The organism is Thermomonas haemolytica, assembly GCF_004346265.1.
GTDB lineage: Bacteria > Pseudomonadota > Gammaproteobacteria > Xanthomonadales > Xanthomonadaceae > Thermomonas > Thermomonas haemolytica.
Genome location: NZ_SMAP01000004.1, coordinates 1 through 54,683 on the forward strand (window position 1 = coordinate 1; position 54,683 = coordinate 54,683).

At 70.4% G+C, this 54,683-nt stretch carries 49 protein-coding genes, 9 tRNA genes and 1 other RNA gene (1 of these 59 running past the window's edge); 31 read left to right on the top strand and 28 right to left on the bottom strand.

Going from position 1 to position 54,683, the window contains the following annotated elements:
• Positions 1 to 141 precede the first annotated feature (141 nt).
• Both EDC34_RS06220 and EDC34_RS06225 read right to left on the bottom strand, forming a co-directional pair.
• Positions 142 to 1,083 (bottom strand): DUF808 domain-containing protein, encoded by a 942-nt coding sequence (locus EDC34_RS06220; RefSeq protein WP_114960313.1) that lies wholly within the window; start codon positions 1,081 to 1,083, stop codon positions 142 to 144.
• 58 nt (positions 1,084 to 1,141) lie between these two features.
• Entirely contained in the window at positions 1,142 to 1,999 is an 858-nt protein-coding gene (locus EDC34_RS06225; protein ID WP_114960312.1) for a 23S rRNA (adenine(2030)-N(6))-methyltransferase RlmJ, read from the bottom strand.
• A 64-nt stretch (positions 2,000 to 2,063) separates the two neighbouring features.
• Here EDC34_RS06225 and EDC34_RS06230 point away from each other — a divergent pair, with 64 nt between their 5' ends.
• The 3 genes from EDC34_RS06230 (at position 2,064) to EDC34_RS06240 (ending at position 5,278) form a co-directional block, all read left to right on the top strand.
• Positions 2,064 to 2,678: a GNAT family N-acetyltransferase gene (locus tag EDC34_RS06230; protein WP_425477470.1), complete on the top strand. Its 615-nt coding sequence runs from the start codon at positions 2,064 to 2,066 to the stop codon at positions 2,676 to 2,678.
• Entirely contained in the window at positions 2,675 to 3,589 is a 915-nt protein-coding gene (locus EDC34_RS06235; protein WP_114960311.1) for a carbon-nitrogen hydrolase family protein, read from the top strand. The genes EDC34_RS06230 and EDC34_RS06235 overlap by 4 nt, the downstream gene beginning before the upstream one ends.
• A gap of 69 nt (positions 3,590 to 3,658) precedes the next feature.
• A complete protein-coding gene (locus tag EDC34_RS06240) occupies positions 3,659 to 5,278 on the top strand; it encodes a M20/M25/M40 family metallo-hydrolase (RefSeq protein ID WP_114960310.1) in 1,620 nt (539 codons plus the stop codon).
• A gap of 120 nt (positions 5,279 to 5,398) precedes the next feature.
• Here the strand turns inward: EDC34_RS06240 and ppx are convergent, their stop codons facing one another.
• The 5 genes from ppx to EDC34_RS06265 form a co-directional block, all read right to left on the bottom strand.
• Entirely contained in the window at positions 5,399 to 6,928 is a 1,530-nt protein-coding gene (gene ppx, locus EDC34_RS06245) for an exopolyphosphatase (protein ID WP_114960309.1), read from the bottom strand.
• 70 nt (positions 6,929 to 6,998) lie between these two features.
• A complete protein-coding gene (gene ppk1 / locus EDC34_RS06250; protein ID WP_114960308.1) occupies positions 6,999 to 9,077 on the bottom strand; it encodes a polyphosphate kinase 1 in 2,079 nt (692 codons plus the stop codon).
• Positions 9,074 to 10,402, bottom strand: coding sequence for a phosphate regulon sensor histidine kinase PhoR (phoR, locus tag EDC34_RS06255; RefSeq protein ID WP_114960307.1), 1,329 nt, complete (start codon positions 10,400 to 10,402; stop codon positions 9,074 to 9,076). The genes ppk1 and phoR overlap by 4 nt, the downstream gene beginning before the upstream one ends.
• 76 nt (positions 10,403 to 10,478) lie before the next feature.
• Positions 10,479 to 11,180: a phosphate regulon transcriptional regulator PhoB gene (gene phoB, locus EDC34_RS06260; protein WP_114960306.1), complete on the bottom strand. Its 702-nt coding sequence runs from the start codon at positions 11,178 to 11,180 to the stop codon at positions 10,479 to 10,481.
• 75 nt (positions 11,181 to 11,255) lie between these two features.
• Positions 11,256 to 12,860, bottom strand: a complete 1,605-nt coding sequence (locus EDC34_RS06265; RefSeq protein ID WP_114960305.1) for a M48 family metalloprotease — start codon at positions 12,858 to 12,860, stop codon at positions 11,256 to 11,258.
• A gap of 117 nt (positions 12,861 to 12,977) precedes the next feature.
• Between EDC34_RS06265 and grxC the strand changes: the two genes are divergently transcribed.
• The 3 genes from grxC (at position 12,978) to EDC34_RS06280 (ending at position 14,765) form a co-directional block, all read left to right on the top strand.
• Positions 12,978 to 13,256, top strand: a complete 279-nt coding sequence (gene grxC, locus EDC34_RS06270) for a glutaredoxin 3 (RefSeq protein WP_240311096.1) — start codon at positions 12,978 to 12,980, stop codon at positions 13,254 to 13,256.
• Positions 13,253 to 13,639, top strand: a complete 387-nt coding sequence (locus EDC34_RS06275; RefSeq protein WP_114960304.1) for a carboxymuconolactone decarboxylase family protein — start codon at positions 13,253 to 13,255, stop codon at positions 13,637 to 13,639. The genes grxC and EDC34_RS06275 overlap by 4 nt, the downstream gene beginning before the upstream one ends.
• Positions 13,640 to 13,760: 121 nt before the next feature.
• Positions 13,761 to 14,765 carry an isocitrate dehydrogenase gene (locus EDC34_RS06280; RefSeq protein WP_114960303.1) on the top strand — a complete coding sequence of 335 codons (1,005 nt, stop codon included), beginning with the start codon at positions 13,761 to 13,763 and terminating at the stop codon, positions 14,763 to 14,765.
• Positions 14,766 to 14,867: 102 nt separating this feature from the next.
• Here EDC34_RS06280 and EDC34_RS06285 read toward each other — a convergent pair whose 3' ends face one another.
• The 6 genes from EDC34_RS06285 to EDC34_RS06310 form a co-directional block, all read right to left on the bottom strand.
• Positions 14,868 to 15,635, bottom strand: a complete 768-nt coding sequence (locus EDC34_RS06285; RefSeq protein ID WP_114960326.1) for a Bax inhibitor-1/YccA family protein — start codon at positions 15,633 to 15,635, stop codon at positions 14,868 to 14,870.
• A 100-nt stretch (positions 15,636 to 15,735) separates the two neighbouring features.
• A tRNA-Leu gene (locus tag EDC34_RS06290) sits at positions 15,736 to 15,820 on the bottom strand.
• A gap of 59 nt (positions 15,821 to 15,879) precedes the next feature.
• Positions 15,880 to 15,955: transfer RNA gene (locus EDC34_RS06295), tRNA-Lys, on the bottom strand.
• 67 nt (positions 15,956 to 16,022) lie between these two features.
• Positions 16,023 to 16,099: transfer RNA gene (locus tag EDC34_RS06300), tRNA-His, on the bottom strand.
• Positions 16,100 to 16,139: 40 nt separating this feature from the next.
• A tRNA-Arg gene (locus tag EDC34_RS06305) sits at positions 16,140 to 16,216 on the bottom strand.
• Between the two features lie 35 nt (positions 16,217 to 16,251).
• A tRNA-Pro gene (locus tag EDC34_RS06310) sits at positions 16,252 to 16,328 on the bottom strand.
• A 268-nt stretch (positions 16,329 to 16,596) separates the two neighbouring features.
• On the opposite strand from EDC34_RS06310, the gene tig reads away from it, so the two are divergent.
• From tig to EDC34_RS06360, 9 genes are all read left to right on the top strand, one after another.
• On the top strand, positions 16,597 to 17,889 hold the full coding sequence (gene tig / locus EDC34_RS06315; RefSeq protein ID WP_114960302.1) for a trigger factor: 1,293 nt from the start codon (positions 16,597 to 16,599) through the stop codon (positions 17,887 to 17,889).
• Positions 17,890 to 17,952: 63 nt separating this feature from the next.
• On the top strand, positions 17,953 to 18,576 hold the full coding sequence (gene clpP / locus EDC34_RS06320; protein WP_114960301.1) for an ATP-dependent Clp endopeptidase proteolytic subunit ClpP: 624 nt from the start codon (positions 17,953 to 17,955) through the stop codon (positions 18,574 to 18,576).
• Positions 18,577 to 18,746: 170 nt separating this feature from the next.
• Positions 18,747 to 20,036: an ATP-dependent Clp protease ATP-binding subunit ClpX gene (clpX, locus tag EDC34_RS06325; RefSeq protein WP_114960300.1), complete on the top strand. Its 1,290-nt coding sequence runs from the start codon at positions 18,747 to 18,749 to the stop codon at positions 20,034 to 20,036.
• Between the two features lie 206 nt (positions 20,037 to 20,242).
• Positions 20,243 to 22,726, top strand: a complete 2,484-nt coding sequence (gene lon, locus EDC34_RS06330; RefSeq protein WP_114960299.1) for an endopeptidase La — start codon at positions 20,243 to 20,245, stop codon at positions 22,724 to 22,726.
• A gap of 226 nt (positions 22,727 to 22,952) precedes the next feature.
• Positions 22,953 to 23,225: an HU family DNA-binding protein gene (locus EDC34_RS12455; RefSeq protein WP_114960298.1), complete on the top strand. Its 273-nt coding sequence runs from the start codon at positions 22,953 to 22,955 to the stop codon at positions 23,223 to 23,225.
• Between the two features lie 104 nt (positions 23,226 to 23,329).
• A tRNA-Val gene (locus tag EDC34_RS06340) sits at positions 23,330 to 23,404 on the top strand.
• Positions 23,405 to 23,641: 237 nt separating this feature from the next.
• Positions 23,642 to 24,442: a type I restriction enzyme HsdR N-terminal domain-containing protein gene (locus EDC34_RS06345; protein WP_114960297.1), complete on the top strand. Its 801-nt coding sequence runs from the start codon at positions 23,642 to 23,644 to the stop codon at positions 24,440 to 24,442.
• Positions 24,443 to 24,710: 268 nt separating this feature from the next.
• A tRNA-Asp gene (locus tag EDC34_RS06355) sits at positions 24,711 to 24,787 on the top strand.
• Between the two features lie 121 nt (positions 24,788 to 24,908).
• A complete protein-coding gene (locus EDC34_RS06360) occupies positions 24,909 to 26,885 on the top strand; it encodes a SurA N-terminal domain-containing protein (protein WP_114960296.1) in 1,977 nt (658 codons plus the stop codon).
• 90 nt (positions 26,886 to 26,975) lie between these two features.
• Here EDC34_RS06360 and EDC34_RS06365 read toward each other — a convergent pair whose 3' ends face one another.
• Together EDC34_RS06365 and gloB are read right to left on the bottom strand one after the other, a co-directional pair.
• Positions 26,976 to 27,764 (bottom strand): enoyl-ACP reductase FabI, encoded by a 789-nt coding sequence (locus tag EDC34_RS06365; protein ID WP_114960295.1) that lies wholly within the window; start codon positions 27,762 to 27,764, stop codon positions 26,976 to 26,978.
• 113 nt (positions 27,765 to 27,877) lie between these two features.
• A complete protein-coding gene (gloB, locus tag EDC34_RS06370) occupies positions 27,878 to 28,639 on the bottom strand; it encodes a hydroxyacylglutathione hydrolase (protein ID WP_114960294.1) in 762 nt (253 codons plus the stop codon).
• A gap of 46 nt (positions 28,640 to 28,685) precedes the next feature.
• Here gloB and EDC34_RS06375 point away from each other — a divergent pair, with 46 nt between their 5' ends.
• From EDC34_RS06375 to dnaQ, 3 genes are read left to right on the top strand one after another with little or no spacing between them, the layout of a single operon-like run.
• Positions 28,686 to 29,357, top strand: a complete 672-nt coding sequence (locus tag EDC34_RS06375) for a class I SAM-dependent methyltransferase (protein WP_114960293.1) — start codon at positions 28,686 to 28,688, stop codon at positions 29,355 to 29,357.
• Positions 29,354 to 29,818 (top strand): ribonuclease HI, encoded by a 465-nt coding sequence (rnhA, locus tag EDC34_RS06380; RefSeq protein ID WP_114960292.1) that lies wholly within the window; start codon positions 29,354 to 29,356, stop codon positions 29,816 to 29,818. The genes EDC34_RS06375 and rnhA overlap by 4 nt, the downstream gene beginning before the upstream one ends.
• The gene (gene dnaQ, locus EDC34_RS06385; RefSeq protein ID WP_114960291.1) at positions 29,818 to 30,531 is read left to right on the top strand and encodes a DNA polymerase III subunit epsilon; all 714 of its coding nucleotides are present in this window, start codon (positions 29,818 to 29,820) and stop codon (positions 30,529 to 30,531) included. Before rnhA ends, dnaQ begins: the two co-directional genes overlap by 1 nt.
• 208 nt (positions 30,532 to 30,739) lie before the next feature.
• Here the strand turns inward: dnaQ and EDC34_RS06390 are convergent, their stop codons facing one another.
• Positions 30,740 to 31,444, bottom strand: a complete 705-nt coding sequence (locus tag EDC34_RS06390) for a PP2C family protein-serine/threonine phosphatase (RefSeq protein ID WP_114960290.1) — start codon at positions 31,442 to 31,444, stop codon at positions 30,740 to 30,742.
• A gap of 242 nt (positions 31,445 to 31,686) precedes the next feature.
• Positions 31,687 to 31,777, bottom strand: a tRNA-Ser gene (locus EDC34_RS06395).
• 83 nt (positions 31,778 to 31,860) lie between these two features.
• On the opposite strand from EDC34_RS06395, the gene EDC34_RS06400 reads away from it, so the two are divergent.
• Positions 31,861 to 32,268: a DUF6165 family protein gene (locus EDC34_RS06400; RefSeq protein ID WP_114960289.1), complete on the top strand. Its 408-nt coding sequence runs from the start codon at positions 31,861 to 31,863 to the stop codon at positions 32,266 to 32,268.
• Positions 32,269 to 32,271: 3 nt separating this feature from the next.
• Here the strand turns inward: EDC34_RS06400 and EDC34_RS06405 are convergent, their stop codons facing one another.
• Positions 32,272 to 33,324 carry a glycosyltransferase family 9 protein gene (locus EDC34_RS06405; protein WP_114960288.1) on the bottom strand — a complete coding sequence of 351 codons (1,053 nt, stop codon included), beginning with the start codon at positions 33,322 to 33,324 and terminating at the stop codon, positions 32,272 to 32,274.
• 21 nt (positions 33,325 to 33,345) lie between these two features.
• Here EDC34_RS06405 and EDC34_RS06410 point away from each other — a divergent pair, with 21 nt between their 5' ends.
• Positions 33,346 to 34,089: a 3-deoxy-D-manno-octulosonic acid kinase gene (locus EDC34_RS06410; protein ID WP_114960287.1), complete on the top strand. Its 744-nt coding sequence runs from the start codon at positions 33,346 to 33,348 to the stop codon at positions 34,087 to 34,089.
• An 85-nt stretch (positions 34,090 to 34,174) separates the two neighbouring features.
• On the opposite strand, the gene ffs is transcribed toward EDC34_RS06410, so the two are convergent.
• Both ffs and EDC34_RS06420 read right to left on the bottom strand, forming a co-directional pair.
• Positions 34,175 to 34,265: signal recognition particle sRNA small type (gene ffs, locus EDC34_RS06415), an RNA gene on the bottom strand.
• A 71-nt stretch (positions 34,266 to 34,336) separates the two neighbouring features.
• Positions 34,337 to 34,429: transfer RNA gene (locus EDC34_RS06420), tRNA-Ser, on the bottom strand.
• Between the two features lie 91 nt (positions 34,430 to 34,520).
• On the opposite strand from EDC34_RS06420, the gene dnaX reads away from it, so the two are divergent.
• The 6 genes from dnaX (at position 34,521) to EDC34_RS06450 (ending at position 39,617) form a co-directional block, all read left to right on the top strand.
• A complete protein-coding gene (gene dnaX, locus EDC34_RS06425) occupies positions 34,521 to 36,299 on the top strand; it encodes a DNA polymerase III subunit gamma/tau (protein WP_114960286.1) in 1,779 nt (592 codons plus the stop codon).
• A gap of 44 nt (positions 36,300 to 36,343) precedes the next feature.
• Positions 36,344 to 36,664, top strand: a complete 321-nt coding sequence (locus tag EDC34_RS06430) for a YbaB/EbfC family nucleoid-associated protein (protein WP_114960285.1) — start codon at positions 36,344 to 36,346, stop codon at positions 36,662 to 36,664.
• Positions 36,665 to 36,710: 46 nt separating this feature from the next.
• Complete coding sequence (gene recR / locus EDC34_RS06435) at positions 36,711 to 37,310, top strand: recombination mediator RecR (RefSeq protein WP_114960284.1); 600 nt, start codon at positions 36,711 to 36,713, stop codon at positions 37,308 to 37,310.
• 101 nt (positions 37,311 to 37,411) lie between these two features.
• Positions 37,412 to 37,762, top strand: coding sequence for a histidine triad nucleotide-binding protein (locus tag EDC34_RS06440; protein WP_114960283.1), 351 nt, complete (start codon positions 37,412 to 37,414; stop codon positions 37,760 to 37,762).
• Positions 37,763 to 37,856: 94 nt separating this feature from the next.
• On the top strand, positions 37,857 to 38,483 hold the full coding sequence (locus tag EDC34_RS06445) for a DUF47 domain-containing protein (RefSeq protein WP_114960282.1): 627 nt from the start codon (positions 37,857 to 37,859) through the stop codon (positions 38,481 to 38,483).
• Positions 38,484 to 38,495: 12 nt separating this feature from the next.
• Entirely contained in the window at positions 38,496 to 39,617 is a 1,122-nt protein-coding gene (locus tag EDC34_RS06450; RefSeq protein ID WP_114960281.1) for an inorganic phosphate transporter, read from the top strand.
• Positions 39,618 to 39,661: 44 nt separating this feature from the next.
• Here EDC34_RS06450 and EDC34_RS06455 read toward each other — a convergent pair whose 3' ends face one another.
• A complete protein-coding gene (locus tag EDC34_RS06455; protein WP_114960280.1) occupies positions 39,662 to 40,072 on the bottom strand; it encodes a hypothetical protein in 411 nt (136 codons plus the stop codon).
• Positions 40,073 to 40,117: 45 nt separating this feature from the next.
• Between EDC34_RS06455 and EDC34_RS06460 the strand changes: the two genes are divergently transcribed.
• The gene (locus EDC34_RS06460; RefSeq protein ID WP_240311095.1) at positions 40,118 to 40,471 is read left to right on the top strand and encodes an MGMT family protein; all 354 of its coding nucleotides are present in this window, start codon (positions 40,118 to 40,120) and stop codon (positions 40,469 to 40,471) included.
• 40 nt (positions 40,472 to 40,511) lie between these two features.
• Positions 40,512 to 41,177, top strand: a complete 666-nt coding sequence (locus EDC34_RS06465) for a rhomboid family intramembrane serine protease (RefSeq protein WP_114960278.1) — start codon at positions 40,512 to 40,514, stop codon at positions 41,175 to 41,177.
• 93 nt (positions 41,178 to 41,270) lie between these two features.
• On the opposite strand, the gene EDC34_RS06470 is transcribed toward EDC34_RS06465, so the two are convergent.
• Together EDC34_RS06470 and EDC34_RS06475 are read right to left on the bottom strand one after the other, a co-directional pair.
• Positions 41,271 to 43,286, bottom strand: a complete 2,016-nt coding sequence (locus tag EDC34_RS06470; RefSeq protein ID WP_114960277.1) for a M13 family metallopeptidase — start codon at positions 43,284 to 43,286, stop codon at positions 41,271 to 41,273.
• A gap of 75 nt (positions 43,287 to 43,361) precedes the next feature.
• Positions 43,362 to 45,128: a peptide MFS transporter gene (locus EDC34_RS06475; protein WP_114960276.1), complete on the bottom strand. Its 1,767-nt coding sequence runs from the start codon at positions 45,126 to 45,128 to the stop codon at positions 43,362 to 43,364.
• 188 nt (positions 45,129 to 45,316) lie between these two features.
• Between EDC34_RS06475 and EDC34_RS06480 the strand changes: the two genes are divergently transcribed.
• From EDC34_RS06480 to EDC34_RS06490, 3 genes are read left to right on the top strand one after another with little or no spacing between them, the layout of a single operon-like run.
• On the top strand, positions 45,317 to 47,257 hold the full coding sequence (locus EDC34_RS06480) for an OPT family oligopeptide transporter (RefSeq protein WP_114960275.1): 1,941 nt from the start codon (positions 45,317 to 45,319) through the stop codon (positions 47,255 to 47,257).
• A 59-nt stretch (positions 47,258 to 47,316) separates the two neighbouring features.
• A complete protein-coding gene (locus EDC34_RS06485) occupies positions 47,317 to 49,395 on the top strand; it encodes a S9 family peptidase (RefSeq protein WP_114960274.1) in 2,079 nt (692 codons plus the stop codon).
• A gap of 57 nt (positions 49,396 to 49,452) precedes the next feature.
• A complete protein-coding gene (locus EDC34_RS06490) occupies positions 49,453 to 50,235 on the top strand; it encodes an FHA domain-containing protein (protein WP_114960273.1) in 783 nt (260 codons plus the stop codon).
• 6 nt (positions 50,236 to 50,241) lie between these two features.
• On the opposite strand, the gene EDC34_RS06495 is transcribed toward EDC34_RS06490, so the two are convergent.
• The 5 genes from EDC34_RS06495 to EDC34_RS06515 form a co-directional block, all read right to left on the bottom strand.
• On the bottom strand, positions 50,242 to 51,240 hold the full coding sequence (locus EDC34_RS06495) for a magnesium and cobalt transport protein CorA (RefSeq protein ID WP_114960272.1): 999 nt from the start codon (positions 51,238 to 51,240) through the stop codon (positions 50,242 to 50,244).
• Between the two features lie 31 nt (positions 51,241 to 51,271).
• Entirely contained in the window at positions 51,272 to 52,507 is a 1,236-nt protein-coding gene (locus EDC34_RS06500) for a lipoprotein N-acyltransferase Lnb domain-containing protein (RefSeq protein WP_114960325.1), read from the bottom strand.
• A 25-nt stretch (positions 52,508 to 52,532) separates the two neighbouring features.
• Positions 52,533 to 53,411 carry a CorC family transporter gene (locus tag EDC34_RS06505; RefSeq protein ID WP_114960271.1) on the bottom strand — a complete coding sequence of 293 codons (879 nt, stop codon included), beginning with the start codon at positions 53,409 to 53,411 and terminating at the stop codon, positions 52,533 to 52,535.
• 75 nt (positions 53,412 to 53,486) lie between these two features.
• Positions 53,487 to 53,969: an rRNA maturation RNase YbeY gene (ybeY, locus tag EDC34_RS06510; protein ID WP_114960270.1), complete on the bottom strand. Its 483-nt coding sequence runs from the start codon at positions 53,967 to 53,969 to the stop codon at positions 53,487 to 53,489.
• A 9-nt stretch (positions 53,970 to 53,978) separates the two neighbouring features.
• Positions 53,979 to 54,683, bottom strand: the 3' portion of a protein-coding gene (locus tag EDC34_RS06515) for a PhoH family protein (RefSeq protein WP_114960269.1). It continues 270 nt past the right edge of the window; 705 of the gene's 975 nt are visible here — the last part of the coding sequence; the start codon falls outside the window, past its right edge — the gene reads right to left on this strand; the stop codon is at positions 53,979 to 53,981.

Here is a 54,683-nt window from a genome sequence, read left to right on the forward strand (position 1 = left end):
GGCGAAGACCTGAAACCCTTGATCTACAAGCTTCTCAAGCAGACGTCGATCCAGGAACTCATGCCAACTTTGGTCCGGAAAGGCTAGGAATTACCAAAAAATGAACGGCGCGTGTCTGCGCGACGGGTCAGCCGTCACCGGTCAGCCGCCGGCCGGGGCGCGCGGGCCGCGCAGGCGGGCCAGCAGCGCCACCGCCGCCAGCAAGGCCGCGCCGGCCACCACCCCGAAGGCGGCATTGGCCAGGGCCGTCCACAGCCAGCCCGGCGGCACCGTCGCCAGCCCCTGCAGGGCATGGTGCAGCGGGCCGATGCCGTGCACCAGGATGCCGCCGCCGACCAGGAACATCGCCGCGGTGCCGGCCACCGACAGCGCCTTCAGCAGGCGCGGGGCGAACGCGAGGATGCCGCGCCCCAGCGCCGCGCGCGCGCGCGCGCCGCCGGGCCGCGCCAGGTGCAGGCCCACGTCGTCCAGCTTCACGATGGCGCCCACCAGCCCGTACACGCCCACGGTCATCGCCAGGGCCACCGCCACCAGCACCCCGACCTGCACCGCCGGCGGCTTGCCGGCGACCGTGCCCAGCGCGATCACGATGATCTCCGCCGACAGCACGAAATCGGTGCGGATGGCGCCGCGGATCTTGTCGCGCTCGAACGCCACCAGGTCCACGTCCGCGTCCGCCACCGCCTGCGCCAATGCGGCGTGATGCTGCGCGTCTTCACGCCCGTGCAGCAGCCTGTGGGCCAGTTTTTCCGCGCCCTCGTAGCACAGGTAGGCACCGCCCAGCATCAGTAGCGGCAGGATCAGCGGCACCCGCAGCCCGCGCGACGCCAGCCAGCCTTCCAGCGCCGCGATGCCGAGCGCCGCCGGCACCAGGATCGCCTTGTTCACCAGCGAGCCCTTGGCCACCGCCCACACCACCGGCAGTTCGCGTTCGGCACGGATGCCGGTCACCTGCTGCGCGTTGAGCGCGAGGTCGTCGCCCAGCACGCCCGCGGTCTTGCCGCCGGCGACCTTGGTCATCGCGGCGATATCGTCCAGCAGGCTGGCGATGTCGTCGAACAGGGCGAAGAAACTGGAGGGCATGGGCGGGGCAGGGCCGGGCGGAGCCGCGAGCTTAGGGGTTGCCCGCGCGGCCCGCCACTCAGGCCGGCGCGCGCAGCCAGTCCACGCAGGCGGTGGCCCCGGGTTCGCCCAGCGCCACGCGCAGCGCGTCCAGCGCCGGGCGCATGGCGGCGTCGAACTGCCACGGCGCATTGAGGACCAGCAGGCCGCTACCGTTCATCCGCAGCGGCGAGTCATCCGGCCGCACCAGCAGCTCCAGCCGCAGCGCGGACTTGGCCGGCAGCCTGGCGGCGGCGCGCCGGAACGGCTGCAGCGCGCGCCCCTGCTTGATCGGATACCACAGCGCATAGATGGCCTGCGGCCAGCGCGCCAGGCCCTCGACCAGCGCGGCCAGGGCGGTGTCGAATTCGGCCAGCTGCGCCTCATAGGGCGGGTCGATCAACACCAGCCCGCGCGCGAACTTGGTGGCGCCGTGCTTCGGCGGCAGCAGCGCCTTGATCGCCGCGTAGCCGTCGCGTTCGTGCACGGCGATGCGCACGTCGCCGGCGAAGTGCGCGCGCAGCACGTGCGCCTCCTCCGGGTGCAGCTCGCAGGCGGCGATGCGGTCGCCGGCGCGCAGCGCATGCGCCAGCAGCCAGGGCGAACCGGGATAGGCCTGCGCGCCGTGCTGGGTCCGGCAGGCGCGCACCGCCGCCAGGTAGCGCTGCACCGCGGGATCACGCGGGGCTTCCGCCTGCAGCCTGGCGATGCCGTCCTGCGCCTCGCCGGTCTTCTGCGCGGCCTCGCCGTCCAGCTTGTACAGGCCGCGCCCGCCGTGGGTGTCCAGCGCGAAGCAGGGGGAAGGCTTGGCGGTCAGGGCGTCGCACAGCGCCAGCAGCACGACGTGCTTGAGCACGTCCGCATGGTTGCCGGCATGGAAGGCGTGGCGATAGTTCATGCCTGCATTGTCGCATCCATGCGGCGGGTGGCCATCCGCGGGCCCGGGGCTCTAGAATCCGCGCATGGATCCGCGCATGCCCCCCGACATCACGCTTCGCACCCTCGTCGGCGCGGCCATCGTGCCGCATCTGGACGCGATCGCCGCGCTGCGGATCGCGGTATTCCGCGACTGGCCCTATCTCTACGATGGCGACGTCGGCTACGAGCGCGAGTACCTGCGCGCCTACGCCGACTGTCCGCGCAGCGTGGTGGTGCTGGCCGTGGATGGCGAGCGTGTGGTCGGCGCCAGTACCGGGTTGCCGCTGGCGGAGGATGGCGCCGAGTTCCAGGTGCCGTTCCATGCGCGCGGGATCGACCCGGCGCGGGTGTTTTATTGCGGCGAGTCGGTGCTGCTGCCGGCCTACCGCGGGCGCGGCATCGGGCATGCGTTCTTCGACGCCCGCGAGGCGCATGCGCGCGCACTCGGCGGGTTCGATTGGATTGCGTTCGCGGCGGTGGATCGCGCCGCCGACGACCCGCGGCGGCCGCCCGGCCATCGCGGCAACGAGGCGTTCTGGACCAGGCGCGGCTACGTGCGCCAGCCGGGCATGACCATGCGTCTGCGCTGGAACGAGGTCGGCGTGGGCGAGCTCGAACATGCCCTGACGTTCTGGCTGCGCCCGCTGGAGGCGGCATGAAGGTCGCCGCCTGTCGCTATGCGGTCGGCAGGCCGGCTGATTTTCCCGCGTTTGCCGCGCGCGTCGAGGCGCTGCTGGCGCAGGCCAGGGCGCAGGGCGCGCGCCTGGCCGTGCTGCCGGAGTACCTGGCGCTGGAGCTGGCCGCAGTGTTCCCGCCGCCGGTTCATACCGACCTGCACGCCTCGCTGGCCGCGCTGCAGGCGCTGCGCGGCGACTGGATTGCGCTGTTCACTCAGCTGGCGCGGCGGCTGGAGCTGCACATCGTGGCCGGCAGCTTCCTGCTGGAAATCGCTCCCGGGCGCTACCGCAACCGCAGCGACCTGTTCACCGCCGACGGCGCGCACTTATGGCAGGACAAGTTGCAGCTGACCGGCTTCGAGCGCCAGGCGCGGGTGATCGAGCCCGGCGATGCCCTGCACGTGATGGTGCTGGACGGCGTGCGGGTGGGGATCGCGGTCTGCTACGACAGCGAGTTCCCGCTGCCGGTGCGCGCCCAGTGCGAGGCCGGCATGCAATTGCTGCTGGTGCCCAGCTGCACCGATACCGAGGCCGGGGCTACCCGGGTGCGGGTCGGGTGCCTGGCGCGTGCGCTGGAAAACCGGATCTACGTGGCGCAGGCGGTGACCGCCGGCCGCGTCGACTGGAGCCCGGCGCTGGACGTGAACACCGGCCGCGCCGCGCTGCTGGCGCCGATGGACGCAGGGCTGCCGGCCGACGGCGTGCTGGCGCAGACCGCGGATGGTCTCGATGCGCAGGCCGGCGATGCCGAGGCCTGGGCGCTGGCGACGCTGGATTTCGCGCGGCTTGAGGCCACCCGCGCGCAGGCGCAGGTGGCCAACGACCGCGACTGGCCGGGCCAGTGGCAGCCGCGGCTGCGGCGGGCACGACTACAGCAGGCGCCCGGGGCATGACCATCGGCCCGTGAGCGCACCCGGCGCGCGCTGGCAGACTTGGGGCTTTGCCAACAACCGGGGAACACGATGAAGCGATGGATACTGGCCTCCGCCCTGCTGGCGGCGGGGCTGGCGGGCGCGCAGGGCGCCTCCGCCCAGCGCGCGTACGCGCAGGAACAGGTGGATCTGGACATGACCGCGCGCATCCGCCAGGAGGCGTTCCAGCGCTCGCAGGTGATGGACACCCTCAACCACCTCACCGATGTGATCGGGCCGCGCCTGACCAATTCCCCGGCGATGGCCGAGGCCAACCGCTGGACCCGCGCGAAGTTCGGCGAGTGGGGCCTGGCCAACGTGCACGACGAGGCGGTCGAGGACCTCGGCCGCGGCTGGCAGTTCAGCCGCGCCGAGGTCGAGATGCTCAGCCCGCGCGCGATGCCGCTGCACGCCCTGCCGAAGGCGTGGACGCCGGGCACGCCGGGGGCGATCGAGGGCGAGGCGATGGTCGCCCGGCTGGAGTCCAAGGCCGATCTGGAGCAGTGGAAGGGCAAGCTGCGCGGCAAGATCGTGTTCACCGACGAGCTGCGCCCGTACAAGCCCAGCGAGAAACCCGACTTCCAGCGCTACGATGCGGCCGACCTCGACGAGCTGCTCACCTTCCCGCTGCCCAAGCCGCGCGCGATCGATCCCGACACCCTGGCGCGCATGCGCGCGCGGATGGAGATGATGCCGCTGCTCAACCGCTACCTGGCCGACGAGGGCGTGCTGGCCACGGTCTCGATCAGCAGCTGGAACGACGGCATCGTGCGGGTGATGGGCGGCGGCTCGCGCAAGGCCGGCGAGGCGGTGGGCGTGCCGGCGCTGGTGATGATGGCCGAGCACTACAACACCGTGCTGCGCGCGCTGCAGCGCAAGGAGCCGGTGCGGCTGCGGCTGGACGTGGATTCGCGCTTCCTCGATGAAACCAACCAGCCCGGCTACAACACCATCGCCGAGATCCCCGGGGTCGGCCCGCACAAGGACGAGGTGGTGATGCTGGGCGCACACATGGATTCCTGGCATGCCGGCGCCGGCGCCAACGACAACGCCGCCGGGGTGGCGGTGATGATGGAGGCGATGCGCATCCTCAAGGCGGTGGGCGCGCGCCCCGACCGCACCATCCGGGTGGCGCTGTGGACCGGCGAGGAGCAGGGCCTGCTGGGCTCGCAGGCCTACGTGGCACGCCATTTCGGCAAGTTCGAGGAACCCACCGACCCGGCCCAGAAGGCGCTGCCGGCGTTCATGCGCCAGCAGCGCGGCAAACTGGTGCGGATGCCGGAGTACGGCAAGATTTCCGCGTATTTCAATCTCGACAACGGCAGCGGCCGCATCCGCGGCATCTACGCGCAGGAGAACCTGGCCGCGGCGCCGATCTTCGCCGAATGGCTCAAGCCCTGGCACGACGTCGGCGCGACCATCGTCACCCAGCGCAACACCGGCAGCACCGACCACGTGAGCTTCGATGCGGTGGGGATCCCGGGCTTCCAGTTCGTGCAGGACCAGCTGGATTACTTCAGCCACGTCCACCACAGCGACCTCGACGTGCAGGACCACGCGGTGGCCGACGACCTCAAGCAGGCCTCCGCGATCGTGGCCGCGTTCGTGTACAACGCCGCCACCCGCCCGCAGCCGCTGCCGCGCAAGCCGCTGCCGCCGGAAAGCCGCTAGGCCGCGACGGGCCGCTTCCGGCAGCCGGCGCCATGCGCCGCGCCTGCCGACGACGGGGCCGGCCTTGCGCCGGCCCCGCGCGTTTGCGGATGCCGGCAGGCCGCCGGCGGGGCGCGCCGCTCAGTCCTGCGCGATGTGCAGCTGCAGGCCCAGCCCGAGCATGTCCTCGGGTTCGGCCTCGAGGTCGGCGCGCAGCAGCGGGCGCGCATGCAGCCAGCGCCGGTCCAGCGCCAGTTCCAGGCGATCGCCGTTCGCGCGCAGGCGCAGCCCGGGCGGCAGCTCGTCCTTGCGCGCGCGGTGCAGCAGCACCGCCAGCCGCAGCAGCGCGGCGCAGCGGCGCGCGTTGCCCAGCAGGCGGTCGGGGATCGATTCGAACGCGGACTTCGGCACGCTGCGGCGATGGCTGCGTACCAGTGCGGCGAGGAAGCGCTGGCCCTGCTGCGAGAAGCCGGCGATGTCGGAGTGCTGCAGCACGTAGGCGCCGTGCACGTGGTAGCCGCTATGCGCGATCGCCAGCCCCAGCTCGTGCAGGCGCGCGGCGCGCGAGAGCATGGCGCGGTCCTCGCTGCCCAGCCCCCAGGCCGCCGCGACCTGGTCGAACAGCTGCAGGGCGGTGGATTCCACCCGCTGCGCCTGCGCTGCGTCCACCCCGTAGCGCTGCATCAGCGCGGCCACCGACAGCTCGCGCGGATCGTCGGCGCCGCCCCGGCCCAGCAGGTCGTACAGCACGCCCTCGCGCAGCGCGGCCTTGCTCACCTGGATCTGCTCCAGCCCGAGCACCGCGAACGCGGCCTCCAGCACCAGCACGCCGCCGGCGATGATCGGGCGGCGGTCGTCGGACAGCCCGGGCAGGTCGATGTCCTCGATCCGTCCGGCCTGCAGCAGGCGCTCGCGCACCTGCGCCAGGCCCTCGCGGGTGATGCTGCCCTTGCCCAGCTTCATCGCCGCGCAGATGTTGCCGATCGCCTTGTGGGTGCCGGAGGTGCCGATCGCCTCGTCCCAGCCGAGGCTGCGGTAGGGCGCGGCGAACTGCTGGAACTGCAGTTCGACCTCGGTCAGCGCCGCCTGCCAGCGCTTGCGCCCGAGCTTGCCGTTGTCGAAGAAGCGGCGGGTGCTGGCGATGCAGCCCACCTGCAGGCTCTCGCGCTCCAGCGGCGTGAAGCCGCGCCCGATGATGCACTCGGTGGAGCCGCCGCCGATGTCGATCACCAGCCGCTTCTGCTCGGGCTCGGGCGGCTGCTCGTGGGCCACGCCCAGGTACACCAGGCGCGCTTCCTCGCGCCCGGAGATCACGTCGATCGGATGCCCCAGCGCGGCTTCGGCCGGGCGCAGGAAGGCCTCCGGGTCGCGCAGCTGGCGCACGCTGTTGGTAGCCACCGCGCGCACGTGCCGGCGCGGGATGTCGGCCACCCGCTGGCCGAACCGGGCCAGGCAGGCCAGTGCGCGTTCGCGCACCTCCGGCGCCAGCCCGCCCAGCGCGTTCAGGCCCTCGGCCATGCGCACGGTCTCGCGCAGGCGGTCCACCACCCGCAGCTGGCCCAGCACGCGCTGCGCCACCACGATGTGGAAGCTGTTGGAGCCGAGGTCCAGCGCGGCCACCAGGTCGCCGTCGCGGAGGGAAGAGCCCGGCCGGGGCGAGACCGTGCTCATGCCGGGGCGAAGGGGAGGTCGTCCATGCCCGGCATTATGGCCGATCGCGGGCGCGCGCCGCTGCGCGCGCTCACGCGTACAGGTCTTCCAGCAGCGACAGCTGGGCCGAGAACGCGGCCTCGCCGGCGGCCGGCCGGCAGCGCTCGTAGTGGCCGTCGGCGTGCAGCTCCCACGCGTTCTGGTTGTCGGCCAGGTAGTTCAGCAGGCCCTCGCGGTGCACGCGGTGCGCCAGCAGCGGGTCCAGCACCGGGAATGCGATCTCCACCCGCCGCAGCAGGTTGCGTTCCAGCCAGTCGGCCGAGGAGCAGAACAGCTCCGGCGTGCCGTCGTTGCCGAACCACCACACCCGGTGGTGTTCGAGGAAGCGCCCGACCACCGAGCGCACCCGGATGTGTTCGGACACGCCGGGGATGCCCGGGCGCAGCGCGCAGGCGCCGCGCACCACCAGGTCGATTTCGACACCGGCCTGCGAGGCCTCGTACAGCGCGCGCACCACGCTGGCCTCGTTGAGCGCGTTCATCTTCGCCACGATCCGCCCCGGTTTGCCGGCGCGCGCATGCGCGGCCTCGCGCGCGATCCGGTCCAGCACGCCCTGGTGCAGGGTGAACGGCGACTGCAGCAAGCGCTGCAGCTTCAGCGGCGCGGCCAGCCCGGACAGCTGCTGGAAGATCAGGTGCACGTCCTGGCCGATCGCCGGGTCGGCGGTCATCAGGCTGAAGTCGGTGTAGGCGCGCGCGGTGCCGCTGTGGTAGTTGCCGGTGCCCAGGTGCACGTAGCGGCGCAGGGCGTTGCCCTCGCGGCGCACGATCAGCAGCATCTTGGCGTGGGTCTTGTAGCCCACCACGCCGTACACCACCTGCACGCCGGCATCCTGCAGGCGATCGGCCAGGCCCAGGTTGGCCTCCTCGTCGAAGCGCGCGCGCAGTTCCACCACCACCGTCACGTCCTTGCCGTTGCGCGCGGCCTGGATCAGGTGCTCGACGATCGGGGAGTCCTTGCCGGCGCGGTACAGGGTCTGCTTGATCGCCAGCACGTCCGGGTCCTCGGCGGCCTGGCGGATCAGCTCCAGTAGCGGGGTGAAGGCGTCGAACGGATGGTGCAGCAGCAGGTCGCCCTGGCGGATCGCATCGAACATGCCCTCCATCTCGCGCGGCAGGCGCGGGGTGAAGGGGCGGAACTTGAGGTCGGGGCGCTTGACCAGGTCGTACACCTGGATCACGCGGTTCAGGTTGACCGGGCCGTTGATCTTGTACACCGCGTTCGGCGGCAGGTCGAAGTTGGCCAGCAGGCCGTCCACGATGTCCTGCGGGCAGCGCTCGTCGATCTCCAACCGCACCGCGCGCAGGTAGCCGCGGCCCAGCAGCTCGTCGCGCAGGGCCAGGGCGAGGTTGTCCACGTCGTCCTCGTCCACGATCAGCTCGGAGTTGCGGGTCACCCGGAACTGGTAGGCGCCCTTGACCGTCATTCCCGGGAACAGCTCGTCCACGAACGCCGACAGCACCGAGCTGAGGAACACGAAGTCGAGGCTGGCATCGGCATCCCCGTCCAGGCCCGGCACGCGGATGATGCGCGGCAGCGAGCGCGGCGCGCGCACGATCGCCAGGTGGCCTTCGCGGCCGAACGCGTCGCGGCCTTCCAGCAGCACCACCACGTTCAGCGACTTGTTGAGGATCTTCGGGAACGGGTGCGCCGGGTCCAGCCCCAGCGGCGACAGCACCGGCATGATCTCCTCGACGAAATACCGGCGCAGCCACTCGCGCTGGGCCGGGGTCCACTGCTCGCGCTGCAGCAGCCGGATGCCTTCGTCGGCCAGCGCCGGGCGCAGTTCGTCGTAGAAGCAGCGGTACTGCGCCTCCACCAGCTCGGCCGCGCGCTCGTGGATCTTGTTCAGCAGCAGGGCGGGGTCGATCCCGTCCACCCCGGCCGGCAGGTTCAGCTCCACCGCATGCCGCACCGCGCCGCCGCGGATCTCGAAGAACTCGTCGAGGTTGGTGCAGGAGATGCACAGGTAGCGCAGCCGCTCCAGCAGCGGCACCGACGGGTCCTGCGCCTGCGCCAGCACGCGGAAGTTGAAGTCCAGCTGCGACAGCTCGCGGTTGGCGTACAGCGCGGGGTCGCGCAGGCGGGCGTGGTCGGATTCTGCGTTCATGGCACGGGCGGGCTGGAAAGGTGGGGGTCGCGGGGCAGGATGCGGTCGCGACCGAACCGGCAGCTGAAGATACTCCCGGCCCCCACGTCGCTGGCAATGGCCAGCTGCGCGCCGTGCAGGCCCAGCACGTGCTTGACGATGGCCAGTCCCAGCCCGGTGCCGCCGCTCTCGCGCGAGCGGCTGGTGGAGACGCGGTAGAAGCGTTCGGTCAGGCGCGGCAGGTGCGCGGCGGGGATGCCGTAGCCGGTGTCGCGCACCGCCAGCACCGCGCTGCCATCGGATTCGCGGAAAAAACGCACCGTGATCTCGCCGCCGTCCGGGGTGTAGCGCACGGCGTTGCTGACCAGATTGCCGAACGCGCTGTGCAGCTCCTTGCTGGCGCCGCGCAGGTCCACCTGGGCCTCGTCCTCGACCCGGATGCGGTGGCGGCCGCCGCTGAGCGCCTCCGCCTCGCGCCGCAGGGTGGCCAGTAGCGGCGCCATCGCCACGTGCTCCTCGGCCAGCTGGTCGCGCGCCTCCAGCCGCGACAGGGTGAGCAGGTCCTCGACCAGCCGCGCCATCCGCTGCGACTGCCGGCGCATCTCGTCCAGCAGGCCCGCCCACTCGGGATGATCGTCGGCGTCGAGCATCTCCAGGTAGCCGTGGATCACGGTCAGCGGGGTGCGCAACTCGTGCGAGACGTTGGCCACGAAGTCGCGGCGCATGTGCTCCAGCCGCAGCAGCTTGCTGACGTCGCGCGCCAGCAGCAGCCACAGGTCATCGGAATAGGGCAGCAGGCGCAGGCTCAGGCGCATGCCGGGGTCGGCCGGGGAGGCGACGTCCTCCATCGGCTCGGCGTTGCGCCCGGCGGCCAGCCATTGCGCCATCGGCAGCGGGCGCAGCGCGTCCGCCAGCGGCGCGCCGTGGTGGCGCGGATAGCGCAGCCCCAGCAGCGGGGTGGCGGCCTCGTTGAACCACAGGATGCGCTGGCTGTTGCGCTCCACCAGCACCACCGCGTCCGGCAGCGCCGCGGCCACCGCGCGGTAGGCGCGCAGCATCGCCAGCAGGCGCCGCTTGCGCGCGCGCATCTCGGTCTGGCCGCGGTACAGCAGGGCATCCAGCCCGCTCCAGACGCCGTTGCCGTGCGGCACCAGGCGCTGGCGCGCGGCCAACCGCTGCAGCAGCCGGTGCAGCCGCCAGTAATGCCAGCCGACCACGCCCAGCGCGGTGATCGCCAGCGCCGGCCACGGCTGGCCCAGCGCCAGCCCGGCCAGCAGCCCGGCCGCGAGTACCAGCAGCAGTTGGGAGAGGGTGCGGAACCAGGCGTGGCGGGGGATCGACGGCATCAGGCAAGTATCCGGGTTTGCATCCGGGTTTGCCCCGCGCCCCGCGGCGGGCCGGGGCGCGCCGGCGCGGGCGCGCTCACACCGCGGTGGAGAAGCGGTAGCCGGCGCCGCGCACGGTCTGCACCATCGTGTCCAGCGCGTGCGGTTCCAGGGTCTTGCGCAGGCGGCGGATGTGCACGTCCACGGTGCGCTCCTCCACGTACACGCTGCCGCCCCAGACGTGGTCCAGCAGCTGGGCGCGGGTGTACACGCGCTCGGCGTGGGTCATGAAGAAGTGCAGCAGGCGGTATTCGGTGGGGCCCATCTGGATCGGGTGCGCGGTGCCGTCGATGTCGGCGAACACCCGGTGCGCGGCGCCGTCGATGCGCAGCGCGCCGACCTGCACGCTGCCGTCGTCGTCGTCCTCGCGCGAGCGCCGCAGCACCGCGCGGATGCGCGCCAGCAGTTCGCGCGCGGAGAACGGCTTGACCACGTAGTCGTCCACCCCGGCCTCGAGCCCGCCGACGCGGTCGTTCTCCTCGCCGCGCGCGGTCAGCATGATGATCGGGATGTCGCGGGTCAGCGCCTCGCGCCGCCAGCGCCGGGCCAGCTCCAGCCCGCTGGTGCCGGGCAGCATCCAGTCCAGCAGGATCAGGTCGGGCACGCGCTCGGCGATCCGCTCCTGCGCCTCGCGCGCATCTCCCGCCAGCAGCGGCGCGTAGTCGCCCTTGCGCAGGGCATAGGCCAGCATGTCGCGGATCGCGGGCTCGTCTTCGACGATCAGGATGTGTTTCTGCATGGCATCCGGTGGTGGCGCCGTCGGAGGGGGCGCCGCCGCATTACACGACGGCTGGGTGACAGTTTCGTGACGTTGTCACCTGGCGTACAGCCCCAGCCGGCCGCCCACCGCCTCGTCGCGGATCCCTTGCCGGCGCAGTTCCAGCACGGTGGGGGTGATCGCCGCGATGCGCGCGTCGATGCGCGCGCGCGCGTAGTAGTCCAGGTCGCCGCGCTTCTTGAGGTTGTCCAACTGCACCAGCGCCTGCTCCGGGCGCCCGGACAGGTAGGCCGCCTCGGCCCAGGCCTCGCCCGCGCGCACCGGGTCGCCGGCGAGTTCGTTGGCGCGCGCGTAGATCTGCTGCAGCGGCAGGTCGGCGTTGCTGGCGCCCAGCAGCGGGCGCAGGACCGCCACCGCGCGCTGGCCGGCCTCGCGGGTGCCGCGCTCGCCCAGCAGCCGCGCATAGGTGAGCACCAACGCGCGGTGGGTGGGCATCTGCGCGAGCAGGGCGTCGAACCGGCGGTCGGCCTCGGCGATGCGCCCGCTGCGCGCCTCGGCCTCGCCGCTGGCGATCTGCAGCCACAGGTTGCCGGGGTGCGCCTGCGCCAGCGGCACCAACTCCTGCAGGGCCTCGCCGTTCTGGCCGGCCAGCAGGTGGGCCAGGGCCAACCCGTAGCGCTGGGGTTCGCTGAGCGCCTGCTTGGCCTGCATCTGCCGGTACTCGCGGATGGCCTGGGCCGGGGTCAGGGCGCTGAGCACGCGCAGGCGCTCCTTGGCCCAGGGGAAGTCGCCGGTGTCGCCGCGCGCCTGGTGGCGGGCGGGGGCCAGCTGCAGGTTGGCCGGCAGCAGCGGGTTGCCGCCGCCGCTGGCGGAGGGCAGCGGCAGCCGCGACGCCACCAGCTTGTCGGCGCGTTCGCGCGCCTCGCTGATGCGCGCCAGGGTCAGCGGATGGGTCTGCAGGTAGCCCGGCAGCGCCGAGCGCTCGTCGCCCTGGTTGATCCGCACCACGCCCTGCAGGGTCTGGAAGAAATCGGCCATCGCCTCGGGGTCGTAGCCGGCGTTGGCGAGCAGGCGGATGCCGATGCGGTCGGCCTCGGCCTCGTTGTCGCGGGTGTAGTCGATCTGGCGCTGCTGCAGCAGGCCCATGCCGGTGATCAGCGCGGCCGAGGAGGCGTCGCCGCTGGAGGTGCCGCCGGCCTTCTGCGCCGCCACGATCGCGCCGAGGGTGGCCAGCAGGATCGGCAGGCTCTCGCGCTGGGCCTTCTCGGCGCCGCGCAGCACGTGCTGCTGGGTGACGTGCGAGATCTCGTGCGCCAGCACGCCGGCCAGCTCGTCCTCGCGCGTGGCGGCCAGCACCAGCCCGGAGTTCACCGCCACGTAGCCGCCGAGGGTGGCGAAGGCGTTGATCTGGCGGTCGCGCAGCAGGAAGAAGGTGAACGCCTGCTGCGGGCGGTCGCTGGCGCTGGCCAGGCGCTTGCCGACGTCGGCCAGCCAGCCGTCCAGCAGCGGATCGTCCAGCACGTAGCCCTCGTGGCGCAGCTGCGCCAGCACCATCGCCCCGTACTCGGCCTGCTTGGCCGGCGACAGCACGCTGCCGGCGGAGGAGCCGATGTCGGGCAGGCCGCGTTCCTGGGCGGTGGCCAGCCCGGCGCTGGCGGTCAGGGCGAACAGCAGGGCGGCGGCGGGCAGGCGGACGGTCATGCGGGCAGGATGCAGTATTGTGGTGGCAACCGGGTGAATGCGGCTTGAGCGGGTGGGAAACTGGCCGCGCCGCCCCATATTCGACCAGAATGCCGCCTTTCGGTTCAGGAGACCCCCGTGAGCGATCCCAGCCACCCGCCGATCACCATCTACAGCACCGAGGTGTGCCCGTATTGCGTGATGGCCAAGAACTTCCTCAAGAGCAAGGGCCTGGGCTGGTCCGAGGTGCGGGTCGATACCGATCTGGCCGCGCGCGAGAAGATGGTGGCGCTCACCCGGCGCACCAGCGTGCCGCAGATCTTCATCGGTGACGTCCACGTTGGCGGCTACGACGACATGATGGCGCTGCACCGCGCCGGCAAGCTGGAGCCGCTGCTGCAGGGAGAAGGCGCATGAGCGGCGGCGACGACCGGGTGCGGGCCTTCACCGAATTCCGCCAGCGCATGAACAAGCGCATCCTGGACGAGCCCAACCAGGTGGTGCGGCGGTTCTTCGCGCTGGATACCCAGACCTACCAGGCCGGCGCGCTGGACGTGAAGACCAAGGAGCTGTGCGGGCTGGTGGCCTCGCTGGTGCTGCGCTGCGACGACTGCATCAGCTACCACGTGGCGCAGTGCAAGGACGCCGGGGTCAGCCGCGAGGAGATGTTCGAGGCGTTCTCGGTCGGCCTGGTGGTGGGCGGCTCGATCGTGATCCCGCACCTGCGCCGGGCGGTGGATTTCCTCGACCAGCTGGAGCAGGGCCAGGCCGCCGCGCCGGACGCGCACACGCACGGCTGAGGGCGGCGCGCCGGCCCGTCGGCATACGCCGGCGCACGGCATCTGCCATAATGTCCAGTCATCGAACCCCCACTCGCCGCCACGCCAGACGCGTGGCGGCGGCCTGTCTGGACACTGGAAAATGACAACGATCACGGTCATCCGCGGCGACGGCATCGGCCCGGAAATCATGGACGCCACCCTGCACGTGCTGGACGCGATGCAGCTGGGCCTTGCGTACGAATTCGCGGACGCCGGCATGGTGGCGCTGGAGAAGCACGGTGAGCTGCTGCCGGCCGCCACCATGGACTCCATCCGCAGGAACAAGATCGCGCTGAAGTCGCCCCTGACCACCCCGGTCGGCGGCGGGTTTTCCTCGATCAACGTCGAGCTGCGCAAGCGCTTCGACCTGTACGCCAACGTCCGCCCGGCGCGCAGCTTCCCCAACACCAAGGCGCGCTTCCCCGGCAACGTGGACCTGATCACGGTGCGCGAGAACACCGAGGGCGCCTACATCGGCGAAGGCCAGGAAGTCTCGGCCGACGGCGAGACCGCGGTGCTGACCCAGAAGGTGACCCGCAAGGGGTCCGAGCGGATCGCGCGCTACGCCTTCGAGCTGGCGCGGACCACCGGCCGCAAGAAGGTGACGGTGGTGCACAAGGCGAACATCCTGAAGTCCACCTCGGGCCTGTTCCTGAAGACCGCGCGCGAAGTGGCCGCGCAGTACCCCGACATCGAGTGCAACGAGATGATCGTGGACAACACCTGCATGCAGCTGGTGATGAAGCCGGAGCAGTTCGACATCATCGTCACCACCAACCTGTTCGGCGACATCATCTCCGACCTGTGTGCCGGCCTGGTCGGCGGCCTGGGCCTCGCCCCGGGCGCCAACATCGGCACCGAGGCGGCGATCTTCGAGGCGGTGCACGGCTCCGCGCCGGACATCGCCGGCAAGGGCATCGCCAACCCGTGCGCGCTGCTGCTGGGCGCGGCGCAGATGCTCGACCACCTCGGCAAGCCGGACCAGGCGCAGCGCCTGCGCGGCGCGATCATCGCCACGCTGGAGGCGAAGGACTCGCTGACCCCGGACCTCGGCGGCGAGGGCAACACGCTGGCGTTCGCCAAGGCCATCGCCAGCCGCCTCTGAGCGGCGCGGCCGTGTGGAAACGAAGAAGGGCGCCCTGCGGCGCCCTTCTTCGTTGGGGGCACTGGGGATTTTGCTGCGAAGCGCCAGCCCCTCCTTGGCCCCTCAGTTGCGCGACTGCAGCTTTGACAGCAGCCGCAGCAGCTCCAGGTACAGCCACACCAGCGTCACCAGCAGGCCGAACGCGGCGTACCACTCCATGTACTTCGGGGCGCCCTGTTCCACGCCCTGTTCGATGAAGTCGAAATCCAGCACCAGGTTCAGCGCGGCCACCACCACGACCACCAGGCTGAACGCGATGCCGAGGGGGCTGCTGCCGTTGATGAAGCCCATCCCGGAAAACCCGAACAGGTGCATGCCCAGCTGCGCGAGGTAGAGCAGGGCGATGCCGCCGGTGGCGGCCACCACGCCGAGCTTGAAGTTCTCGGTCGCCTTCACCAGCCCGCTGCGGTAGGCCAGCAGCAGCGCGGCCAGGGTGCCGAAGGTCAGCCCCACCGCCTGCATCACGATGCCGGGATAGCGCAGCTCGAACAGCGCCGAGGCGGCGCCCAGGAACAGCCCCTCCAGCGCCGCGTACAGCGGCGCGGTGAACGGCGCCCACGCCTTCTTGAAGATCGTCACCAGCGCGACCACGAACCCGCCGATCGCGCCGCCCCAGACGTAGGGCAGGATTGCGCCCGGCGTGCCGGCCGCCAGCGCGGCGTGGAACTGCGACCAGCTCAGCAGCGCGCCGACCAGCGCCAGCACCAGCAGCAGCGCGGTCTTGTTGACGGTGCCATTGAGCGTCATCGCCCCGGCGTCGCCCTGCACCAGGGTGCCGCTGCCGAGGTCGAGGAAGGTGTTGTCGGAGAGGGCGGGGTTGCCGCTGCGCATGGCGTCCATCCTGTGGCGATCCGGCCGGTTGCCGTCCTCGCAGGATAGCCCGTCGCGCCGTTGCCGTCACCGAAGGGCGCCACCGATGCGGGGAGGCGGGTGGTGCGAAAGGCGGGACTCGAACCCGCACGCCTTGCGGCACTGGAACCTAAATCCAGGGCGTCTACCAATTCCGCCACTTTCGCGTCGTCGCCGACACATCTTCGCAAAAGAAAACGCCCGGCGGGGCCGGGCGTTTCGGGTTTGGTGGGCCGTCAAGGATTCGAACCTTGGACCTATTGATTAAGAGTCAACTGCTCTACCAACTGAGCTAACGGCCCCGAGGCGAAAATTGTAGCAGACATCCGGCGTGCTGCAAGCCCTTCGGATGCCGTTGCTGCGAAAGGGTGGGGTGGCTGATGGGACTCGAACCCACGACAACTGGAATCACAATCCAGGACTCTAACCAACTGAGCTACAGCCACCACAGGGACAACGGTTTCGATGCAAGCGGTTTCGACACATTGGCGCGCCCGGCAGGAATCGAACCTGCAACCACCGGCTTAGAAGGCCGGTGCTCTATCCGGTTGAGCTACGGGCGCCCGGTCCGGAATCGCAAGGCGGGGACTGCCGGAGGTGGTCGGGGTAGAGGGATTCGAACCCCCGACATCCTGCTCCCAAAGCAGGCGCGCTACCAGACTGCGCTATACCCCGCCGGCAGAACCCAAGCACTCCGGCGATCGCCCGACTGCTGCGGTCGCCTGCCTCCCGCGGCGCGCCAGCGCAACGAAAGGCCGCGCATTGTCCGGCGACTGCGCGCGCATGTCAACGCATCCACGCCCGCCGCCGCCGCGGGTCGCTGGCACCGGTCCGGGAAATCGGCGAAACTACCGCGTTCCGCGCGGCCCCGGCGCCGCGCCATCGTCCAACCAACAACCGTCGCAACCGGGTTCGCGCGAACCCGCCCAGGAGCCATCGCATCATGCAAGTCTCGGTCGAATCCACCGGCAACCTCGAGCGCCGCGTCATCCTCAGCCTGCCCGCGGGCGACGTCGAGAGCCAGGTCGGCAGCCGCCTGCGCGAGATCGCGCAGAACGTCCGCATCAAGGGCTTCCGTCCCGGCAAGGTCCCGGCCAAGGTGGTCGAGCAGCGCTTCGGCGGGCAGGTCCGCGCGGAGATCGTCGATGGCCTGCTGCGCCAGGGCCTGGACCAGGCGGTGCGCGAGCACGAGTTGCGCGTGGCCGGGCTGCCGCAGGTGACCCCGGGCGAGGACGCCGGCGAGGGCGAACTGAAGTACGTGGCTTCGGTCGAGCTGGTGCCTGACTTCGGCGAGCTCGACATGAGCAAGCTGGAGGTGATCCGCCACACCGCCGAGGTGACCGATGCCGACATCGAGCGGATGCTCGAGAACCTGCGCCAGCAGCGCGCCAGCTGGCGGGTGGTGGAGCGCGAGGCCAAGGCCGGCGACCTGGTGAATCTGGAGACCACCAGCACCGTGGACGGCGTGCGCACCCCGGCCGAAGGGGTGGAGAAGAACGCCACCGTGCTGGGCTCGGCCGCGATCTATCCCGAGGTGGAATCGGCCATCGTCGGCATGCGCGCCGGCGAGGAGAAGACGATCGACGTCACCCTGCCGGCCGACTGGCACGTGCCGCAGTTCGCCGGCAAGACCGTCACCTCCACCTTCAAGCTGGTGAGCGTGGCCGAGCAGGTGCTGCCGGAGGTGGATGCCGCCTTCATCCGCAGCTTCGGGGTCAAGAGCGGCGAGCTGGAGCAGTTCAAGGCCGAAATCCGCAGCAACCTCGAGCGCGAGCTGAAGGGCGCGCTGATGAACCGCCTGCGCCGCGAGGTGGGCGAGCAGCTGGTGGCCGCGTACAAGGACGTGGAGCTGCCGCCGCGCCTGGTCGAGACCGAGGCGCGCGCGCTGCTGGCCAGCGCCACCGAGGACGCCCGTCGCCGCGGCCAGGCCCTGGAGGCGGCCCCGGAGGCCTTCCAGGAGGCTGCCCGCAAGCGCGTGCTGGTGGGCCTGCTGGTGGGCGAGATCGCCCGCCGCAACGAGCTGCGTCTGGACTCGGCGCGGCTGAACGAAACCATGCGCCTGATCGCCTCCACCTACGAACAGCCGGAGCAGGTCATTGCGTTGTACCGCAACGACCCCCAGTTGATGCAGGGCCTGCAGACCCGCGTGATGGAGGAGCAGGTGATCGACTGGATCGCCGAGCGCGCCAAGCACACCGAGCAGGCGCTCAGCTTCCAGGACGCGATCAGCCAGTAACCGGCCGCCATCACCCCGCCGCCGCGCGCGGCGGGGCCCCCCGAACCTGAAGAGCGAGACGCCATGGATCCGATCAAGAACCTCAACCTCGTCCCGATGGTGGTCGAGCAGACCAGCCGCGGCGAGCGCGCGTACGACATCTATTCGCGCCTGCTGAAGGAGCGGGTGATCTTCCTGGTCGGCGGGATCGACGACCACGTGGCGAACGTGGTGGTGGCGCAGATGCTGTTCCTCGAGGCCGAGAACCCCGAGAAGGACATCAGCCTGTACATCAACTCCCCGGGCGGCATCGTGACGGCCGGCATGGCGATCTACGACACCATGCAGTACATCAAGCCCGACGTGAGCACCATCTGCGTCGGCCAGGCCTGCTCGATGGGCGCGGTGCTGCTGGCCGCCGGTGCCGCCGGCAAGCGTTACGCGTTGCCCAATTCGCGGGTGATGATCCACCAGCCGCTGGGCGGCGCCCAGGGCCAGGCCGCCGACATCGACATCCAGGCACGCGAGATCCTGACCATGCGCGAGCGCCTCAACGAGATCCTGGCCCGCCACACCGGCCAGCCGATCGAGACCATCGCCCGCGACACCGACCGCGACAACTTCAAGAGCGCCGAGGCCGCCCGCGCGTACGGGCTGGTGGACGAGGTGCTGACGCGCCGGCCGGACGAGTCGATCCAGGCCTCCTGATCCCCGGCCGGGGCCGCGGCGGTCGCCGCGCGCCCCTGCAGCCGGGCACGGCGCGGCCGTTACCGGTATCGTGCGGGCCGTGATTCCCCCATGCGGCACCCTGCCAGGCCCGGCGGGGCGCTGTGTTATCCTCGGGCCAAGGCCGCAGCAGTGCGGCGAGTGAGTGGCGAATGAGCGAAGACCGTCAGGGACGCAATCCCAGCGACAGCGGCAAGATCCTGTACTGCTCTTTCTGCGGGAAGAGCCAGCACGAGGTGCGCAAGCTGATCGCAGGCCCCAGCGTGTTCATTTGCGATGAATGCGTGGAGCTGTGCAACGACATCATCCGCGAGGAGCTGGAGGAGAAGGCCCAGGCCAGCCGCAGCGCGCTGCCGAAGCCGCGGGAGATCCTCGAGGTGCTCGACCAGTACGTGATCGGTCAGCAGCGCGCCAAGAAGACGCTGGCGGTGGCGGTGTACAACCACTACAAGCGGATCGAGAGCCGCCAGAAGTCGGACGACGTCGAGCTGGCGAAGTCCAACATCCTGCTGGTGGGCCCGACCGGCTCGGGCAAGACGCTGCTGGCGGAGACGCTGGCGCGCATGCTCAACGTGCCGTTCACCATGGCCGATGCGACCACGCTGACCGAAGCCGGCTACGTCGGCGAGGACGTGGAGAACATCATCCAGAAGCTGCTGCAGAAGTGCGATTACGACGTCGAAAGGGCGCAGCAGGGCATCGTCTACATCGACGAGATCGACAAGATCAGCCGCAAGTCGGAGAACCCGTCGATCACCCGCGACGTGTCCGGCGAGGGCGTGCAGCAGGCGCTGCTGAAGCTGATCGAGGGCACCGTCGCCAGCGTGCCGCCGCAGGGCGGGCGCAAGCACCCGCAGCAGGAGTTCCTGCAGGTCGATACCCGCAACATCCTGTTCATCTGCGGCGGCGCGTTCGCCGGGCTGGACAAGGTGATCCAGCAGCGTTCCAGCGAATCCGGCGGCATCGGCTTCGGTGCCAAGGTCAAGAGCAGCGAGCGCAAGGCCGACGTCGGCCAGGTGCTGGCCCAGGTGGAGCCGGAGGACCTCATCAAGTTCGGGCTGATCCCCGAGTTCGTCGGCCGCCTGCCGGTGGTCGCCACCCTCGAGGAGCTGGACGAGCAGGCCCTGATCAAGATCCTGACCGAGCCCAAGAACGCGATCACCAAGCAGTTCAAGCGCCTGTTCGAGATGGAGGGCGTGGAGCTGGAGATCCGCCCGGACGCGCTGGCGGCGATCGCGCGCAAGGCGCTCAAGCGCAAGACCGGTGCCCGCGGCCTGCGCACCATCGTCGAATCGGTGCTGCTCGACACCATGTACGAGCTGCCGTCGCTGCAGAACGTCAGCAAGGTGGTGGTGGACGAGTCGGTGATCGAGCACAAGTCCGAGCCGTACCTGATCTACCAGAACGTGCCGGCACCGGCCAAGGCGGCCGCGGCGGACTGACGCCGCCCCCGGCCAGTCCCGGTCCTTGCCCCCGAAGGCCGCCATCAGGCGGCCTTCGCCGTTGTGGGGCGGGCCTTCCAGGGCGCCGCCCCGTCACCCCCGCTCGGCGGCGGCAGCCGGTGCTTGCAACCGGCGCCCGCCAGCCCCATAAACGGAGCACGGTGGCAGCCGTTGCCACCGCATGACGATTCCCGGAGCCTCCCCCCATGGCCGCCTCGCCCGATTCCACCCAGACCGCCTCCCGCCTGCTGCCCGTGCTGCCCCTGCGCGACGTGGTGGTGTTCCCGCACATGGTGATCCCGCTGTTCGTGGGGCGCGAGAAATCCATCCGTGCCCTGGACCTGGCGATGGAAGGCGACAGGCAGATCCTGCTGGTGGCGCAGAAGACTCCGGATACCGATGACCCGGGCGCGGGCGACCTGCACGCGGTCGGCACCCTGGCGCAGGTGCTGCAGCTGCTGAAGCTGCCCGACGGCACCATCAAGGTGCTGGTGGAGGGCCTGTCGCGCGCGCAGGTGGCCAACGTGCACGGCCGCGACGGCGCGCTGTTCGCCGAGGCGGTGGAGGTCGAGTCCGGTTCCACCCGCGAGCCGCGCGAGTTGCAGGCGATCGCACGCACCCTGCTGTCGCTGTTCGAGCAGTACATCAAGACCAACCGCAAGCTGCCGCCGGAGCTGCTGCAGACCCTGGCCGGGATCGACGAGCCGGACCGCCTGGCCGACACCGTCGCCGCGCATCTGGGCGTGCGCCTGGTGGACAAGCAGAAGCTGCTGGAGACGCTGGACACCGGCGAGCGCATGGAGCTGCTGGTGGGCCTGGTCGATGGCGAGATCGACGTGCAGCAGATGGAGAAGCGCATCCGCGGCCGGGTCAAGTCGCAGATGGAGAAGAGCCAGCGCGAGTATTACCTCAACGAGCAGATGAAGGCGATCCAGAAGGAGCTGGGCGAGCTCGACGACGCGCCCAACGACCTCGAGGAGATCGCCAAGAAGATCGCCAAGGCCGGCATGCCCAAGGCGGTGGAGGCCAAGGCCCGCGCCGAGCTGGCCAAGCTCAAGCAGATGTCGCCGATGTCGGCCGAGGCCGGGGTGGTGCGCAACTACCTCGACTGGCTGCTGGGCGTGCCGTGGTCGACGCGCAGCCGGGTGCGCAAGGACCTGAAGGCGGCCCAGGAGACCCTGGATGCCGACCACTACGGGCTGGAGAAGGTCAAGGACCGCATCCTCGAATACCTCGCCGTGCAGTCGCGGGTGAGCAAGATGAAGGGGCCGATCCTGTGCCTGGTCGGCCCGCCGGGCGTGGGCAAGACCTCGCTCGGGCAGAGCATCGCCAAGGCCACCAACCGCAAGTTCGTGCGGATGGCGCTGGGCGGCGTGCGCGACGAGGCCGAGATCCGCGGCCACCGCCGCACCTATGTCGGTTCGATGCCGGGGCGGATCGTGCAGAGCCTGAACAAGGTCGGCACCAAGAACCCGCTGTTCATGCTGGACGAGATCGACAAGATGTCGATGGACTTCCGCGGCGACCCGTCCTCGGCGCTGCTGGAGGTGCTCGATCCCGAGCAGAACCACGCCTTCAACGACCACTACCTGGAGGTCGACCTCGACCTGTCCGAGGTGATGTTCGTGGCCACCTCCAACTCGCTGAACATCCCCGGCCCGCTGCTGGACCGCATGGAGGTGATCCGCATCCCCGGCTACACCGAGGAGGAGAAGCTCAACATCGCCACCCGCTACCTGGTGCCGAAGCAGCTCAAGGCCAACGGCCTGCGCGACGGCGAGCTGGAGATCGCGGAGTCGGCCATCCTCGACATCATCCGCTACTACACGCGCGAATCCGGCGTGCGCAACCTCGAGCGCGAGATCGCCAAGATCGCGCGCAAGGTGGTCAAGGAGATCGCGCTGAAAGGCCCGCTGCCCGCGAACAAGGGCAAGGCGGCGAAGCCGAAGACGGTCGTGGTCAACGCGCGCAACCTCGAGAAGTACCTCGGCGTGCACCGCTTCGACTTCGGTCGCGCCGAGGCCGAGAACGAGGTCGGCCTGGTGACCGGCCTGGCGTGGACGGAAGTCGGTGGCGACCTGCTGCAGATCGAATCCACCCTGGTGCCGGGCAAGGGCGCGCTGCTGCTCACTGGCCAGCTGGGCGACGTGATGAAGGAATCCGCTTCGGCCGCGCTCAGCGTGGTGCGCGCGCGTGCCGAACAGCTCGGCATCCCGCTGGACTTCCTGCAGAAGCACGACGTGCACGTGCACGTGCCCGACGGTGCCACGCCCAAGGACGGTCCCAGCGCCGGCATCGCGATGGCCACCGCGCTGGTGTCGATGCTGACCAAGGTGCCGGTGCGGCACGATGTGGCGATGACCGGCGAGATCACGCTGCGCGGCAAGGTGACCGCGATCGGCGGCCTGAAGGAGAAGCTGCTGGCCGCGCTGCGCGGTGGGATCAAGACCGTGATCATCCCCGAGGAGAACCGCAAGGACATCGCGGAGCTGCCGGCCACCGTCACCCGCCACCTGCAGATCGTGCCGGTGAAGTGGATCGACGAGGTGCTGGACCTGGCGCTGGAGCGACCGCTGCCGGCGCGCAAGGGCGATGGCGGCAGGAAATCATCGCGCAAGGTGCAGGCGACCGCGGTGGCCAAGCCGCGGCCGCGCGGCCGTGGCGCCGGCCGCGCCCCGCTCAAGCACTGAAACCGGCGAAAACCGCAGGGGTGGAGCTGGAATCCGGGACGGATCGCTGAAACCCGCGCCAGCATTGGCTTTCCGTGTTGCGAACCGGAAATGCCGCTGGTATAAGGTGGGCAACCGCGGCGGCTGGGCCGGCGCCGCGGCAAGCCCGGGTCCACGGCAGGGGAGCGCCGCCGGATCCGGTCAGCGCATTCTCCGCGTCACTTTCCGCAACGGAGCCAACAAGCAAATGAACAAAGCCGAATTCATCGAAGCCGTCGCCGACCATGCCGAACTGACCAAGGCCGACGCCGGCCGTGCCGTCGATGCGATGGTTGCCGCCATCACCAAGGCCCTGAAGAAGGGCGACACCGTGACCCTCGTGGGCTTCGGCACCTTCTCGGTGCGCAAGCGTGGTGCCCGCACCGGCCGCAACCCGCGCACCGGCGACACCATCAAGATCAAGGCCTCCAAGAACCCGGCGTTCAAGGCCGGCAAGGCGCTGAAGGACGCGGTCAACTGATCGCCCGCCGGCTCGCGCCGGTGATCGGAAAGCCCGGCCTCGCGCCGGGCTTTTTCGTTGCGGGTGTTCCGTTGCGGCACCCGCGCGGCGATAATGCGCGGCCCGGGCACTTAGCTCAGCGGTAGAGCGGCTCCCTTACAAGGAGCGGGTCGGGGGTTCGATCCCCTCAGTGCCCACCAATAAAACAACGGGTTAGGTGCGTCGGCGCGGCATCTCCCTAATATTTTCCCTACAAATCGCGTCTTCGCCCGATGTTCCAGGGGGGGGCGTCAACCACGGGTAACTCGTGGTCATAGGAACGCCTGACGCAAGACCGGCAATGCACGCATGGCGGTGGTCTTGGGGGCTTGGTGCCTCGGTTGCGGGCACGCATCGGCCTTGGCTATGGTTGGACTTTCAGGGAGCAGGGGAAGGCTATGGCAGGTGTTCCGAAGCGGGTGTCCGAACGCATCGTGGCGGGCGTGAAGCGCTATCAGCCGATCCTGGCCGGCGCGCGATCCCGGGATGTAGGTGAAGCCGACACCGTTACCATCATCAAGGACATGCTGGCCGACGTCTTCGGGTACGACAAATACTCGGACGTCACCTCAGAGCATTCCATTCGCGGCACGTTCTGCGATCTTGCGATCAAGATCGACGGGCAGCTGCAGACCCTGATCGAGGTGAAGGCGATCGGGCTGGACCTGAAGGATTCGCACGTCAAGCAAGCCATCGACTACGCGGCCAACCAGGGCGTGGACTGGGTGGCACTGACCAACGGCATCACCTGGCGCATCTACCGCCTGATCTTCGCCAAGCCCATCGACTTCGAGCTGGTGCTGGAGTTCGACTTCTGCGCGATCAGCACCCGCAGCGACGCCGACATGGAGCTGCTGTACCTGCTCTGCAAGGAAGGCTGGCAGCGCTCCATGCTGGGCGAGTACCACAACCAGAAGCAGGCGCTGTCGCGTTTCTTCATCAGCGCCATGCTGCAGACCGACCCGGTCCTCGATGTGGTCCGCAAGGAACTCCGCCGCATGTCGCCGGACGTGCGCATCGACAACCAGCAGATCCGGGACGTTCTGCTGGCCGAAGTGCTGAAGCGCGAGGTCATCGAAGGCGAGAAGGCCGAGGAGGCGAGGAAGAAGCTGGCGCGCAGCGCCGCCAAGGTCGCCAAGGCAAAAGCATCAAAGGCCTCCTCCGGGCCGGCTCCTGACCCCGCGGAGCCGGCTGAGTAGTCCCGACGGAGCCGCCGCCGGGCGTGTTGCCTCCCTACAATAGAATGGTGCGGCACTCTGCAGAGCATGTTCCACGGATGGCGCTCCCTAAATGGAGGCGTTCTAAGTGCCTGTCACAGCGACAGGTCGCCACTCCCTTACAAGGAGCGGGTCGGGGGTTCGATCCCCTCAGTGCCCACCAGTCCGGCACCGCCCGTCGCGGGTGTTCGGTGTAAGCAGAAAAGAGTTGCGCTCGCGCGAAAGGTCGGTATACTTGCGGGCTCACAGCGGAGTGGTAGTTCAGTCGGTTAGAATGCTGGCCTGTCACGCCGGAGGTCGCGGGTTCGAGTCCCGTCCACTCCGCCAGTCGAAAGCAAAAGCCCCGCAGCGATGCGGGGTTTTTTTGCTTTCCGGCCTGCGCCGCGGGGCGGCCGGGCGCGCGCGGCTCGGGTAAACTTGCCGGCTACGCCTCATTCCTGGTCCGCCCATGCTGCAGAAACTCCGCGACAAGACCACCGGCTGGATCGCCGGCACCATCCTCACGATCGTGACGATCCCGTTCGCCTTCTTCGGGGTGGAGTCGTACATGTCGCAGCGGGTGGAGACCTACGTCGCCCGCATCGCGCAGCCGCCGTCGTGGTGGAAGTCCGCGCCCCAGGTCTGGCCGGTGACCTACCTGTGGCACATCGAGGACATCGACGCGCAGGAGTTCAAGGAGCGCCTGGAGAACGCCCGCATCAACATGCGCAACGCGCAGGGCGAGAACTTCGATGCCAAGGCGTTCGAGTCGGTGGAGAACAAGCGCCGGGTGCTGGATGCGCTGATCGACGAGCGCCTGATGCGGATGACGGCGCACAACGACGGCATCGTCGTCAGCGACGCGGAAGTGGCCGACAACATCCGCCAGATCCCCGAGTTCCAGGTCGATGGCGCATTCAACGCAGACCGCTACCAGATGCTGCTGGCCTCGCAGAACCCGCCGCTGACGCCGCGCGCGTTCGAGGCCAAGGTGCGCGAGGACCTCGCCACCAACCTGATCCCGGCGCGGATCGCGCGTTCGGCCTTCGTCACCGATCTCGAGCTGGACCGCCTGATGCGCCTGCTGGGCGAGCACCGCGACGTGTCCTTCGTCGCCATCCCGGCCCCGGCGGCGGATACCGCGCCGGTGACGGATGCCGAAATCGACGCGTTCTACAAGGCCCACAAGGACGAATACCGCAGCCCGGAGATGGTGCGCCTGGAGTACGTCGAGGTCGACGGCAATACGCTGCCGGCACCGGCGGCCGACGAGGCGGCGCTGCGCAAGCGCTACCAGGACGAGATCGCCAAGTTCTCCAGCCCCGAGAAGCGCGAGGTGTCGCACATCCTGGTGCAGGTGGCGGCGAACGCCAGCGAAGCCGACAAGAAGGCGGCCGAGGCGCGCGCCGCCAAGCTCGCCGCCGAAGCGCGTGCGCCGGGCGCCGATTTCGCGGCGCTGGCGCGGGCCAATTCCGATGACACCGGCTCCAAGGCCGCTGGTGGTGATCTCGGCTGGATCACCAAGGGCAGCGGCATGCCCGGCGCGTTCGACGATGCGGCGTTCGCGATGCAACCGGGCGAGGTGCGCGGGCCGGTCAAGACCGATTTCGGTTGGCACATCATCAAACTGAACCAAGTCCAGCCGGGTACGCAGCGCTCGTTCGAGGATGTGCGCCCCGAGCTCGAGAAGGAGCTGCAGGAAGGTGGCCGCGAGCAGGCGTTCAACGAGCTGACCGGCAAGCTGGTGGACGCGGTGTTCAAGAACCCGACCTCGCTGGCGCCGGCGGCCAAGGCGCTGGGCCTGCAGGTGCAGACCACGCCGGTGTTCAGCCGCGCCGGCGCGCCGGGCATCGCCAGCGAACCCAAGGTGCTGCGCGCCGCATTCTCGGATGCGCTGGTGCAGGACGGCACCGCCAGCGATCCGATCGAACTCGGGCCGCTGCGCACGGTGCTGATCCGGGTGATCGAGCACCAGCCCGAGCAGGTGCAGCCGTTGGCGCAGGTGCGCGCCGCGGTGGTGGCCTCGATCCGCGCCGAGCGCGAGCGCAAGGCGGCGGATGCCGCAGCCGAGGCGCTGCTGAAGGCCGCGCGCACGCAGGGCCTGGACGCGGCTGCCGCCGCCGCCGGGCTGGCGGTGGCCAGGCTCGACGACCTGCCGCGCCGCAGCCCCGCGCCGGTGCCGCCGCAGCCGCTGGTGGAGGCGTTCTTCAACGTGCCGCGCCCGCAGAAGGATGCGCCGGTGCTGGGCAAGACCCGCGCCGGCGGCCAGCTGGTGGTGTTCGCGGTGCGCGCGGCGCGCGATGGCGACATCGGCCAGGTGACGCCGCAGGAGCGCGCGCAGTTGCGTACGCAGGTGGCCGCCTCGATCGGCGCGCAGGCCCAGGACGCTTTCATCCGGGCCGTGCGTAAGCACTACGTGATCAAGGTCGCGGAAGACCGGTTGTAAGCCGGTCGCCCGCAACCGCTGGCTGCAACGCAGAACGCCCGGCAATGCCGGGCGTTCTGCGTCATGGGCGGATGCCCGGGTTGGGCGCGGTCACTCGATCCCGCTCATCCCCATGATGTTGTAGCCGGCGTCCACGTAGGTGATCTCGCCGGTGATGCCCGCGGCCAGGTCCGAGCACAGGAACGCCGCGGTATTGCCGACGTCCTCGATGGTGACCACCCGGCGCAGCGGCGCCACCGCCTCGAACTGGCTGAGCATCTTGCGGAAGTTGGCTACGCCGCTGGCGGCGAGCGTACGGATCGGGCCGGCCGAGATCGCGTTCACGCGGGTGCCCTCCGGGCCCAGCGCCATCGCCATGTAGCGCACGATCGCTTCCAGCGAGGCCTTGGCCACGCCCATCGTGTTGTAGTTGGCCAGCGCGCGCTCGGCGCCGAGGTAGGACAGGGTGAGGATGCTGCCGTTGCGGCCCTTCATCAGCGGGCGCGCGGCCTTGCCCAGTGCGGCCAGCGAGTAGGCGCTGATGTCGTGCGCGATGTGGTAGCGCTCGCGGTTGATGCCATCGAGGAAGTCACCCTCGATGGCCTCGCGCGGGGCGAACGCGATGCAGTGCACCAGGATGTCGAAGCCGTCGCTCCAGTGCTTGCCCAGCTCCGCGAAGCAGGCGTCGATCTGCTCGTCCGAGGCCACGTCCAGCGGCAGCACGATCTTGCTGCCGTACCCGGCGGCGGCGTCCTCGACCCGCGATTTCAGCTTCTCGTTCTGGTAGGTCAGCGCCAGCTCGGCACCTTCGCGATGAAACGCGTCGGCGATGCCGGTGGCGATCGAACGCTGGCTGGCGATGCCGGTGACCAGCGCGCGCTTGCCTTGCAGGAATCCCATGGTTTCTCCTTGATGATGCGATGTGCGCGTATGGCGCACCGAGTCAATGCGCTAGTGTGCCTTGCGCGCCCGGCCGCGGCCAGTGTGCGCGACCGTACGGAAGCGGCGGGCGATCAGGCGCGGAAGCCGTCCTTCCAGGCCCGCAGCGTGCCGAACACGGCTGCGGCATCCGCCAGCGGATGGCCGGCATGCGCCTCGGCCGCCGCGCGCACCGCCGGGACGTCGCAGCGCAGGAACGGATTGCAGGCGCGCTCTTCGGCAAGCGTGGTCGGCAGGGTGGGGCGGCCCGCGGCGCGCAGGGCGCGTACTTCGGCCACGCGCTCGCGCAGCGCTGGGTTTCCGGGCTCGACCGTCTGCGCGAATACCGCGTTGGCCAGCGTGTACTCGTGCGCGCAGCACACGCGGGTGTCGCCGGGCAGCGCGGCCAGCCGCGCCAGCGAGGCCTGCATCTGCGGTGGCGTGCCTTCGAACATGCGCCCGCAGCCCAGGCTGAACAGGGTGTCGCCGCAGAACAGCAGGCCCTCGCCGTGGTAGGCCACGTGGCTGCGGGTGTGGCCGGGCACGGCCAGGACCTCGAAGTGCCAGTCGCCGATCGCCAGCCGTTCGCCGTCGGCCACGCGCCGGGTGGCCTGCGGGATGCGGTCGTCGTGCGGGGCGAACACCGGGGTGTCCGGCCAGCGTGCCAGCAGCGCGGCGACGCCGCCGATATGGTCGCCGTGGTGGTGGGTGAGCAGGATGGCCAGCGGCGGCGCATCGCCCAGTGCCGCCAGCACCGGAGAGGCATCGCCCGGATCGACCACCAGCGCGCGACCGCAGTCGTCACGCAGCAGCCAGATGTAGTTGTCGTCGAACGCGGGCAGGCACTGCAGCGGCATTTGTCCAGTCGTGACGGGGGGCGGGCTTTCCCGCAGAATCCCCACCATGCCGTCCCCCCGTCCATCGCGTCAATCCGAGGCCGCGCCCGCCGAGGCCTGGTTCGCCAGTGCGGCCGGACAGGCCCTGCTGGCCAGCGAAGCCGCCGGGGTGGGCGATGCGCTGCGCCAGCGCCCGGGCCAGGCCGCGCTATGGCTGGCGCCGCCGGCGGTCGATCTGCTGGATGCGGAAGGCGATGCATGGGCCTTGCGCCTGCGTTGCCACGGCACCGGCTTCGATGGCGCCCTGCGCTGCGGCCTGCCGTTGCCGCTGGCCAGCGAGGCCTGCGCGGTGGTGGTGCTGCAGCACGTGCTGGACGCGGGCCCGGCGGATGCCGCGCGGCCGCTGCTGGAGGAGTGCGCGCGGGTGCTGGTGCCCGGCGGCTGGCTGTGGCTGTTCGCGCTGAATCCGCTGTCACCCTACCGCTGGCAGTGGCGCGGGCAGGGGCTGGCGGCGCGCGAGCCGATCAGCTGGCGCCGCCGCCTGCGCGCGGCTGGGCTGACGCCGGATGCGGTCACGCTGGGGCTGGGCCCGGTGTGGGCGGTGGCGGCCGCGGCGGGCGAGCAGGAAGGCGCTGGCCTGCGCGCCGGCTACCTGCTGCGCGCCGAGAAGCGGGTGCGCGCGATGACCCCGCTGCGCCGCCAGCGCGCCCTGCGCTGGCAGGCGGAGCCCTCGGCATGAGTGCGCGCAAGCAGGTGCAGGTGCACACCGACGGCGCCTGCCTGGGCAATCCCGGGCCGGGCGGCTGGGCCGCGCTGCTGTGCTGGCGCGGGGTCGAGCGCGAGCTGGCCGGCGGCGAGCCCGCCACCACCAACAACCGGATGGAGCTGATGGCCGCGATCGCCGCGCTGGAGGCCCTGAAGGAGCCGTGCGAAGTGGTGCTGACCACCGATTCCCAATACGTCCGCCAGGGCATCACCGAGTGGATGCCGGGCTGGCTGCGGCGCGGCTGGAAGACCGCCGGCGGCGAGCCGGTCAAGAACCGCGATCTGTGGGAGCGCCTGCACGCCGCGGCGTCCCGGCATGTGGTGGACTGGCGCTGGGTCAAGGGCCACGCCGGGCATCCCGAGAACGAGCGCGTGGACCAGCTGGCGCGCGCGCAGGCATTGAAATTCAGGCAGTCCCCGGAGCTGGCAGGCTGATGCGACAGATCGTCCTCGATACCGAAACCACCGGCCTGGAATGGCAGAAAGGCAACCGCGTGGTCGAAATCGGCTGCGTCGAGTTGCTGGAGCGGCGGCCGACCGGGCGCACCTTCCATCGCTACCTCAACCCCGACCGCGAGTTCGAGCCGGGTGCGCAGGAGGTGACGGGCCTCGACCTCGATTTCCTGGCCGACAAGCCGCGCTTCGCGGAGATCGCCGAGGAATTCCTGGCCTTCATCGACGGCGCGGAACTCATCATCCACAACGCCGCGTTCGACCTCGGCTTCCTCAATGCCGAGCTGGCGCGGATTCCCGGTGCCGGCAGGATCGAGGACCGCTGCCGCATCGAGGACACCCTGGCGATGGCGCGCCAGCGCTTCCCGGGCCAGCGCAATTCGCTGGATGCGCTGTGCAAGCGGCTGGGCGTGGACAACTCGCAGCGCCAGCTGCACGGCGCGCTGCTCGACGCCCAGATCCTGCTGGACGTGTACCTGGCGATGACCTCCGGCCAGCGCGAGATCGGTTTCGGCGAGGAGGCTGCGGCCGTCGCGGTGGAAACCGCAGTCGCGCTGGACGCCCTGGAGGCCGCGCCGCGGGTGCGGGTGCGCGTGCAGGCGGAGGAAGCCGAGGCGCACGCGGCGCGCCTGGCGGCGCTGGAAAAGAAGGCCGGCCGCTGCCTGTGGCGCGAGCTGGAGGCGGAAGCGGGCTGACGCGGCGGCGCGTGCGATTCCGTTTCATCCGTTCGCCCCGCGCCTGTCGAGGGATGAGCGGGGCGGCGGAGCCCGCCCGTGGTTCGACAGGCTCACCACGAGCGGGTCAGCGTGACACCCCAAAGCGGGTCAGCGGGGACCACAGGAACGTGCCACTGGGCCCGGAAGCGCGCCGGTGGGCCGGTTCGCGGGGCGCCGGCGGGGAGGCTCAGTGCCGGCGCACCAGCACCACGGTGATGTTGTCGGAGCCGCCACCGTCCAGGGCGGCCGCCACCAGCCCGTCCACGCATTCCTGCGCGCTGCATTCGCGGTGGGCCAGCACTTGCGCGATCTGGCGGTCGTCCACTTCCTCGGTCAGGCCGTCGCTGCACAGCAGCAGCTGCATGCCCGGGCGCAGCTCGCCGGAAAGGGTTTCCACGTTGAGCTGGTCCGGCGCGGTGACGCCCAGCGCCTGGGTCACCACGTTGCGGTGCGGATGGCTGCGCGCCTGGTCGGCGCTGATCGCGCCCTGGGCGATCAGCTCCTGCACGTAGCTGTGGTCGTGCGAGATCTGGGTGAGGCTGCCGTCCCGCCACAGGTACACCCGGCTGTCGCCCACCCAAGCCACCTCGAAGCGGTTGCCGTCCACCCGTGCCGCCACCACGGTGGTGCCCATCGGCAGGCTGTCGCCGCGGCGCTTGGAGCAGCGGATGATTTCCTCGTCGGCGGTGACGATGGCGCTGGCCAGGCTGCGTCCGGCGCGCACCTCGCGCACGATGACCTCGCGCGCCAGCGCGCTGGCGACCTCGCCGTACTCGTGCCCGCCCATGCCATCCGCGACCAACCACAGGCCCAGTGCGCTGTCGCCGTAATAGGTGTCCTCGTTCAGCTCGCGCCGCAGGCCGACATGGGTCAGGTGTCCGAATTCGATCATGCGTGCGGCTGGCGTCCGGGGTTCATGGGGGCCAACGGAATCATGCGCGCGGACCGGACTGCAGGGCAATGCGGGCGGCGGGGCCGGTCTCCGATGGTGGTGGCCGGCCGCGGCGCCTGCCTGTGCCGGAAGTGGGGGCCGCGTGCGGGCGATGCCCGCGGTCGGAAGGGAAGGCGTGCCAGCGGATGCCCGCGGTCGAGCCCGGACATGAAAACGCCCCCTGGCGGGGGCGCGGTCATGTCTGGCGGAGAGGGAGGGATTCGAACCCTCGGTAGGCTATTCACCTACGCCTGATTTCGAGTCAGGTACATTCAACCACTCTGCCACCTCTCCGGAAGTGGGGCGTGCATGATACGGGGCGCGTGGCCGGGGGGCAAGGCAGGTACACTGGCCGCCCCTCGTCCTTGCCCGCGCCCATGTCCGAGATCCACGTCCCCGTTTCCTTCGGCGAGCTGCTCGACAAGATCGCCATCCTGCAGATCAAGTCCGAGCGCATGAGCGACCCGGCCAAGCTGGCCAACGTGCGCAACGAGCTGGCGGCGCTGGAGGCGACCTGGGCCGCGCACCCGGCCTCGCGGCAGGACATCGCCGCGCTGCGCGCCGAGCTGAAGGCGGTCAACGAGCGCCTGTGGGTGATCGAGGACGACATCCGCCTGAAGGAGAAGGCGCAGGCCTTCGACGCCGAGTTCATCCGCCTGGCGCGTGCGGTCTATTTCGAGAACGACACCCGCGCGCGGGTGAAGAAGGACATCAACCTCGCACTGGGTTCGGCCTACGTCGAGGAGAAGTCGTACCAGGACTACGGCAGCGGGCAGGGCGCCTGAGCCTCAGCCGAGGTTGGCGCGGAAGCGCTCGAACGCCGCCACGGCGTCCGCGACGGTGATGAGGTCCATCACGCCCTCGGCCTCGATCTTCGTGCCCCACTTGAGTTCCGACGCCGGCTTGCCGCGGTATTTCCGCGCGGCGTCGTCGTAGCGGTCCACGCAGAAGCGGCGGTCGGAATACGGTCCGCTGCGGTGCGGGTTGGTGGCGGCGTGCAGGCCCAGCACTTTCGTGCCCATCGCGTTGGCGATGTGCATCGGGCCGGAGTCCGGCGTCACCAGCAGGTCGGCGCGGGCCAGCAGGGCCGGCAGCTGCTTGAGGGTGTCCTTGCCGATCAGGTCCAGCACGCTCTCGCGCGCAGCCATGGCGGCGAGGATGGCATCGCCGGTGCGGCGCTCCAGCGCGCTGCGGCCGCCGCACAGCACGACCCGCCAGCCCTGCGCGGCGGCGTGGTCGGCCAGCGCGGCGTAGCGTTCGGCGCGCCAGTTGCGCAGCGCGTGGCTGGAACAGGGCGAGATCATCAGCGTGCGGCGGCCATCGTCGGGCCACTGCGCGCGCGCCCAGGCATGCGCCTCGTCCGGCACCGGCAGGTTCCAGACCACCTCGCCGCGCACCAGCCCCAGTGGCTGGCAGAAGCTGCCGATGGCGTCCAGCACGTGGACCTTGCCGGGGTCGGGGATGCGTTCGCGGATGAACAGGCCGTGGCCTTCCTTGCTGCGCAAACGGTCGTAGCCGATCCGCCGCCGCGCCGGCACGAACGCCGACAGCAGGTTGGCGCGGGCCGAGACCTGCAGCTGCAGCAGCGCGTCGAAGCGCTGGCCCAGTTCGCGGCGCAGGGCGCGCATGCCGGCCAGCCCGGTGTTCTTGTCGTATTCCACGAAGCGCACGCCGGGCAACCCATCCAGCAGGCGGCGCTCGGCGCGGCCGATGATCCAGGTCAGCGCGACGCCGGGCAGCCCGGTTTGCAGGGTGTGCACCAGCGGCAGCACGTGGGTGACGTCGCCCAGCGCGGACAGGCGCAGCAGGCAGAGGGAACGCGGGGCGGGGACTTTGGGCACGCGGTTGCTACACTCGCAAGGATGACCGGTTTCGACGCCAACGAGCACCTGACGCCGTTCCGCGACGCGCGCGGTTACGGCGCGATTCTGTTCGACCGCACCCAGGTGCGGCAACCGGAACCGGAGTGGTTCGACCCCGGCCACTGGGGCATGGCGGCGCAGCCGGTGGGCGAGGGCGGGCGCGGCGGCGCCTGGTTCATCGACTTCGGGCAGGGCGATGCGCTGCTGCGGCATTACCTGCGCGGCGGCCTGATGGCGAGGTTCAGTCGTGACCAGCATCTCTGGCGCGGCATCCAGCGCGTGCGCAGCTTCGCCGAGTTCCGCCTGCTGCGCACGCTGCGCGCGAAGAAGCTGCCGGTGCCGCTGCCGTTCGCGGCCTGGTACCGGCGCGAGGGCCTGCATTACCAGGCCGCGATCCTGATGCAGAGGCTGCACGACGTGCGCTCGCTGGCCGCGCTGGCCGCGGAGGGCACGGCGCCGTGGGAGGCCGCCGGGCACCTGATCGCGCGCTTCCATCGCGCCGGGCTGGACCATGCCGACCTGAACGCGCACAACCTCCTGTTCGATGGGCAGGGGCGCGGCTGGATGATCGATTTCGACCGCTCGCAGCTGCGCATTCCCGCCACCGGCTGGCGCGAAGCGAACCTGCAGCGCCTGCTGCGCTCGCTGCACAAGCGCCGCGGTGCGCGCAGCGCGGAGGCCGTCGAGGCCGACTTCGCGCGCCTGCGCGCGGCCTACGCGGCGGCGTGGGAGCGCGGCTACTGAGCTACTGGGGGCGGGCGGGGCGCGCGCCTGGACGGCGCGGCACGCTGGAGGGCGACGGGCCGGGCCCGGAAAGGTGGCGGCCCCGCCGGCTGGCCTCGGCGCCCGCGTCAGTCGATACCGTTGCTGCCTTCCGGCCCTGGCGGGGTTTTCGACCTAGCGTCGCGAGGGGCCGACGGGGCCACCATGGACGCGGGCCGCGGCATGCGCGGCCCGTGGAACTTCATGCATCGACCAGGATGCATCGATCTGGCGGAGAGAGGGGGATTCGAACCCCCGAGGCGGGGTTTAGCCGCCTACACACTTTCCAGGCGTGCTCCTTCAACCACTCGGACACCTCTCCGGGATCGCGCATTCTAGCGGCGGCAGGGCGCTTCCACAACACGCGCAAGGGCGGCCGCCGACGGCGCGCCGGTCCATGCCACAATGCCGGCATGTCCTACCTCGTGCTCGCCCGCAAGTGGCGCCCCAAGCGTTTCGCCGAACTGGTCGGCCAGGAGCATGTGGTGCGCGCGCTGACCAATGCGCTGGAGACCGGCCGCGTCCACCACGCGTTCCTGTTCACCGGCACCCGCGGCGTCGGCAAGACCACCATCGCGCGCATCTTCGCCAAGAGCCTGAACTGCGAGCGCGGCACCTCCAGCGACCCCTGCGGCGAGTGCGAGACCTGCCTGGCGATCGACGCCGGCCGCTACATCGACCTGCTGGAGATCGACGCCGCCTCCAACACCGGCGTGGACAACGTGCGCGAGCTGATCGAGAACGCCCAGTACATGCCCAGCCGCGGCAAGTACAAGGTGTACCTGATCGACGAAGTGCACATGCTCTCGAAGCCGGCCTTCAACGCGCTGCTGAAGACGCTGGAGGAGCCGCCGGGACACGTCAAGTTCCTATTCGCCACCACCGATCCCGAGAAGCTGCTGGTGACGGTGCTGAGCCGCTGCCTGCAGTTCAACCTCAAGCGCCTGGACGAGGCGCAGATCGCTGGCCAGCTGCGCAAGATCCTCGCGGCCGAGGCGATCACCGCCGACGACGACGCGGTCGCGCAGCTGGCGCGCGCCGCCGACGGCAGCCTGCGCGATGCGCTGTCGCTGCTGGACCAGGCGATCGCCTATGCCGGCGGCCGGCTGGACGGGGCAAGCGTCGCGGCGATGCTGGGGACGGTCGACCGCAGCCGGGTGCAGGCGCTGCTGGACGCGCTGGCCGAGGGCGATGGCCAGCGCCTGCTGGAGGAGGCCGCGCAGCTGGCGGAGTTCGCGCCGGATTGGGGCAGCATCCTCGATGCCTTCGCGCAGGCCCTGCATCGCATCCAGGTGCGCCAGCTGGTGCCGGCGGTGGATGTCGGCAGCGATGCCATCGACGTGGACGGCCTGGCCGCGCGCCTGCGTCCGGAGCTGGTGCAGCTGTGGTACCAGATGGCGCTGCACGGCCGCCGCGACCTCGGGCTGGCGCCCAGTCCGCGCAGCGGCTTCGAGATGACCCTGCTGCGGATGCTGGCCTTCCGCCCCGAGACCGGCGGCCAGCCGCGCGCGGACGCTCCCGCGCCCGCCGGGCAGGCCCGCGCCGAGGCCGCCGCGCGCGTGCGCGCGCAGCTGGAGCAGGCGCCCGCCCGTGCGTCGGCACCGGTGCCAGCGCCGACGATGGATACGCCCGCCTCCGCGCCCGTGCGGCCGCAGGCCTCGCCCAGCCCGCTGCCCGAGGCTCGCGCGCAGCCGTCGGCGTCCGCGCCGGCAGCCCCTGCCGCGCCGTCGATGCCGCCTCCCAAGCCAATGGCCAATGTCGATGCCGGTAGGGCCGCCAGTGCCCTGCTGGTGACCGATTCCGAACACTGGCTGCAGCTGGTGCGCGAACTGGTGGCCAGCGGCCAGCTGAGGGGTGCGGTGAAGGTGCTGGCCGAGCACGCGGCCTTCCTCGGCCATGCCGACGGCCCGCTGCGGCTGGCGCTGGCCCCGGAGCAGGAGCACCTGAAGTCGCCGCGCCTGGTGCTGCAGCTGGACGACGTGCTCAGCCAACGGTTGGGCGGTCCGGTGAACGTGCGCTTCGAAGTGGGCCCCGCGCGCGGCGAGACCGCGCAGGCGCGCAATGCGCGCGAGCGCGACGTCCGCCAGGCCGACGCGGAGGCCGGCTTCGCCGCCGATCCCGCGATCCAGCGGCTGGTGCAGGCGCATGGCGCGCAGATCCTGCCGGAGTCGATCCGTCCGCTGGACGCCTGAGCCCGGCTCCACATCCCCACACCCAACAGATACGGAAACACGATATGCGTGGAAACATCGCACAGCTGATGCAGCAGGCGCAGAAGATGCAGGAGAACATGCAGCGCGCGCAGGAGGAAGTGGCCGCGCTGGAAGTCACCGGCAACGCCGGCGGCGGCATGGTCAGCGTGACGCTGGGCGGCCGCATGGACTGCCGCAAGGTGCGCATCGACCCGGCCGCGCTGGCCGACCCGGAGATGGCCGAAGACCTCATCGCCGCCGCGTTCAACGATGCCGTCAACAAGATCAACGCCGCCAGCCAGGAAAAGATGGCCGCCGCCACCGCCGGCATGCCGCTGCCGCCGGGAATGAAGCTGCCGTTCTGAACCATCGCCGGCCTTCCCGCGGGCGCGGGACGGACGCCCGAACGCAATGACCGCTTCCCTGCTCGAACAACTGATCGACGCCCTGCGCGTGCTGCCGGGGGTGGGCCACAAGTCCGCGCAGCGGATGGCCTACCACCTGCTGGAGCGCCAGCGCGACGGTGGCCGCCGCCTGGCCGCGACGCTGGAGGCGGCGATGGAGCGGGTGGGGCACTGCCGGCGCTGCCGCGATTTCAGCGAGGCCGAAGTCTGCGCGATCTGTGCCAGCCCCGCGCGCGACATCCACCTGCTGTGCGTGGTGGAGACCCCGGCCGACCGCCTGGCGATCGAACAGGCCACCGGCTACCGCGGCCTGTACTTCGTGCTGCAGGGGCGGCTGAGCCCGCTGGACGGGATCGGCCCGGCGGAACTGGGGTTGGACCTGCTGGCGCAGCGGCTGCAGGAAGGCGAGGTGCGCGAGCTGATCGTCGCCACCAACCCCACGGTGGAGGGCGAGGCCACCGCGCATTACCTGGCGCAACTGGCGCGCGCGCGCGGCGTGCGCCCCAGCCGGCTGGCGCACGGCGTGCCGCTGGGCGGCGAGCTGGAATACGTGGACCGCGGCACCCTGTCGCATGCCTTCGGCAGCCGCAGCGAGATGCAGGAGTGAGCGGGGACGGCGCGCGCTGAGCCGTGCGCGCGCAGTGGAGGCGGGCGCGGGGCTGGCCTACACTCGCTTTCACCTCTTTCCATTCGCCACTGGCGCTGGCCATGCCCGACACCATCTTCCACAAGATCCTGCGGCGCGAGATCCCCGCCGACATCGTGTACGAAGACGAACACCTGATCGCCTTCCGCGACATCGCACCGCAGGCGCCGGTGCACGTGCTGTTCGTGCCCAAGCGCGACTACGCCACCCTGAACGACGTGCCGGAGGAGGACGCGGTCGTGATCGGCCGGCTGGCCACCGCTGCGGCGCGCTACGCCAAGGCGCAGGGGGTCGCCGAGTCGGGCTACCGGATCGTGATGAACTGCAACCAGGACGCCGGCCAGACCGTGTTCCAGATCCACCTGCACCTGCTGGCGGGGGCGCCCCTGGGGCGGTTCGGCACCCCGGCCTGAGCCGGCACGGGCGCCGCGCGCGGCGGTGTGTTTCGGGTGTCGCGGAAATGTCATAATTCCGCCACTTTTGCCACTCGAACCCGCGGTCACGCCCATGTTCTCCCTGCAAACCATCTTTGGCTCCGGCATGCAGTTCTACGCGCTGCTGGACGATGCCGCGGCCGCCGCCTATGACAGTGCCAAGGCGCTGCACGCGATGATGCGCGAGGCCGACCGCCAGCCCGCGCTGGACGCGTTCAAGCTGGCGCGCCTGCGCGAGCGCGCCGCCGCCGACAAGATCAGCCGCGCGCTGGTGGACAGCTATATCACCCCGATCGAGCGCGAGGACATCGAGGCGTTGGGTTCGGCCCTGCACAAGATCCCGAAGCAGATCGAGAAGTTCGCCGACCGCTACGCGCTGGCGATCCAGCACCTGGGCCACATCGATTTCGCGCCGCGCGCGGCGATGCTGGAGCAGGCCGCGGCGGTGGTGGTGCAGATGGTGGGCGACCTGCGCCGGATGAACCTGGACGGGATGACCGCGCTGAACGAGAAGCTGCGCTCGATCGAGAACGAGGCCGACCGCCTGATGCTGGAGCTGTACCGCGAGATCTATTCCGGCAAGCTGGACAGCCTGCAGATGTTCCTGCTCAAGGAGTTCTTCGAGATCCTGGAGAAGGCCATCGACCGCTGCCGCGAGGCCGGCGTGGTGGCCTACCAGATCGTGCTCAAGAACAGCTGACGGGGCCGCGCCATGCTGACCCTCGTGCTGGTGGTGGTCGTGGCCGCGCTCGTGTTCGAGTTCATCAACGGCTTCCACGACACCGCCAACTCCATCGCCACCGTGGTCGCCACCAAGGTGCTCTCGCCGTGGCAGGCGGTGATGCTGGCCGCGATCATGAATCTCATTGGCGCCCTGATGGGCACCGCGGTGGCCAAGACCATCGCCTCCGGCCTGGTCGATACCGACGTGGTGCAGGTGACCTCGCAGGTGATCCTGTGCGCGCTGCTGGGCGGCATCGCCTGGAACCTGATCACCTGGTGGAAGGGCCTGCCGTCCTCGTCCTCGCACGGCCTGATCGGCGGCCTGTGCGGCGCCGCGCTGGCCGCGGCCCACAACAACATGGATGCGTTGATCTGGTCGCAGACGGTGGGCGACTGGACCAAGAACAAGGGCCTGCTGTGGAAGGTGCTGCTGCCAATGGTCACCTCGCCGCTGGCGGGCTTCCTGCTCGGCATCCTGATGATGCTGCTGCTGTGGGCGCTGATCGCCGGGATGGCGCGTGCGGGGGGGACCCTGCGCCGGCTGGCGCGGCCGCATTTCGTCAACCGTTTCTTCGGCAAGGCGCAGATCCTGTCCGCGGCCTACATGGGCTACGCGCACGGCCAGAACGACGCGCAGAAGACGATGGGCATCATCGCGCTGACCCTGTTCGGCGCGCAGTCCACCGGCGCGCTGGACGACCTGCCGCGCTGGCTGGCGTTCCTGCATCCGGCCGGCAGCGACCCGCAGGGCATCGCCGGCTGGATCGTGGTCACCTGCGCATTGGTGATGGCGGCCGGCACCGCGTCCGGCGGCTGGCGCATCATCCATACCCTCGGCCATAAGATGGTGCGCCTGCACCCGATCAACGGCTTCGCGGCGGAGACCAGTTCGGCCACCATCCTCACCGTGGCCGCGCACTTCGGCATGCCGGTGTCCACCACCCACAGCATCTCCACCGCGATCATGGGCGTGGGCTTTGCCAAGAATCCCCGCGCGCTCAAGCTCACCGTGGTCGAGCGGATCGTGTGGGCGTGGATCCTCACCATCCCCGCGGCCGGCGGGATCGCCTACGGCCTGCTGCGGCTGCTGCAGGCCCTGGGCTGGGCCTGACCTGCTGACAGGAGAAGCGCCGGGGACGGCCGGCGCGAGGGCGCTTACAGCAAGTCGCCGCCGGCCGACATCCGGTGTTCCATCTCGTCGCCGGTGCCGCCGATCTCCAGCACCAGCCGGTCCACTTCGGCCGCCGTCAGGCCGTCATAGGGGCGGTTCTCGCACAGGTGCAGGAAGGGCACGCCGTCGAGTTCGCTGATCGCCAGATAGCCCACCCGGCTCTCGAAGTTGAAGCGCAGCGCGCGGCGTGCATCCAGCCCGACGATCGGCGCCACCGCGGTGCTGACCCGCAGGTAGTTGCGGCCGTCGTCGTCCTGCAGCTCGGCCAGGAAGATCGCCTGGTGGCGCTTGCCCTGCGCCAGCGACAGCTCCACGCAGGCCAGGAACGGTTCCTGCACGCTCAGGCGGTAGCCGGCGGTGACCAGGTGGCGGCGGATCTGTTCGAAGTTGTGCATGGCGGCGGCGCGGCGGGTGGGCCAGCGGCTATGCTAACGCGGAAGATGCGCCATCTCGACTCGCCCGTTCCGGATTCGACGCCCGACCAGCGCATCCTAGCGGCGATCCGCGCCCTGCCGTGCGGCCAGGTGGCCAGCTACGGCACGATCGCCCGCCGCGCCGGGGTGCCCGGGCGCGCGCGGTTGGTGGCGCGGCTGCTGGCGCGCAACGCGGATCCGGGCCTGCCCTGGCACCGGGTGCTGCGCGCGGACGGGCGGATCGCGTTCCCGCCGGATTCGGACGGCTTCCGCGAGCAGTGCCGGCGCCTGCAGGCCGAGGGCGTGGTGGTGCAGCGCGGCCGGGTGCGCCTGCCGGCGGCTGAAGACGATCTCGATGCGGCGCTCTGGCGGCCGCGCTGAGCGGCTATGATGCACTGCAACGAAACCGGATGACGCAAGGATGCCGTTCAACCTGCCCAGGATCACCAAGGCCCTGCTGATCGCCAACCTGGTGGGCTTTGCCCTGCAGGCCCTGCTGGGCGACCAGCGCCTGGTCGATTTCATGCTGTGGCCGTGGGGCGATGCTGCCTACGATCCCGACGCGCTGGCGCCGGCGTTCATGCCCTGGCAGCTGGTGACCTATGCCTTCCTGCACGGTGGGCTGCTGCACATCGCGTTCAACATGCTGGCGCTGGTGATGTTCGGCGCGCCGCTGGAATACACCTGGGGCGAACGCCGCTTCCTGGCCTATTACCTCGTCAGCGTGGTCGGCGCGGGGCTGTGCCAGCTGCTGGTGGGCTCGTACGCGCTGGCGCACGGCGCCGAGGCCTACCCGACCATCGGCGCCTCCGGCGGCGTGTTCGGACTGCTGCTGGCCTACGGGATGCTGTTCCCGAACCAGCGGGTGATGCTGCTGTTCCCGCCGATCCCGATGCGCGCGCGCACGCTGGTGATCGTGTATGGCCTGTTCGAGCTGGGCGTGGGCGTCACCGGGCTGCAGCCGGGCGTGGCCCACTTCGCCCACCTCGGCGGGATGCTGTTCGGCTGGCTGCTGATCCGCTACTGGCGCGGGCAGCCGCCGTTCGGCGGCGGCCGCGGCGGCCCGAAGATCCGCATCGTGCGTTGAGGCCGGCGCGTGGCCGACCGCGCAGGCGGGCGGGTCGCGCGGTGCAGCCGATGCCGGGCCGAAGCGAGGCCCCGGCAGAAGCAAGCGAGGGCGTCAGTAGGGCTGGATGCGCTCGGCATCCTTGACCAGCATCGGCGCGCCGGCCTTGCAGCCGAACGCGGCGCCGAAGCCGGGCTGCTGCATCGCCGGGGCATTGGCGCGCCACAGGCCGGGCGCGCGCACGTCCTGGCGCGCGCGCAGGCGCGCTTCGTCGGCGGTCACCTGCTGCGCCCACAGCTGCGCCCAGCCGGTGTAGAAGCCCTTCTCGGTCTGCGCGTCCAGCTCGGGCTTCGCCGCGGTGAGCGCCGCGCGCGCCAGCGTCACCCCGGCCAGGTCGGCCACGTCCTCGTCGCGGGTCAGCGTGCCATCGACCTTGGTGCCGGCGAGACCGGGGTAGGGCAGGCCGCCGTAGAAGCGGCCGACCCGGTTGGCCATCGCCTCCCAGCGCGCGGCATCCTCCGGCGTCCACCAGTCGCGCACGTTGCCGTCCGCGTCCACGTGGCGGCCGAGGCCGTCCACCGCATGGCTGAGCTCGTGCCCCACCAGCGCGCCGAACGCGCCGTACTGGTTGCCCAGCGGCATCGCCGGGTCCAGCACCGGTGCCTGCAGCATCGCCGCGGTCACGATCAGGCGGTTGTGGGCGAGGTCATAGGCCAGCGCCGGCTGCTGCGGCAGCACGTCCCAGCGGCGTTCGGCGTTGCCCTTGCCGATCCGGCGCATCTCCTGGCGGTGGCGCCAGGTGGAGGCGATCAGCATGTTGCTGCCGAAGCTGCCGCGGCCCATCGGCTGCACGGTGTAGTCGAGGTCGCGGCGCGGCGCGCCGATCTCCACCTTCAGCCCGTCCAGCTTCTTCAGCGCTTCGGCCTTGGCCGCGCCTTGCAGGAGTTCGCCGCGTTCGATTTCCTGTTTGAGCGCGTCGCGCACCTGGGTGGCGATCTGCTCGGCCTGCTTGCGATTGGCGTCGGGCAGGTAGGCGGCGGCGTACTCGCGGCCCAGCATCGGGCCGGCGGCCAGGTTGATGGCGTCCAGCACCTGCTTCCAGCGTGGGGCCGGCTCGGTCTGGCCCAGCAGCACCTTGCCGCGGAAGTCGAACGCGGCGTCACGCCACGACTTCGACAGGTAGGGCGCCATCGCGTCGCCTACCCGCCAGCGCAGATAGGCCTGCCACTGCGCCGGCTTGAGCGTGCCCACCAGCGCATCCAGCTTGGCGAACAGCGCCGGGTCGGCCATCGACACGGTGTCATCGCTCACGCCCTGCGCCTTCAGGAAGGCATCCAGCTGCAGGTTGCGGTACTGCTTGCCGAGGCCGGCGGTGGCGACGGGAGCGAAGTTCCTGCGCGGGTCGCGCAGGTCCGCCAGCGGGCGTTCGGCGGCGGCGATGCGCTTCTCCACGTCCAGCGCCAGCGCGGTCTGGGCCTCGATGTCCTTGGCCGGCACCCCGGTCAGGGCCAGGATCTTGCGCATGTAGTCGGCGTAGCGCGCCATCAGCGCCTGGGTGTCGGCATCGCTGCGGGTGTAGTAGGCCGGGTCGGGCAGGCCGAGGCCGCCCTGGGTGAAGTAGCCAAGGTGGCGGTCGAGGTCGCGCAGGTCCACGTCGGCGTTGAAGCCGAACAGGACCGGGATGCCCACCTGGTGCAGCGCCGCCACCGCCGGCGCGATGTCCTTGCTGCTGCGGATGGCGTCGATCCGCTGCAACAGCGGCGCCACCGGTGCGGCGCCATCGGCTTCGATCGCCGCTTCGTCCAGGCCGCTGGCCCAGAAGTCGCCCAGCAGCTTCTGCACGGTGCCGTGCGGGGTGCGCATGAAGGCGTCCAGCAGGTCGCGCTGTTGTTGTTCGGCGCGCGCGGAAAGCTGGCCCAGCGCGGAGATCGCGCCCGCCGCCGGCATCGGGTTGGCGGCCAGCCAGCCCTTGTTGGCCTCGGCATAGAGATCGTCGCAGGATGCGGAAACTACGGCGGCCGCCTTCTTGTGCGCCACCGGCTTCTTCTTGGCGGCCAGGCCCTGCGGCGAAGCAAGACTGGCGGCGAGCGCGGCGAGCAGGGCGAGGGCAAGCGGGCGTGGCGTCGGCATGCGGCATGTCTCCTTGCGATCAGGCGGGGGAGTGTAGCAGCGCCTTCCGTGCAGGCCGCGGGCCGGGATTCAGGTTCACTTCACCCCATGCATCATGCGCCGCAGCAATGGCGCGGCGAGGAACGCGGCCACCGCGCAGCCGATCCCGATCCACGTCATCAGCCAGAACAGGTGCGCGTATTTCGGGGCCGCCGCAGCGAGATCCAACGCCTCGCCCTGCGGCACCTCGATCGCGGCCAGCTTGCCCAGCAGCGCGGCCAGCGTCTCCGAGAACGCGGTGGCGAGGAACCAGGTGCCCATCATCAGGCTGACCACGCGCGGCACCGCCAGCTGCGTGACCGCCGAGAGCCCCACCGGCGACAGGCACATCTCGCCGATTTCGAGGATCAGGTAGGCCAGCACCAGCCACCACACGCTGGCCATCGCGCCGGTCGCGCCGACCTGCTGCGCGGCGAGCGCCAGCGGGATGAACGAGAGCCCGGCGAACAGCAGGCCGATGGCGGATTTCGTCGGCTTCGACGGATCGGCGCCGCGCCGGCCCAGCCAGCCCCACAGCGCCGAGAACAGCGGCGCCAGTGCGACCAGGAAGAACGCGCCGAGGTAGGTCAAGGAGCCTGCGGTCTGCGGCAGCGCCACGCAGTCGCGCACCAGCAGCACCAGGATCAGCGCGCTCACCGCGAGGAACAACACGCGCGGCGCGCGGGATGCGGGGTCGCGGTCGGACATCCGCGTGGCCACGAAGAACGCCAGCGGCGCCAGCAGCAGCGACAGCGTGGACCACGGCCACGGCGTGCCGTCGCGCACCACCAGCGCCGGCACGATGTCCTTGGTCAGCAGGCGGTCGGTGAAGGTCACCCACGAGCCGTAGGTCTGCTCGTACAGGGTGAAGAACACCAGCGCCATGAAGATCAGCACCATCAGCGCGATCATCTGCTGGCGCTGCACGGGCGTGCAGCGGGTGCCGGTGAACCAGGCGAACCACAGCAGCACCGCGCCCAGCACCACCAACATCAGCAGCAGCGCCAGCGAGACCTCGCCGCCCAGCGCGAACGCGCCGTTCGCCGCCGCCCACATCAGCCAGGCCACCGGCACCACGCCCAGCACCGCCAGGGCGTAGATCAGCCATTCGCGCGGCAGGCCGGCGACCCGCGCGCGCAGCGCGGCCGGGTCGGCGGGCTCGGCGTGGCCGTGCAGGTACTTCTGCCCCCACAGGAACATGGCCAGGCCCGCCAGCATGCCGAGGCCGGCCGCGCCGAAGCCGTACTTCCAGCCCCAGGTCTCGCCCACGTAGCCGCACACCAGCGAGGCGAACAGCGAGCCGAGGTTGATGCCGGCGTAGAACAGCGAGAAGCCGGAATCGCGGCGCGGGTCGTTGTCGGCGTACAGCTTGCCGACGATGGTGGAGATGTTCGGCTTGAGGAAGCCGACGCCCATGATGATCAGCGCCAGCGACACGTACATGATCCTCAGCGCGCCTTCGTCGCGCACTGCCGTGCCGGCCTGCAGCGTCGCGGCGTGGCCCTCGAACGCCATGCCGATATGGCCCAGCACCAGCAGCACGCCGCCGAACGTCACCGCCTTGCGCATGCCCAGCCAGCGGTCGGCCAGCAGCCCGCCGATCACCGGGATGCAGTACACCAGCCCGCCGTAGGCGCCCAGCAGGTCGAGCCCGGCCTTGTCGCCGAACAGGTGGTACTTGGTGAGGTAGAGCAGCAGCAGCGCCTTCATCCCGTAGAACGAGAAGCGCTCCCACATCTCGGTGAAGAAGCAGACGTACACGCCCTTGGGGTGGCCGAGGAAGTCGTCGCCTGCGGCGCGTTCGGTCTGGATGATGGTCTGCATGCGGTGTCCCCCGGGAGGCAAAGAAGTATGGGGGATGCGGGGGCGCATCGCCCCAACCAAGCGAGTACCGGGGAGCGACTTGGGGCGGTATCGCTCCGCATCCCTGCGCCGCTGCCGCGCCTCCCGCGCTGGACTTGCACGGCGGCAGCGGCTAGGTTTCGCCGATTGCATCCTGACGAGGGCACCCGATGTCGACTCCCATTCAGCCGGTTCCGCAGCTGACGTTCCGCGCGGTGCTGCTGGCGATCATCCTGGCGGTGATCCTGTCCGCCGCGAATGCCTACCTCGGCCTGTTCGCCGGGTTGACCATCGCCACCGCGATCCCGGCGGCGGTGGTGTCGATGGGCGTGCTGCGCCTGCTCGGCGGCGGCACCATCCTCGAGAACAACATCGTCCAGACCGGCGCCTCGGCAGGCTCTTCGATCGCCGCCGGCGTGATCTTCACCATCCCGGCGCTGATCATCCTGGGCTACTGGCAGGACTTCAAATACTCGTGGGTGCTGGCGATTGCCGGCCTCGGCGGCCTGCTGGGCGTGCTGTTCTCGGTGCCGCTGCGGCGTTCGATGATCGTCGAGGAGCCGCTGCCGTTCCCCGAAGGCAAGGCCGCCGCCGAAGTGCTCAAGGCAGGCGAGAACCCCGGGCCGGGGCTGAAGATCCTCGGCATCTCCGCGGGCATCGGCGCCCTGGTGAAACTGGCCGCCGAAAGTGGCTTGCGGATGATTCCGGACAATGCCGCGGGTGCGGGCTTCTTCGGCAAGTACCTGGGCTATATGGGCACCGGCCTGTCGCCGGCGCTGCTGGGCGTGGGCTACATCGTTGGCCTGAATATCGGCATTGTCGTGGTGTCCGGCAGCATCCTGGCCTACAACATCGCCATCCCGCTCTACCACGCCTACGCGTCCTCGTTCGACCCGGTGTTTGCTACCAAACTCATCGGTCTGAGCGCCGCCGACGCGGCCGGGCTGATCCGCGCGGAGAAGGTGCGCTACATCGGCGTCGGAACCATGCTGATCGGCGGCATCTGGACGCTGTTCTCGCTGCGCAACTCGCTGCTGTCCGGCATCAAGAGCGGCATTGCCGCCGCCCGCAAGGGTTCGGGCGGCGCCGATCTGCCCGAGACCGAGCGCGACCTGCCGATGAAGTGGATGCTGATTGCGCTGCTGCTGTTCGTGCTGCCGCTACTGGGCCTGTACCAGGCGATCGTGCAGAACTGGGGCGTGAGCGTGCCGATGACGATCATCATGATCGTGGCCGGCTTCCTGTTCGTGTCGGTGTCGGCCTATCTCGCCGGGCTGGTCGGCTCGTCGAACAATCCGGTGTCCGGCATCACGATCGCAACCATCCTGTTCGCCTCGGTGGTGCTGATGCTCCTGTTGGGCAGCGACTCCAAGATCGGCGCCGTGGCGGCGATCATGATCGGCGCGGTGGTGTGCTGCGCGGCGGCGGTCGGCGGCGACAACCTGCAGGACCTCAAGGCCGGCTACATCGTCGGCGCGACGCCGTGGAAGCAGCAGCTGATGCTGGGCATCGGCGCGTTCTCCTGCGCGCTGATCATGGCGCCGGTGCTGAACCTGCTGGCGCAGGCCTACGGCATCGGCGATCCCACCCGCCCCGGTTCGCTGCAGGCGCCGCAGGCGACGCTGATGGCGTCGGTGGCGCAGGGGCTGTTCGGCGGCCACCTCCCTTGGGACATGATCGCCGTCGGCGCCGGCATCGGCGCGCTGGTGATTGCGTTCGACGGCTGGCTGAAGTCGCGCAATTCGAATTTCCGCGTGCCGGTGCTGGCCGCGGCCATCGGCATCTACCTGCCGCTGGAGCTGATGGTGCCGATCTTCCTCGGCGGACTGCTGGCGCACATCGTCGAGAAGCGCCACGGCATCGTCGGCACCCACGACGAGGCGCTGCGCGACCGCGTGCATCGCCCCGGCGTGCTGTTCTCCGCGGGCCTGATCACAGGCGAGGCGCTGATGGGCATCCTGATCGCGATCCCGATCGTGGTCAGCGAGCGCGCCGACGTGCTGGCGCTGCCGGAGCAGTTCCACTTCGGGCAGACGGTGGGCTTGATCGTGCTGGCCGTGGTCGGCTGGCTCATCTACCGCACCGGCGCCAAGGCCAACCCGAACGCTTGATCCATCGACGCCCGCGCCTGCGCGGGCGTCTTCATTTCCTGCTGCATGGAGCCACTGCCATGACCCTACGCCACGCCCTCCTTCCGCTCGCCCTTGCCCTGTCCCTGCCGGCGCTGGCCGCCGACGCGCCGCCGGCCGCCAGGCACGGCTTCACCGTGCAGGACATGGCCTACATGGACCGCTATTCCGCGCCCACCCTGTCGCCGGACGGGCGCGTGCTGGTGTTCGCCAAGCGCACGGTCGACAAGGACACGAACAAGGCCAGCACCACCCTGTGGATGCGCAACCTGGTCACCCGCGACCTGCGCCCGCCGCAGCAGGTGTCGCCGGAAGGCTGGAGCGTGAATTCGCCGGCGTTCGCGCCGGACGGCAAGACGTTGTACTTCCTCAGCGCGAAGTCGGGCTCGATGCAGCTGTACGCGATGCCGCTGGCCGGCGGCGAACCCAAGCGCCTGACCGATTTTCCGATCGACGTGGACGCCTACCAGCTCTCGCCCGACGGCAAGCAGGTGGCGCTGGCGTTCGCGGTGTTCCCGGACTGCCAGGCCGACCTGGCCTGCACCAAGAAGAAGCTGGACGAGGCCGAGGCGGTGAAGGCCACCGGCAAGGTGTTCGACCGCCTGTTCATCCGCCACTGGGATGCCTGGAACGACGGCCGCCTGAACCGCGTGTTCGCCGCCCCGCTCGGCGGCGCGGGCATGCTGACCTCGGCCACCCTGCTGAGTGGCGGCATCCACGGTGACATCCCGTCCAAGCCGTTCGGTGACCTGTCCGACTTCGCCTGGTCGCCGGACGGCAAGACCGTGGCGATGAGCGTGCGCCAGGCCAACCGCGAGGAGCCGTGGAGCACCAATTTCGACATCTGGCTGGTGAATGCCGACGGCAGCGGCGCGCGCAACCTCACCGCCGCCAACAAGGCCTGGGATGCCGGCCCGGTGTTCAGCGCCGACGGTAAGACCCTGTACTACCGCGCGATGAAGCGCCCCGGCTTCGAGGCCGACCGCTTCGCACTGATGGCGATGGACCTGGCCACCGGCAAGACCCGCGAGATCGCGCCGCGCTGGGATGCCTCCGCCGACGGCATCCGCCTGTCCGCCGACGGCAAGTGGATCTACACCACCGCGCAGGAACTGGGCCAGCACCCGCTGTTCCGCGTCTCGCTGGCCAACGGCGAGGTGGAGACGGTGGCGAAGGACGGCAGCGTGTCCGCGTTCGATCTGGCCGGGCCGACCCTGGCGCTGGCGCGCAATTCGCTGGTGACGGGCGACGTGCTCTACACCACCAGCCTGGATGGCAAGGCGCCGCTGCGGCAGATCACCCCGAGCGCGGCGCAGATGCTGCCGGACGTGGCCTGGGGCGCCTTCGAGCAGTTCAAGTTCCGTGGCTGGAACGACGAAACCGTGCACGGCTACGTGGTCAAGCCGTGGAACTATCAGCCGGGCAAGAAGTATCCGGTGGCGTTTTTGATCCACGGCGGCCCGCAGGGCAGCTTCGGCAACGGCTGGAGCTATCGCTGGAATCCGCAGACCTACGCGGGGCAGGGCTATGCGGTGGTGATGATCGACTTCCACGGCAGCACCGGCTACGGCCAGGCCTTCACCGATTCCATCTCCGGCCATTGGGGCGACCGCCCGCTGGAAGACCTGCAGAAGGGCTGGGATTACGCGCTCAAGGCCTATCCCTTCCTCGATGGCGACAAGGCCTGCGCGCTGGGCGCCAGCTATGGCGGCTTCATGGCCTACTGGATCGCCGGCAACTGGAACCAGCCGTGGAAGTGCATCGTCGCCCACGACGGCGTGTTCGACAATTTCATGATGGGCTACGCCACCGAGGAGCTGTGGTTCAGCGAGTGGGAAAACGGCGGCACCCCGTTCGAGAACCCGGACGGCTACCAGAAATTCAACCCGGCCAACCACGTCAAGGACTGGCGGGTGCCGATCCTGATCATCCACGGCCAGCAGGACTTCCGCATTCCGGTGGAGCAGGGCATCGCCGCGTTCACCGCAGCCCAGCGCAAGGACGTGGAATCGAAGTTCCTGTATTTCCCGGACGAGAACCACTGGGTGCTGAAGCCGCAGAACAGCGTGCTCTGGCACGAGACGGTGAATGCCTGGCTGAAGCAGCATATCGGCCAGTGAGCCTTCTGGCGGCTGCTCCGGCGGCCGCCGCGATCCCGTCCACGGACCTGCGCACGCATGAAACTCGTGTTCCCAGGCGGCGAGCATTCGCCGCGTTTGCTTGAAGAAGGCGTCACCCGCATCGGAAGCGATCCCGAGTGCGGCATCCGGCTGGAACAGCCGGGCGTGCTGCCGCTGCACTGCGAATTGCGCGTGGTCGGCGCGCGGGTGCTGCTGCAGGCCGCACCGGAGGCGGCGCTGCGCGTCAACGACCGCCCGGTGCAGGGCCTGATCGCGCTGCGCCCCGGCGACAGCCTGGGCATCGCCGGCGTGCAGGCGCGGCTGGCGGCCTTGCCGCCGGGGGTGTTGCCCAAGGCCCGCGAGGAGGCGTCCGCGCCGATGGCGGCGGAGCCGGCGGACGAGGCCGGCCTCACCCGGGTGCGGCCGGTGCTGCCGCGTTTCGTCCTGCGCGGGGTGTCCGGCCCGATGCTGGGGCGCAGCCATCCGCTGGCGGGCGTGGCCACCGTGGGCCGTGCGCCGGAATGCACGCTGCAGATCGAGGAGGCCGGACTGTCGCGCCAGCACGCGCGGCTGGTGCCGGTGGCGGACGGCGTGCAGGTCGAGGATACCGGTTCCACCAATGGCACCTTCCTCAACGGCCGCCGCATCCTGCAGGGGCTGGCCGTGGCCGGCGACGAGATCGCGTTCGACACGGTGCGCTTCCGGGTGCTGGATTCCACCCGGTCCGAGCTGCAGCAGCTGTCGCCGCGCACGGGCGGCTTCCGCATGCCGCTGTGGTGGTGGGTGGCGGCGGCCGCGGCCCTGGCCGCGCTGGCGTGGGCGGTGTTCTGGCTGCGCTGAGGCGCGCTACAGCCAGCGGATGCGGCGCAGGTAGGCGTACAGCACGATGCACACCAGCGCCACCACGCCGGTGAGGATGGCGTAGCTGTAGCGTCCGTGCAGTTCCGGCATGTGTTCGAAGTTCATGCCGTACCAGCTGGCGATCAGGGTCGGCGCGGCCAGCAGACCGGCCCAGCCGGCCAGCTTCTTCACCACCTCGCCCTGCGCCACCGTCACCAGCGCCAGGTTGGTGTTCATGGCCGCGGCCGCCATCTCGCGCAGGGTGTCGATGGTGTCGCCCTCGCGCGCGGCATGGTCGTGGATATCGCGGAAGTAGGGCTTGACTTCGTCCGGGATCGGGAACGCCGGCGCGCGCCGGAGCTGGGCCAGGATGTCCTGCATCGGCAGCACTGCCAGCCGCATCCGGGTCAGGTCCTTGCGCAGCCGGTACAGGCGTTGCAGGGTGGTGCGGCGGTAGCTTTCCGCGAACACGTCCTGCTCGAGGGCGTCGAGCTCGTCCCCGTAGTCGGCGACGATCGGCTGGTAGTTGTCCACCACGAAATCCAGCACCCCGTGCAGGGCGATGCTGGGGCCGAGCGCCAGCAGCTCCGGCTCGCGCTCCAGCCGCTGGCGCACCGGGGCGTAGCTGAGCGAGGCGCCGTGGCGCACGGTCACCAGGTAGCGCGGGCCGGCGAACACCTGGGTCTCGCCGAAGCGCACCTCGCCGTGGACGCGCTGGGCGGTGTGCACGGCGATGAACAGGCTTTGCCCGTAGGTCTCGATCTTGGGCCGCTGGTGCGCCTTGTGCGCGTCCTCCACCGCCAGGTCGTGCAGGCCGAACTCTTCCTGCAGCGCGTCCAGCACCGCTTCTTCCGGCTCGTACAGGCCGACCCAGACGAAGCTGCCGTCGTCCTGCGCCAGCACCTCGCTGATGGCCTCGATCGGGATGTCGCGGCGGTGGCCGGCGCGGTCGTACACCGCGCAGTTGACGATCGCTTGGCGCTGGGAGTCGTGCAGTCGGCTCATCGGCCCATCCTGCCCGCGGCGACGGTGGCCATCAAGCCGCCGGCCTGCGCCAAGCGCGGGCGAGGGCGGCGTGGATCGGCAGCAGCAGCGCGATCCAGTGGCCGTTGCGCTGCGGCACGGACTGCAGCCACAGCAGCAGGCAGGCCAGCAGCGCCAGCACGGCCACCGCCACCAGCAGCGTGCGGAAGCGCGGCGAGGGCGCGCGGTCGTACAGCAGGGCGACCCCGCCCGGCACCAGCAGCAGGCACAGCGGATTAAACAGCAGCAGGTTGCGGTTGGCCCACATCGCCTGGTGCGCGGTGAACGCCCAGCCCAGCGCCAGCACCAGCCCGAGCAGGCCGCACAGCAGCCAGAAGCCCAGCGCCAGCCCCGCCAGCAGGCCGGGACGCGCCGTGCGCAGCCACAGGATGGCGGCCGCGGCCAGCGCGCCGGCCAGCAGCCAGGGCCACAGCGCCGGGGCCTGCTCGGCCGGCTCCGGCGGCAGCCGCTGCGGCAGCAGCTCCACCTCCGCGGCTACCAGTGGGCGCCCGCTGGTGCCGGTGACGCGGCGCAGGTCGTCGGCCAGCCGGCGCGGCAGGAAATCCTCCTGCCAGCGGGTCAGCGGGCGGTCGGCGTAGGGCCCCAGGCCGATGTCGAACGCCAGCCACATCCACGCCTGCGGCGAGGCCAGCCGCAGCGCCTCGCTGCGGTAGGTGTCGCCGCTGGAGCGGCCTTCCAGCTGCTTGCGCAGGTGGCCGCCGAGCGCGCGGTCGAGTGCGTCGCGCACGCGGGTGGCGCAGTTGTCGGTGAAGTAGTCGTAGCGGTAGCGCGCGTTCTCCGGGCGTGCGTTCTCGGCCAGCGCCGCCGCCAGCGCGCGTGCCTGCGCCGGCTCCAGGTCCAGCCACTGCAGGCGCGCGCCACGTCCGACCTGGCGGTAGTACTCCATGTCCTCTTCCAGCGGCAGCGCCACCAGCCGGTAGCGCATGTCGCCCTTGACGAAGCGGCCGAGGAAGCCGGGTTCGTCCATGTCGAAGAAGCCGAAGTTGTAGTTGGTGCGCGTGCCGGTGCGCGGGTCTTCCACCACGATGGCGTCGTGCCCGAAGCGTTCCCAGAACACCTCGCCCGGGCCCATCGTCACCACCCCGATCCGCGGCGCCGCCGGCGCTGCATCGGCAGGCGCTGCGGGCGATGTGGATGCCGGGGGCGGCGCGGGTGATGGGGCGGATGACGGGGCGGGCGTGGCGCCCATGGCCGCCACGGCCAGCAGCGCCAGCAAGGGGGCCAGCATCCAGCGCGCCGCGGCGCGCGCGCGCTCAGCCCTCGGCATGCACGCTCACGTGCAGCGCATGCAGCCGGCGCGCGTCGGCACGCGCCACCCGGAAGGTGAAGCGGCCGAGCGAGAGCTCCTCGCCCGCTTCCGGCAGGTGGCCGATCGCGGCGGTCACCAGCCCACCGATGGTGTCGTATTCGTCGTCGTCGAAATCGGCGCCGAAGCGTTCGTTGAAGTCGGCGATCGGGGTGAGGGCGTCCACCACGAACTGGCCGTCGGCCTGGGCCGCGATCAGCACGCCCGCGTCGGCGGCATCGTCGTGCTCGTCGTCGATCTCGCCGACGATCTGCTCCAGCACGTCCTCGATCGTCACCAGCCCGGCCACGCCGCCGTATTCGTCGATCACGATCGCCATGTGGTTGCGCGACTGCCGGAACTCGCGCAGCAGCACGTTGAGGTTCTTCGACTCCGGGATCAGCACCGCCGGACGCAGCAGCTCGTGGATGCTGGCCGGGCCGTTGTCGGCCACCACCCCGCGCAGCAGGTCCTTGGCCAGCAGGATGCCGAGGATCTCGTCCTTGTCCTCGCCGTGCACCGGGAAGCGCGAGTGGCCGGATTCCACCACCTGCTTCATCAGGTCCAGCAGCTTGCCGTCCGCCGGCAGCGCCACCATCTGCGCGCGCGGCACCATCACGTCGCCCACGGTCATGTCGGCGATGTTGATGGCGCCTTCCATCATGCGCAGCGTATCGGCGCCGATCAGGCCATCGGCCTGCACGTCGCGCAGCAGTTCGATCAGGTCCTCGCGGCTGGTCGGTTCGCCGGACAGGGCGGCGCTGATGCGCTCCAGCCAGGAGCGATGGGGTTTCTCGGCGGGTTTCTCGTCGGCGTCGGGGTGGCGTCGACTGTCGTCCTCGGACATGGGGCGTAAGGGCCTTTGCTCGCTGCGGGGGAAAGAACGCGTGGGGAAGTCTAGCGAATCCGCGGGGGCGGGTGTTCAGGCGTCGAGATAGGGATCGGGCAGGCCCAGCGTGGCCAGGATCTCGCGCTCCAGCTGCTCCATGGCCTCGGCCTCGCGCGCGTCCTCGTGGTCCCAGCCCAGCAGGTGCAGGCAGCCGTGCACGGTCAGGTGGGCATAGTGCGCGTTCAGCGGTTTGCCCTGTTCCTTGGCTTCGCGGGCCACCACCGGCGCGCACAGCACCAGGTCGCCGAGCAGCGGCAGGCGCACGTCCTTGGGCAGCCCTTCCGGCAGTTCCGCCGGGAAGCTGAGGACGTTGGTGGCGTAGTCGCGGCCGCGGTAGTGGCGGTTCAGCGCGCGCCCCTCGCGGGTGCCGACCAGGCGGATCGCCAGGTCGGCCTCGCGGATGCGCCCGGCCAGCGCGGCGGCCGCCCACTTGCGGAAACTAGCGGCGGCCGGCACGCCGGCGCGCGGCACCGCGTAGCCGACGGCGACATCGAGGCGGACCGGTCCCTGGGTCATGCGCGCATCTTACCCCTCGGCGGCGGCGTCGCGCGCCTCGTAGGCATTCACGATGCGCGCCACCAGCGGGTGCCGCACCACGTCGCGCGCCTCGAAGAAGGTGAAGCTCACGCCCTCGACCCCGCGCAGCACCTCCACCGCGTCCTTCAGGCCGGACTTCTGGTGCTTGGGCAGGTCGATCTGGGTCATGTCGCCGGTGATCACGGCGGTGCTGCCGAAGCCCAGCCGGGTCAGGAACATCTTCATCTGCTCGATGCTGGTGTTCTGCGCCTCGTCGAGGATCACGAACGCATCGTTCAACGTGCGCCCGCGCATGTACGCCAGCGGCGCGATCTCGATGACGTTGCGTTCCAGCAGGCGCGCCACCTTCTCCACGCCCAGCATTTCGTACAGCGCGTCGTACAGCGGGCGCAGGTAGGGATCGACCTTCTGGGTGAGGTCGCCGGGCAGGAAGCCCAGCTTCTCGCCGGCCTCCACCGCCGGGCGCACCAGCACCACCCGCTGCACGCGCGACTGGTTCAGCGCGTCCACCGCCATCGCCACGGCGAGGTAGGTCTTGCCGGTGCCGGCCGGGCCGACGCCGAAATTGATGTCGTGGGTGGCGATCGCCTGCAGGTACTTGCGCTGGTTGGGCCCGCGCCCGCGCAGGGTGCCGCGCTTCACGCGCACCGCCACGTCCTGCCCGGCATGGCCGGCGGCGGGCGCGGCCTCGTC

Coding starts and splice junctions, on each gene's coding strand:
- recR (WP_114960284.1), top strand. CDS start 36,711: ATGACCGCTTCCCTGCTCGAACAACTGATCGACGCCCTGCGCGTGCTG.
- EDC34_RS06230 (WP_425477470.1), top strand. CDS start 2,064: ATGGATCCGCGCATGCCCCCCGACATCACGCTTCGCACCCTCGTCGGC.
- EDC34_RS06480 (WP_114960275.1), top strand. CDS start 45,317: ATGTCGACTCCCATTCAGCCGGTTCCGCAGCTGACGTTCCGCGCGGTG.
- EDC34_RS06495 (WP_114960272.1), bottom strand. CDS start 51,240: ATGAGCCGACTGCACGACTCCCAGCGCCAAGCGATCGTCAACTGCGCG.
- EDC34_RS12455 (WP_114960298.1), top strand. CDS start 22,953: ATGAACAAAGCCGAATTCATCGAAGCCGTCGCCGACCATGCCGAACTG.
- EDC34_RS06465 (WP_114960278.1), top strand. CDS start 40,512: ATGCCGTTCAACCTGCCCAGGATCACCAAGGCCCTGCTGATCGCCAAC.
- EDC34_RS06375 (WP_114960293.1), top strand. CDS start 28,686: ATGCCGTCCCCCCGTCCATCGCGTCAATCCGAGGCCGCGCCCGCCGAG.
- lon (WP_114960299.1), top strand. CDS start 20,243: ATGGCCGCCTCGCCCGATTCCACCCAGACCGCCTCCCGCCTGCTGCCC.
- clpX (WP_114960300.1), top strand. CDS start 18,747: ATGAGCGAAGACCGTCAGGGACGCAATCCCAGCGACAGCGGCAAGATC.
- EDC34_RS06235 (WP_114960311.1), top strand. CDS start 2,675: ATGAAGGTCGCCGCCTGTCGCTATGCGGTCGGCAGGCCGGCTGATTTT.
- EDC34_RS06445 (WP_114960282.1), top strand. CDS start 37,857: ATGTTCTCCCTGCAAACCATCTTTGGCTCCGGCATGCAGTTCTACGCG.
- EDC34_RS06285 (WP_114960326.1), bottom strand. CDS start 15,635: ATGCGCAGCGGCAACCCCGCCCTCTCCGACAACACCTTCCTCGACCTC.
- phoB (WP_114960306.1), bottom strand. CDS start 11,180: ATGCAGAAACACATCCTGATCGTCGAAGACGAGCCCGCGATCCGCGAC.
- EDC34_RS06450 (WP_114960281.1), top strand. CDS start 38,496: ATGCTGACCCTCGTGCTGGTGGTGGTCGTGGCCGCGCTCGTGTTCGAG.
- EDC34_RS06505 (WP_114960271.1), bottom strand. CDS start 53,411: ATGTCCGAGGACGACAGTCGACGCCACCCCGACGCCGACGAGAAACCC.
- EDC34_RS06490 (WP_114960273.1), top strand. CDS start 49,453: ATGAAACTCGTGTTCCCAGGCGGCGAGCATTCGCCGCGTTTGCTTGAA.
- rnhA (WP_114960292.1), top strand. CDS start 29,354: ATGAGTGCGCGCAAGCAGGTGCAGGTGCACACCGACGGCGCCTGCCTG.
- EDC34_RS06500 (WP_114960325.1), bottom strand. CDS start 52,507: ATGCTGGCCCCCTTGCTGGCGCTGCTGGCCGTGGCGGCCATGGGCGCC.
- dnaQ (WP_114960291.1), top strand. CDS start 29,818: ATGCGACAGATCGTCCTCGATACCGAAACCACCGGCCTGGAATGGCAG.
- ppx (WP_114960309.1), bottom strand. CDS start 6,928: ATGAGCACGGTCTCGCCCCGGCCGGGCTCTTCCCTCCGCGACGGCGAC.
- gloB (WP_114960294.1), bottom strand. CDS start 28,639: ATGCCGCTGCAGTGCCTGCCCGCGTTCGACGACAACTACATCTGGCTG.
- EDC34_RS06365 (WP_114960295.1), bottom strand. CDS start 27,764: ATGGGATTCCTGCAAGGCAAGCGCGCGCTGGTCACCGGCATCGCCAGC.
- EDC34_RS06265 (WP_114960305.1), bottom strand. CDS start 12,860: ATGACCGTCCGCCTGCCCGCCGCCGCCCTGCTGTTCGCCCTGACCGCC.
- EDC34_RS06460 (WP_240311095.1), top strand. CDS start 40,118: ATGCGCCATCTCGACTCGCCCGTTCCGGATTCGACGCCCGACCAGCGC.
- clpP (WP_114960301.1), top strand. CDS start 17,953: ATGGATCCGATCAAGAACCTCAACCTCGTCCCGATGGTGGTCGAGCAG.
- EDC34_RS06345 (WP_114960297.1), top strand. CDS start 23,642: ATGGCAGGTGTTCCGAAGCGGGTGTCCGAACGCATCGTGGCGGGCGTG.
- ppk1 (WP_114960308.1), bottom strand. CDS start 9,077: ATGAACGCAGAATCCGACCACGCCCGCCTGCGCGACCCCGCGCTGTAC.
- tig (WP_114960302.1), top strand. CDS start 16,597: ATGCAAGTCTCGGTCGAATCCACCGGCAACCTCGAGCGCCGCGTCATC.
- EDC34_RS06400 (WP_114960289.1), top strand. CDS start 31,861: ATGTCCGAGATCCACGTCCCCGTTTCCTTCGGCGAGCTGCTCGACAAG.
- EDC34_RS06280 (WP_114960303.1), top strand. CDS start 13,761: ATGACAACGATCACGGTCATCCGCGGCGACGGCATCGGCCCGGAAATC.
- EDC34_RS06275 (WP_114960304.1), top strand. CDS start 13,253: ATGAGCGGCGGCGACGACCGGGTGCGGGCCTTCACCGAATTCCGCCAG.
- EDC34_RS06455 (WP_114960280.1), bottom strand. CDS start 40,072: ATGCACAACTTCGAACAGATCCGCCGCCACCTGGTCACCGCCGGCTAC.
- EDC34_RS06390 (WP_114960290.1), bottom strand. CDS start 31,444: ATGATCGAATTCGGACACCTGACCCATGTCGGCCTGCGGCGCGAGCTG.
- phoR (WP_114960307.1), bottom strand. CDS start 10,402: ATGCCGTCGATCCCCCGCCACGCCTGGTTCCGCACCCTCTCCCAACTG.
- EDC34_RS06430 (WP_114960285.1), top strand. CDS start 36,344: ATGCGTGGAAACATCGCACAGCTGATGCAGCAGGCGCAGAAGATGCAG.
- ybeY (WP_114960270.1), bottom strand. CDS start 53,969: ATGACCCAGGGACCGGTCCGCCTCGATGTCGCCGTCGGCTACGCGGTG.
- EDC34_RS06440 (WP_114960283.1), top strand. CDS start 37,412: ATGCCCGACACCATCTTCCACAAGATCCTGCGGCGCGAGATCCCCGCC.
- EDC34_RS06475 (WP_114960276.1), bottom strand. CDS start 45,128: ATGCAGACCATCATCCAGACCGAACGCGCCGCAGGCGACGACTTCCTC.
- EDC34_RS06485 (WP_114960274.1), top strand. CDS start 47,317: ATGACCCTACGCCACGCCCTCCTTCCGCTCGCCCTTGCCCTGTCCCTG.
- EDC34_RS06240 (WP_114960310.1), top strand. CDS start 3,659: ATGAAGCGATGGATACTGGCCTCCGCCCTGCTGGCGGCGGGGCTGGCG.
- EDC34_RS06410 (WP_114960287.1), top strand. CDS start 33,346: ATGACCGGTTTCGACGCCAACGAGCACCTGACGCCGTTCCGCGACGCG.
- EDC34_RS06470 (WP_114960277.1), bottom strand. CDS start 43,286: ATGCCGACGCCACGCCCGCTTGCCCTCGCCCTGCTCGCCGCGCTCGCC.
- EDC34_RS06220 (WP_114960313.1), bottom strand. CDS start 1,083: ATGCCCTCCAGTTTCTTCGCCCTGTTCGACGACATCGCCAGCCTGCTG.
- dnaX (WP_114960286.1), top strand. CDS start 34,521: ATGTCCTACCTCGTGCTCGCCCGCAAGTGGCGCCCCAAGCGTTTCGCC.
- EDC34_RS06225 (WP_114960312.1), bottom strand. CDS start 1,999: ATGAACTATCGCCACGCCTTCCATGCCGGCAACCATGCGGACGTGCTC.
- EDC34_RS06360 (WP_114960296.1), top strand. CDS start 24,909: ATGCTGCAGAAACTCCGCGACAAGACCACCGGCTGGATCGCCGGCACC.